Consider the following 56,043-nt stretch of genomic DNA (forward strand, 5'->3'; position numbering starts at 1 on the left):
CAGACGCCCTGAAGACCGCGCGTCAGTGATCATTGGCTAGCGGCCAGCATGCCCCTCGCAGGGGCGATAGTTAGATAGATAGACAGCAACGCCTCGAACCCTGTTCGGGGCGTTGCTGTTTGTAGGGCACGCGCTATCGGAACGACGCGGCGTGTCACGTCCATCGCCTCGTTCTTACTCCCACTCTTGCTTTCATTCTTGTGAAGCGCGCGCTGGCAGGATCTCGGCCAACCAGTGTGCTATCCGCCCACGTACCTGCTCACTGTCGTGCCATTGCAGCAGCAGGTGGGGGGGCCTCGGGCAGGTAATGTATCTCGAGCGTATCGCGTGAGGCGCTCGGCCAGTCGTTGACCAGCCGCTCGATGGCCACACGGGGCACGGTGTCATCACGATCACCGTGAAGCAGCAAGGTGGGTGGCAGCCGTGTGTCAGCAGAAAGCGCCGCGATGTCATCGCTGGCGTGATCCGTGAAACGTATCAGACCGTAATAGGCATCAAGGCGCACGGAATGCACGACGCGGGAATCCTCGGCCAATCGCCTGGCGGCCACGGGCTGAAGTTCTCCTTCGGGGTACCTGCGTGGCACCTCCACGCTGGCCGCGGGGATCAGGTGCGCCGCTGTCCAGAGCCCTGCGTTGTAAAGATAGCGCCAGCGGATGCCACCGCGGACGCCCGGGGCAGCGAGCAGGCTGCCATCGATCGACAGCGCCGGGTGGTGGGCGAGGGCATTGAGTATCACCGAGCCGCCCATGCTTTCGCCTGCCACGATCAAGGGGAGGTTCGGATGGCGCTGGCGAAGTACCGTGATGGCGTCCATCAGGTCCTCGACCAGCAACGGGGACTCCGGCCATCGCCCTTGCTGGCAGGACTCCCCGAAACCGCGTTGATCATAGGCGTAGGTCACGATGCCTTGCCCGGCCAGCCACGGACCCAGATCGGCATATGCCCGCCGGAAGTCGCCGTAGCTGTGCAGGCCAAGCAGCATGGCGCGTTGAGGGGTTGCCTGCGCAGGTTGCCAGGACTCCCATGCCAGCGATGTGGCGTCGCGGGTCACGAGATGGGATGAGGTGGAGGATTCCTCAAGGTAAGGAGCCTGGTGGATGTCATTGGCCGCAAGGTAGTGCGGGCCGCATCCCGATAGCAGTATGCAGAGTGTGACTGACACTAAGGGCAGCAGAGCGTTCAAGGAGTGGCTCTCCATGGCGAATGGCGTGATGTGTGTACTACGCCCGAGGCTTCCGTGTGGATCATGCTGTCAGGTATCTGAAGTCTGAGCTGTCAGTGTTGTGGGAGTGAACGCGCTCGATTCAAAGGCCTGAGTGGCGCTCGAGAGCCGGATGAAGATCGACGCCAGTGCCGATCGAATGACGCTGGACTCATATTCATCGCATCGCAGTGGGTTACTATCACTGAGACATAGGCCGCTTCATGAGGCTGTCTCAGTCAGTCAAGGAGCATGACACCGAAATCAGGCGTCGAGCATGCCATCAGGTTATTGATCCGGTGCCTCAAGCATGTAGCTGATGACAGGAGCGTGATGCAGGCGGCGCAGCAATTGCCGGGTTTATCTCGCCACTTCAATGGCTTATACTTCCGCTCGCTACGCCCCCTTAGCTCAGCTGGATAGAGCGGCCCCCTCCTAAGGGGCAGGTCGCAGGTTCGACTCCTGCAGGGGGCGCCAAGTCCCTCTTTTTACCTGCTTTACCCTCCTCTTATATTCTCGTAACTCCTTGTTTTACCTTTATTGGGTCCGTAATACTGTATATTTATACATGTATTCACCCTAGAAGCCTGTGTATGGTGTGGTGTATGGTGAGGTTCCACCATACATGGGCACCATACATGAAGCGTGATGCTATCAAGCGGCGACCGCTTGCAGACACCGTGTTGTCTACCCTCGAGCCAGAAGCGCGTGAGTATCGTGAGGCCTATGGCCTGGACCGTCTCTACTTCGTCGTGTCGCCATCTGGCCGCAAGCGCTGGGAGGTTCGCTACAAACACCCGATCACGCAAAAGTGGTCGTTCATGGGAGTAGGGGGTTACCCGGACACCAAGGCCAAGAAAGCGCGAGCTCAAGCTATCCAGATTGCCGAGCTGGTAGCCGACGGCATTGATCCCCGGGAGCACCTTAGAGGGGGCGGTGGTGTCCGTACCTTTGGGGTTGTCGCAGAGCAGTGGTACGAGCACAAGCAGATACAGGGGAGATCGGCCAAGACGCTGACCAAGATGAGGCATTGGCTCGATAATGATGCGTTGCCTGCACTGGGAGATAAGGCAGTTGCTGAGGTGTCCCGAGCTGACTGTGTGCGCGTTCAGAAAGGCATTGAGGCCCGCAAGGCTTTCAATATTGCTGAGAAGTCTCGGGCTTTTCTGCGCCGGATATTCGACTTCGCCATTGCTCACGGCTATTGCGAGAACAACCCGGCTTCGAACCTGCTGGACGTTGCGGCGCCGGCACCTGTCTCCAAGCCTCGTCCTCATCTACTGGAAGAAGATCTACCAGACTTTCTGCGTGCGCTGCGTATGACAACCAGCCGCCGGTCTACTCGCTTGGCTGCTTGGATGGTTGTGTGGACGGCATCGCGGCCAGGCATGGTGCGATGGATGGAATGGAGTGAGATCAAGGGCAAGTCGTGGCACATCCCCGCGGAGAAGATGAAGATGCGCCGCGATCATGTCGTGCCACTATGTCGTCAAGCACTACAAGCGCTTGAAGAGATGCGTCCTCTTTCCGGACGATCGAAGTATGTATTCACTGGGGAGGGGGCAAAGCTACCTGTCCTGTCGGATGCTGCGATCAATCGCTGCTTCTCGAATGCAGGGTATAAGGAGAGGATGACGGGGCATGGAGCCCGCCACACGGCCAAGACGCTGCTGAGTGAGCATGGGTGGCCGTTACAGTGGACGGAGATGCAGCTTGCGCACAAGCCGATCGGGTTGGAGGGGGTGTACAACCAGGCGTCGTACCTTGAGCAGAGGCGGAAGATGATGCAGTGGTATGCCGACTACCTTGAGGCATTGGAAGTCGGCATGACCAAAGCCAAGCGGGACAAGTTCAAGCGTCGTCAGCGGGACGTAACTGCATAGCCCATTGGCTCATCCATGCTTCAACCTCATGCTCGTACCAGTAGTTGGTTGATGCCCGGCCATTACCATCTTTGATGGGGCGAGGGAAGTTAGGGTCTTTTACCAGCAGCTTCTCGAGTGATGAGCGGCTGCGGCCTATCTTCTCGCAGACTTCTCGGGTGCGGAGGAAGCGCAGCGGCTGGTGAGTGGCTGTGTCTGTCATGGTCATCTCCTGTTTACTTGTCTTGATAACGCTTCGAACTTGAGGCTAGGGCTAGCTGCACTTGCGTAGTGTTATGCTGGGCCATAAGATTTAGGCTTGAGAAATTTGGCTTGAGAAATTTGGCTTGAAGGCGTCATCGACATCTTTGGTATAAAGAGGTCATGCAAAGGTATTGTTCGGGTTATCGATGCTAGCAATCTTTATCTGTTTGACAGATACTATAAGATAGCTAGTAACGCCTCTTTGCAAAAATGCTTAGTGCCAGTATGGCTTCGGTCTGGCCGATATAAAATTATGGATGTATTATTGCATGTCTATTGTTCATGCAGTGGATATTTTCGGACCGCTTTATTTTCATAAGTTCCGATAGAATAAGGGCGCAGGGTAATGTCAAAAACTATTTTAAGAAAAATTAATATAGAGAAATTTCGTGGCTTGAAAGACATAGAGGTAGAGTTTGGAGAGAGAATCACCGTAATCTGCGGTAAGAATGGTACTTCAAAATCAACCATTTTAGGTATAGCTGCGCAAATATTTAGCTATGACAAAGATTATTCAAAGAAAGATCTCGTAACTATCTCGGCGAAAACTTTGCATGGTGGTGATTTTAAATCTTTGCCTTCAGATCACTTTAGACTTTCAAAACGATTTGATGATGTTTCGGGCTCAAAGATTCATATTGATCTTCATGATGGTTATTTTAATAAAACACCGGAAAAGTTGCAGCTTAGTTTTACTAAATCATCCGATAGGCCATATCCAAGGCCAGTTGTTAGAAATAATATCGAATCATCGACTGGCAATACATCTAGGAATGTAACTCATCCTGTAATATATCTTAGCTTATCAAGGCTGTTGCCAATAAGCCAAAGAAAAAGCTATACAACCGTAGACATAGAATATTTGAATGCTAACGCTGAGCGTTTCTCTCAACTTAGTAATCGTATTCTTAGTAAAAATGGCAGTAATTCTGTAACTGCGACACGAGGAGATATCAATTCTGCTGTGGCGCACGGAGAAAGTTATGATCACGACTCAGTGTCCTCTGGCGAGGATAATGTTGGGCAAATTGTCTCAGCACTGATGTCATTTGAAAAGCTAAAAGCCGAGTCTCCAGAATATCATGGTGGTTTGTTAATAATAGATGAAGCTGATGCCGGGTTATTTCCTGCTGCGCAGTCAGATTTTATCAACCTGCTGGCTAGTATTTCGAATAAATTAAATTTACAAGTTGTGATATCTTCACACTCACCTATTATGATAAAAGGTGTATATTCATTAGGGCAGTCTTCTAAAGATAATAAGTATAAAGTGGTTTATCTGACAGATACATTTGGTGATATTGTTGTCAGACAGGATGTGAGTTGGCTGGATATTATAACTGATTTAAAGATTGAAACAGTAAATCATACTAAAGAGCTTGCCTATCCAAAAATCAATGTGTATTTTGAGGATGGGGAGGCATATGATTTCTTCTATAAGTTAGTCAGGTCACGAAAGCTGTTGAAGTTTTTTAATTTAATTAAAGATGTTACCTTGGGTTGCGACCAATATATGTCGCTTATCAAAGCAGGAGTTAAAGAATTTTCGGAAAATAGTATCTTAGTATTCGATGCTGATGTGACTATTGATAAAAAATATAAAAACTGCGTCAAACTACCTGGTTCTGTGCCTCCAGATCAGCTTGTATTCGAGTTCTTGGCCAAAAAGCCTGCAAGTGATACGAAATTTTGGGATAACAAATATAATTATACCAAAGCAGTGTTTATGCGTGATAATCGTTCTTTGCGTGAATCGCTGGGTATAGCTGATGCAGACATGAGTATAGATACCGACTTTGCGGAATTAGTTGATAGCCGAAATAAGGCGAAGGAATTTAAAGAAACGCCGAGAGTGATGTTTAAAAAATTTTACAAGAGTGAGCACATTCAGGGTTTGATTAAAGGCCCTCAGGAATATAATCCATTCCACCTTTGGGCCTTAGATAACTCTGAAGAGGTTGAAAATTTTAATAAAGCTTTTATTGAGGCTGCCAAATGTGTATATAGTAATTCGTACAATATAGAGCCAGATTTTTTATAGCAAACGAATATCACCTCTTTAGGTATATTTTGGGAATTTTCTTAAGATTCCCGGAGAAGCATACCTCTTTTCCTTTCGGTCTTGAGGTATGTGTTGAATAAGAAAAACTAAACTCTTGTGTCTTTTCTCCAGAGTAGAGGTTTACTATTTCAGGGCAGTTGTCGTACGTAGTGATCCAAGGGCAGTTGAGATGCTTAACCACATCTGCAACATGCCTATGATCGTCAGGGTTATAGTAATTTTTATAAAGTTGGCTCCCTTTGTTGTAATATGGTGGGTCTATATATATTAGTGTTTTTTTGTCGAATATTTTCCCGTTATTAGCCATTAGTTTGATGCCATCTTCACATCTAATAGTTATCCGGTCGGACAGGGATTGTATCCTGCGAACTCTTTTTATTAGGCTATTTTTGTTAAATCTTGCGTCGAGCTTATATTTCCCTTCTTGAGCTATGCCGCCAATCACGCCGCCCTTTATAATTCCTGATCGATTGGTTCTGTTCTGATAAAATGCTGCAAAACCAAGCTTTGTAATGTCGTCAGTGTTATTGTTTTGCACTATTGCGCGCTGCTTGTACCATTCGTCGATAGTGAGTTCAGCATTTTCTATCATGTCAATGAAGCGGTCGCCGTCATTCACTAACGCCCACCATATACTATGTACTATAGGGTCGCTATCATTAATTGTAATCTGTTCTACTTTTTCTTGTGTTAATAAGTATATTGCTGAGCCTGCGCCCCCAGCATATGGTTCTATAAAATGACAGTTACGTAGCTCATTGATTTCAATAAGTTTTGAAAACCATTCTCCTAGACGCCCTTTTCCTCCTGGGTATCTCAATGGTGTGGCAAAAGACAGCATTATTAACTCCACTTCTCAAGCAAACACTATAAGTTTTACTAGTTTATGCATGTAAACTGATGTTGGTCATTTGAACTAACTGAAATTTTATCCGCTTGACTACCCTATTATATAGCTTGTGGGGCAGTGAGTAACGCCGTTTTTTCTCACTAACATTTTCTGATCACTATGTCTATGGCTTGGCTTGGAAAGCTAGTCATGAATTGTCCGGAAGAAAAGGGAGCTTTCTGACGGCATTAGTCACCTTGATACCGGCCCGAGCTGTAGCCTAGGGCCTGCTCTTCTTGCGCGGCGGCATGATTGGCCACCGCGTCTTGCACACCGGGCATCTGCATCATCAATGCGTACTTGCGGCGCCAGTGATCTCGTCGATGGCTGATCATCACGATCAGGTCTTCCAGGGGCAGCGCCTCACCATCGTCAGCGGCGTACCCAGTGCCGTGGCAGTGAGCACAGGGCGAACGATGGAAGACGCCTTGGAATGTGCCGCTGCCACCACATTGCGGGCATGGCCCATGCGCTGGCGGCTCCCACGATGCTTGCGATACCTGACGCATAGGCCCCTCACGCTCAAGCGGCTTGCTGTAGCGCCTTGATGATGTGACTGACCGGGGTAGGGCATACCGCGTTGCCGAGCAGGTGCACGGCGAGGCGATGGTTGTCCGGCAGCTGGTAGGTATCGGGGAAGCTCATGGCCGACCGGCACTCCCAACGACTGAGCATGCGCATGCGGTCGCCATCGACGATGGCCCAGCGATCGCGCGTGGTGATGGTGCCGATGGGACGATCCAGCGATCTTCCCGTCTTGGTGTTGCCGTAGTAGCTGATCAGGAAGCGGTCACCGTGGGTGGCACGGCCCGCGCGCACTCGCTCCAGGGTGGCGGCGGCTCGCCCAAGCTTCTCGATGGGCTGCCAGCGGCCCGCCTCGAAGTCGATGAAGTTGGCGGCCGGCAGGTGATCGAGTGTCGGCAGGTTCAGCTTGAGCGGCTGGGCGGACTGGGTGAGTACCAGGAACATGCGGATGCGGTTCTGTGGGGCGCCGAGATCCGCGGCGTCCACTACATGCGGGCTGACGGCATAGCCCAGTGCATGCATGGCCAGCACCCAGGGGCGGTAGAGCTGCCAATCGAGGAACTCGGGTACGTTCTCCACGAGGATGGCTGGCGGCCGGTGATACTCGGCAGCTGATACCACTGCCCAGGCAGTCGCGCGGCTGGCATCGTGCTGAGGGTTACCGCTGGCCTTGCCTCTCGCCTTGCTGTGACCCTGACAGCAAGGTGACGCCAGCATCAGGTCATGCGCGGGCACTTGGCTCCAATCCGCCTGATGCAAGTCCTGGCAGATGTGTGCTGCGTTCGGATGGTTGCGGCTGTGCCACTCGACAGCATCCGGCCAGTGGTTGGCAGCCCATGCCACGTTGCAGCCGGCCATGCTGGCACCGGTGCTGAATCCACCTGCACCGGCGAAGAGGTCGATGATGTTCATGGCTTCACCTTCCGATGGCCTGCGTCGTAGAGCGCGCCCAACAGATACTCTTCCGACAGTGCCCCGTGCAGCTCGCGCTTATGAGCGTCAGCCGCGGCCTTGGTTATCTGTTTCATGTCCTCAATCGCCGTCTCGCGCTCGCTGCGGATGGGACGTAAGCAATCAGCCCCGTACGCATCCAGAGACATCACCCCGTTACCGCAATCAACGATGAATGCCGCCACCATGCCGGCAGACTGCTTGAAAAGCGCTATCACCTCACACTTGCGCCATTCCTCGCAGTAGTTGGCTTCGCACACACACCACTGGCGGCAGAAAAGAGGGACCATTCCAATCGCCTGGATCGACTTCATCTGCTGAGGCTGGCCGCTCGAGATGTTGGACGTGTGCCAGCAACGCCTCTTCCCATTGTTCCCGGGTAATGACGATGCGGCGCTCATGGGCGCCGATCCATGCGTAGTGCCATTCGTTGTTGGTCGGTCCCTTGATCCAGCCCTCGAGATCGCCGTGGCCGTTGTCGGTCGGCAGGCTGCATTCCGTTTCGGGTCGCGGCCACGGGTGGGGGAGGTGTATCAGGCTTGCCATCAGTTGATCTCGGGTCATATCAGTCATCCTTGGTGAGCAGTGTGTCGAGCCAGCCACCTGCGAGTAGGTAAAAGAAAGCCGCCAGGCAAGTGGCGGCAATGAGTAGGGGGTTAATCATGGCGATGCCTGTTTGAGTAAGGCGTAATCCCCCAGTCGTTTGGCAGTTGCCAACAGGCCGGCGGGCGTGCGTCTCAAGGTGCTGATGATCTCTTCTTGACCGGGTGAAGGCACTGGCTTGCGAGACCTGGTGGCTGGCTCAAGCAGTAGTATCGGGTCATGACGGCCCAAGCGCGTCATGCGGGACATGAGTGTCCCTTCCCCGATACCGAGCCGCTCGGCGTGTTCGGCCATCGTCGCGGTGATGCCATCGACGGTGGCCCGAGATCGAAGAAAGAGCGTCATGCTGTCCTCCTTGAGTGATTGAACGCACAGGTCAGCCCCCAGAAGAGACTGGCGTGTGAGCACAAAAAGGCCCACCGGTTGGGGTGGGCAAGGTGCGCCGAGAGACACGATGAAAAGGGTGGTGCCAAAAGGCCCCGTCATGGACGTGACGGGGTAGCACAGGCACTGCAGGGAAAGAGCATCGGGAAGCCGTCGCGCTGTGTGATGGCTTGCCAGTGCACTCTCTAGTGGGCTCTGCCATTGGCAAAGCCCCATACCATTCCCAGTATTTCGACAGCCCTGGGCAGCGTACTCCCAGCGGCCTCTCGCGTGTCTAGCGCTACGGGCGGGCTGGGCATGCCTGATTGTTAAAGAGCAGCCGCATTGCCCGGCGGTTCGGGACTCATCAGGCGATACCGGCAGTGCCGATGCCCTCTGATAAGCGCTGTCTCTCCAGCTGTCACACCACTTGCCCAGGTGTCGGGGGTAAGGCCGCTAGCGCAAGGGAGGAACCGGCGCCTTACCTGCGGGTGGTTATGCTCGCAATCCCACTGGCACCACCTGCTGGCCGTGGGGCGAGGCTTGATCAGCGACTGGCGAGCTGCTGACCATGCGTAATCTGAGGGGAGCAGAGACTGGCGGCATTGCCATGGAAGTCCGGCCAGCCGCGGCGCTGTGATTCGGCGAAACCGGCCTTGGCGTCTTCCTGCCACATGGCGGTCATCTCGCAGTATTCGGCTTCGCTGGCGGTCAGCTGGCGCGGGCCATCGGTCTGCTGGGTGAGGCTGGCGAGCGTGACCAGACCGCCGACGATGACGGCGAGGGTGATGGCTGAACGATGCTTGCGGGCTGTGTCGGTCATGGGCTATTCCAATCCACTCAGTGACGATGGCGGTGTGCCGTGTCGATGTGGAACAAATATGTACTAATGGTTCAGTATTGGTCAAGTACCAATAGTACATTTTTGGATTGCGGGTACAAAAAACCGCTCCGGGGAGCGGCCTGATGATCGAGAGGTGATTTAGCCAATAGGCAGAAACGAGAGCGGGGAAGGGAGGGTGACACCAGTGTCAGGGGGAGAGCGACACCAGCGTCGTACCTAGAACCTACCTATTAGAATCACTCTCTGGTTATGCGCGTGCGCGAGAGGATTTCGTTAGGCAAACACTTCCCACCAGAAGACACGACCGATGATTTTCGGGGCGTCGGGGTCCCCTAGGGTGTAGACCTCTTCCGGATACTCGATGTGGTTATCGCTGACCACACGCATACGGTTCAAGGGCAGGCGATAGAGTCGCTTCACGCGCAGCATCCCCCCGTGATCCAGTGCGTAGATCTTGCCGTCGATGATGTGACGGCAACTCTTGTCGATACCGATGGGGGAGCCGTCGAAAATGGCTGGCTCCATTGAATCGCCCGTGACAGTGGCGCAGGCGGCCTGCTTGGGATCTACACCTGCACGGGCCAGGCGTGGCAGGCTGAAGCGCATATACGCTCCGTGATTTTCGATCACCTGTGTACGGCCATCTCCCGCGGCCATCTCCACTTCCCGGAAGTAGGGAATTTCAACTTCATCCTCTCGGAGTGGAACGTCTCCATCCACAAACTCGGCCTCATGGAAAATCAGCTCATTCTTGCTGTTTTCTCTCATTGGCCCGGTTCCGAACCTCAGCCATTCCGCACGCACGTTTAGCCCCTTGGCGATCAGCACCAGCTTGGACTGTCCTGGCATTGACTCAGCATTGAGCCATTTGCTGGCGGCCTTAGGGGTGACGCCTGTGAGATTTTTTAGATGCACGCCTTGGCCGCGATCAGGGATGCCCTGCTCGGCAAGCGCTTTCTTTAGGCGGGAGGCAAACTCATCCCGTTCAGACAGTGTATGAACCATGGGTCCAATGATGATTGGACTTGCTTTGACTTTCAGTACATGTCTATTATGTACTTTTGGTACATATTCAAAGGCAAACAAATGAACTCCTTGCGCGAACTGGTCGAGCAGGCAGGAGGTGTGGGGGCGGTTTCCAAGGCTTGCGGCGTTTCAATCCGTGCCGTCTACAAGTGGATCGAGAGGGGGTGCCTGCCAAGAACGGAATATACCGGCGAAACCAGTCATGCAGAGGCCATCGCGGGACTTTCACCTTCTGTGGTTGAGGCTTCGGAAATCCGGAATCGCTTCATGCCCAACAAGCATACCGCCTGACAGCCACAGAATAGCCGGCCGCCCATATCGGCTTAAACGGAACGAACACGGAGAGATTCACCATGGACAGCCATACAGCCCCTGAACGTGACATGGATACCTATCTGGATGCAGTACATGACGTGGTTTTCGAGTGCTGCCCAAAGGTGCTGGCAAGCGATATCGGCATGTCGGTGAAGTCGCTTTACCGCCGGGTGGCAGAGGACGACCCCATGCCGATGCGTCTGGTCGATGTGGTGGGGATCTTCTGGAACGTGGACCGCGAGCACCAGATGCGTTTGATCACCCCATTCCTCGATCACCTGGGCATGGTGGCGGTGCCGCGTTATGCGCAGGGCGAGGTGAGCCGTGGTGACGTGTTCGCATCTGTACTGAAAGCACAGCAGGGCCAGGGGGCGATGGCGGCGCTGATTCAGGCGGCGATTGCGGATGGCGAGATAGATGACAAAGAGGCTGCACAACTGGAAGCACAGCATAAGGCCATCGAGCAGCAGATGAGCACTCTGATGGGCCAGCTGCAGGCGATGCGCAAGCCGCTGAAAGTGGTTGGCAAGTAACGAAGCGCTAGATGCAAAGAAGTCCCCGCCGGCGACCAAACCATGACGGGGCACCTCAACTACGCCAAGGAAGTATGGCATGACGATCAAGACGAGTGAAGCCAAGGGCTTGTTGTTGAGTTATCGCGGTTGGAGCTGCGAGGAACTCAAGCAGGAAACCTATCGACTGGCGGTGGCCATCGAGAAACGTGAGCGGGTGGGTGGCGTAATCGACTTGCGCATGAGCATGCAACACCACCTGGCTGTGGTGGCCCTGCTGGAGTGTGGCAAGGGGCAGGGCGAGACGGCCAAGGAAGATGCTCGCCGCACGTTGTCGATCGATCACCACATGAGCGAGGCAGGGCGTTCCGAGCGTCTTTCGCTGGGTATGGCCGCCAAGGGCGATGAGGTATCGGCATGAGTATCACGGCACGAATATCCCTACGGCTTCCGGCTGAGCTTCTCCTGAAGAATGTGAAGCATGTAACCGCAATGCCCGTCGCCCCAATGCGCGATCAGCTTGAGCTCGTCGGCGTTCTCATCGATGAAGTCATTAAAAAGCTTAACCGCTCGACGTTCGCGCTCAATTTCATCCTGCTGCGCCGCTTCGTGCTTCGCGTTATCCATGTCCCGCTCCATCGTTTCTCGCGTGTTGTGATCGCCTTAGCTTACACCCGATCACAAACGAGTCGTCAATGCACGATGTGGAGATATCGCTGATGCAGTACCTCGTTACTATCAACCAAGTCAAGGCCGTCGAGTGGGGACTCAATGCTCAGCAGGCGGTGCTGTTTGCGTTTCTGCATCAGGTGCCGACTTGGGCAGATGCGCGTCAGATCGATGGCCACACCTACTTCAACATCGGCAAGGGGAAGATCTGCGAAGAGCTTCCGCTGCTGACTGATAAGCACGACACCGCCTACCGACTCATGAAGCAGCTGGCCAAGCTCGACCTGATCGTGATGACCAGTTGCGACAACCGGACGTACATGCGCCTAACCGAGAAGGGTGTGACCTGGAACCGCTCGGCAGGGTCGGAAAAATCTTCGATCCGTCCCTCGGCGCCTGATTCTCAAGGGTCGGAAAAAAATCCGACCTCGGATAAATCTCCGAGCGGGGTCGGAAAAATATCCGTGCCAGGGTCGGAAAAATCTCCGACGAATCAGGGTACCAATGATTCTAACCCCTCTCTCTCTTGCGCGGGCGAGCCGAGCATCTTTGAGCGAGCGGCCCAGCAGGCTGACAACGGCCAGCCGCAAGTGACTGCCGGGGCCCGTCAGGTGCTGATGACATTGGACTGGCAGCCGAATGCCACTTACTGGCAGGCAGAGACACTACGCCGTGGCGACCCGAGCCTGACATGGGATCAGGGCGAGCTGGCGGACTTCACCGCGCACTTTGCGGATCAGCCGGGCCGGACGTACTCGCATCATGCTTGGTGCGCGAAGTTCGTGCGCTGGGTGAGTGATAACCGCAAGCGAGAGGCGGCCCGTCAGGCCCGCATGAGTCAGAACGCCAACACTTCATCGAACAACACTGCACGCAACGCTGGAGGCACCCATGGAAGCCGTCGCTCAACTGGTCCAATCCGTAACTCGAAACTCTCAGCCGCTGAAGGGCGTGCACTCATTGAGCAGCGCCGCCGTGAACAAGCCGAAGGCCAGCCGCCGTCCGGCGACATCATCGATGGCGAGTGGCTGTGATGACCTGCCACGGGTGAGCCAGAAGGCGGTGGATGCATTGTTCGATCGCTTGGCCCAGCTGCATGGCGCCCATTGGCACCGCCGCTGCCGTGAGATGGGCTGGGGCACTGAGGAGAACGGCCAGTGGGTGAGCTGTGACGTGGAAGGCGAGTGGCTGGCGGCCCTGAGCCACCTGAGCGGCCAGCACCTGCGCTGTGGTTTGCAGGCCGAGAAGGCCCGCACTGCCAAGTCACTCCAACAGCGTGGCAACGCCTTCCCGCCGGACAGCGCCATGCAGTTCGCCGAGCTATGCCAGATGACGCCCGAGGGGCTGGGCCTGCCGGACTTCGATACCGCCTGGCAGGCATTGCAGGACCACGCCTTCACCGGCAAGCCGTACCCGCATGAGGCCATCGCCGCCGCAGGCAAGCACATGGACCTGCACGGCATGGCCTCGGCCACCTATCAGCGCATGGACAAGCACGAGCGCGCTTTCCGTGTGTACTACCAGCAGGTGGTGGAGCGCTTTGCCCGCGGCGAAGACCTCAAGCCGCAAGCGGCGATTGGTCATGACGGCCAACTGTCACCGGCGGAACTTGCCGTCATGGCGGGGGAAGACAAAGCACGCCAAGCAGCGGGAGATCTGGCAGGCATCACACCGACTCAAGCACTGAAGATTATGCGGGGAGGGTTAGCAAATGGGTAATCATGAGCATCATGAATTCATAACCACGGGCGGTGCCAATGTTGGCAGAACTCCACGGCCACGACGTGCGACGCTGGACAATCCCGCAAGTCAGCTGGGCCGTACCTATCTGGCGCTCAGTGAATCGCGCTCATGGCTGATGCTGCATGAGCTGGCCGCCGAAATCCTTGCCCGCTTCGATCGGCTGGATAGTGAAGCCGCCATCAGCGCCCGCCTGCGAGATCTGCGTCGTCATCATGGGGTAAGAGTGGAGAGTCGCCGCCGTGGGGAGAGTGCGGCCCATGAGTATCGCTTGCTGCATCTTGCTCGGGGCAAGTCTCAGCCAGACATGCTGGAGGCTCTGCAGTGAGCTATCGCCCCGCTGGCAGCTACAGGCGGCCGAATCGTTCAGCCCTGCGCCGCTGCTTTGCTTGTCGTAGGCGAGTAGCAGTCAGTCAGATGGCGGCCTGCCTGGGCACGTGCAAGCGCTGCATTGCTTTGGGTAGGCCACACTACAACGCCAAGGGTGTTCGGATAAGGGGAGCAGGGTGATGGCAAGCATAGAGGGCAAGTATGCCCAGATGGCCGAGATGCTGTTGGCTGCTGAGGGGTTCTTGTTATTTCTCGATCACGCCAAACGGCATCGCTACAAGCTTGATGAGAACACCATTCCGGATGGGACTCATCAATATGAGGATGGCGTGGATTTCCTCTGCAAAGCGTGTGGTGTTTCGTCCCTGGCCGAGATGGACAAGAGCAAGCGATCTGGCCAGATGCTGCCACGAATCATCGCCAACTTCCGACGTTGGCAGTCGGCGCAAAGGAGACCTGAATGAGCTGGGCAGCACATCCTTCCGCCAAGGTGGCGGCCCGCAAGTCGGCGCCACGCATCGACCGTGAAGGGTTGGAGCAGAAGGTGCTGATTCGCTGGCTGTACGCTCAGCAGCAGAATGGTATGCAGGTGGGGCAGCTATTGCACGGTGTGACCTTCCACGTCCCCAATGGTGGCCAGCGCAACAAGAAGACGGCAGCAGACCTGAAGATGCAGGGCGTGCGGGCTGGGGTGAGCGATCTGGTGGTGGCCACGGCCCGCGGTGGGTATCACGGGCTCTACATCGAGTTCAAAGCAGCCCCGCCACATGATGCCGCCCTGGCGAAGTCTCAGCGTGAGTGGCTGGAGAAGATGGAGGGCAATGGCTATCTGGCAGTGCTGGCCAAGGGCGTGGATGAGGCCAAGGCGGTGCTGGTGGCCTATGCGAGCTGGCCCGAGACGGTGGTGGCCGGTGAGCCGGAGGTGATGCCGCATGGCAGTGAGTGGCGCAAGGCAACGGCATAGTGCTCACGTAGCAACCCGGAGCAGGAGGGCAGGACATGCAGCGGATCGAGGAGATGGGGCTGGCGGAGACCTTTCGCCTGATCGAGAAGCTGCCGGAGGGCGTGAGGCGTCAGCAGGCGTTGGCGCATGCTCTGGATGAGCTGCTCGAGGAGGAGATCGAGTATCGCACCGGGCTACGCCATCAGAATGCCGGATGGCATCAAGTGTCATCGGTGGGCGGCATGGGGGAAGGGCGAGGCGAGTGCACGGGCCTGGTGGATCACGTCGGCAAGGCGGCAGAGCGCTATCAGCAGGAAAGCCAGTGGCGGACGATGGCGGCGGCACTGCTGTCACGCTTGAGTGATCGACAGCGTATGGCGGTACTGCTGGCGGCCTATGCCATCCCGCCGGTACAGCATTGCCAGTCACCCCGCATGATGACCCAATCGCAGGCCGTGGCGGCGCAGGTGGCGATTCTGGCACGGCTGGGCTGGGTGCCCGGGGCAGTGAAGGTGGCGCCGTTCAAGTCGGCCAAGTCGATGCAGTGTGCGGCATCTCGAGGTCGTGGATCACTACTGCATATGGTGCTTTCTCAGGCTGAAATGGCTGCCTGACTACTACATGTTGCAAGAACGAGGGTTTGAGGGTACGATCCAGCTATTGTGTGATTCTTGTGTCTCTGGATCACCGCTCATTTCAAGGCCCTGCCATCTGGCGGGGCTTTTTCGTTGTATTTCCGCACGGTTTTATGCGAGTCAATAATTTCTGAATATCACTCCGTTGAAGTGTAAACGCTTCTGTAGCAGTACCTTGGTTACGAAACTTACTGTACGGATACAAAAAGAATGAAAAATATCACTCGTAACTTGGTGGTGAGCGGGGAGAAAGGTGATGTTTTACGTCTAGGTCGAGAGCTCAATCGAATCATAGAAGCTGAGGACCTGGCTGTTCATGAGGCTGTTGAGCGTTACCAGCATCTGGGGCTCACCCGAGAGCTGGCTTTGCAGGCGTGCAACAAAGCACGTCGGGATCAGAAGCAATTGGAGGCGCGTCAAGCATTGCGAAAGGTATTCTCCACAAGTGCCATCACTGAGCGGGCTTTCCCTGCATCAAGTCTTATGGAGTGACGAATGCTCGATGACATCATCAGTGTGACTCATGTGGAGCAAGCCAGAAAAGGTAATCTTGATCTTCTGGGCGAGTCTCTATGTATTGTGTGTGATGACATGGGGATAGCGCTTGATGACGTCATCGAAGAATGTGAGTTCACACGGCTTACACATGAGCTTGCCGAAGCGGCACTGACGCGCGGCCGTGCACATAGACGATTTTCATAGCATGAACCTGTAATTCTGTGGGCCCTGCCATCTGGCGGGGCTTTTTCGTATCTGCTCCCCGGTGATGCCCATGCCTGCACATGCCCCCGCGCACTGGCTCGATGAGGTCGAGCTGGTGGGCTTCGATGCGCCTGTTGATCCAGCGGCTGATGATGCCAGCAATCTGGCGGCCTTCCTGGACACCATTGCCTATGCCGAGGGCACGCCCCGCTTCAGCTCGATAGAGGGCTATGACGTGCTGGTGGGCGGCAAGACCTTCGACGGCTTCGATGATCATCCCCGCCAGTCGGTATGGCTGCCGAATCTGGGCATTCACTCGACGGCAGCTGGCCGCTATCAATTTCTGATCCGTACCTGGGATGACCTGGCCAAGCGCTTCCACCTGCGCGACTTCTCGCCAGCCTCGCAGGATGAGGCGGCCAAGCAGTTGATCCGCCAGTGCCGAGCATTGGGGCTGGTGTATGACGGGCGCATCGCTGATGCCATCCACGCCTGCCGGCGCATCTGGGCGAGCTTGCCGGGGGCAGGTTATGGCCAGCGTGAGCTTGATACCGATGAGCTGCTGGGCGTGTACGTGCGTGCTGGCGGCCACATCGCATAACGATAACGACGAACTACGCAGGGCCTACCGACTCAGGAGGCCATATGCATGATGACGACCACGAGTCCGCCGATATGCCACACCGCGATCCATCGACATGGCAGATGCTGCTGGAGTGGCTACAGCCGTATCAAGCCAACCTCTATGCAGCGGGTCTGTCATTCGTGATCGCACTGCTGCGCGGCCTGCATGCTGGTGGCCGCTTCTACAAGTCATTGCTCGAGGCGACCCTGGTGGGTGGCCTGACATTGGCGCTCAAGCCGCTGCTGGACTGGGGTGGCTTGGATCAGGACATGGCCGTGGCCATCGGGGCTGCGATCGCTTTCCTCGGTGTCGAGTGGCTGCGTGCCAAGTCTGACGCCATCTTCGATAAGGTGCTGGGACGATGGCTGCACTGATCACGACCGCGTGGGCATGGGGCCGCAAGCTGATATCAGGCGTGAAGATCGAGGTCGTCCTGATGGCAGTGGTGCTGGGCTGGGGTGCGATGAAGACCTATGAGGCGACCAAGGCCGAGCAGCATGCCAATGATCTCAAGGCTGAGCTATCCACCGAGAAGGCAGTCAACCGCGGGCTCGAGATGATGGCGCTGCATTACGGCAATCAGATGAAGCGATTGTCCGTCGCATTGGAGGCACGCGAGGCCAGTCGCGCTCTGGATTACCGTTCAATCATGGCTGCCCGGGCAGCTGCACGCCGGATGGAGAGAGACGATGCGCCGACTGGGGATTGGGCTGACCGGCCTGTGCCTGACGCTGCTGCTGAGTGGCTGCAGCGCCTTCGAGAGCAAGCCAGTGGTGATGCCCACTGAGTGGCAGTGCACGCCTGATGTGCCGAGCTACCTGCTCAATCCACTGCCCGCTCCTGATCGGCCAGTGACATCCAACCGCGATCTGCTCAGCCTGCTGGCCGATTATGAAGAGGTTAGAAGGCAGGCCAACTTGGATCGTTTAGCTCTACGAGAGATCTATCGAAGATTTTAGGTGCTAAGTCGCGCTTCTTTCGTGAAGATCCTATAGAAGGTCATCGAATTCATTTACGAATGGTTTCAGGGCACGTACGAAAATTTTTGAAAAAAATTTTACGCATCCCGATATCGCACTATAACGATGAGTACACAAGGAAGAGGATTGCTATATAAACGAGTGTTAATTTACGTAATATAGGGCCTCAGAAGATTATGGTTTGTGTGATGTAAGTGTGAGAATCGAGTATTTTCTCCAGTGTAGATTGTTATAAGTTCAGATTACATTAGCTGTATATGTAGTATCTATTGCTCACAGCACTAGGAATACCAGTTTTGTCAAATATGAATGAAGGGGATGAAGTGATGAAAAAAACAAACAATGTAGTCGGCGACTCACGTTTCTATAGTGAAATAAGGAAGTTGCATGTTATCAGTAACCACCTAAGTTCATTTATGTCTCTGATTGAGGAAGATCTTACGCGTAAAGCTTGTGAGAAGGATACGTCTTTTATGAACGATGAGATTATGGGTGATGTGATTGGTGGCCTAAGAATGCAAGCCGATTATATTTCAGCAATAGCTGTAGTTTTAGATGATCTCGTGTCTAATAGAATGGCACAAATATAGAACTTTCTTAACAGAAACAATGGGAGGTGATCTCCCATTGTTTTGTGCTCTCTATATAGTTTTTTTAGCTACTTTTGAATAAAAGTTCAATGGCTGAAAGTTTAGGTTCTTTCTATTGCTAGATAAGTTACCACGGGGGCGCAGACTCGCGGATCTCGGCATTTTTTCGGGTTTCTAGCGTCGGCAGCGGCACCGCGTGCAATCCCGCATAGCTATTGACTTTCGAGGTGCCGATGGTGCCGATGCTTCGGCAGTGACGTGATCAGCAGAGGTGGCCAGAGCATGGCAGACATCAGCGCGTTAAAAGAGGCGTACCACTGGAATATCACGCGCATTGCTGACGCCTTCGGATTACACCGCGACACCGTGCGCAAGCGGCTGCGCGCCGCCGGCGTAGTGCCGGCCGGCCAGCGTGGCAGTACCAGCGTTTATGCCCTGGCGGATGTCGGCCCCGCGCTCTACTCCGACATGATCGGGGCCACCGGCGGTGATCCCGATGATCTGCCGCCCCAGGATCGCAAGGCGTGGTATCAGTCCGAAACCGAGCGCGTGAAGCTCGAGCAGCAGCTGCGCCTGCTGGTGCCGGTTGAGGATGCGCACCGCGAGATGAGCCGGCTGGCCAAGGCGGTGGCCAGTGGTCTGGATTCGCTGGCCGACATGCTGGAGCGCGACGCCGGCCTGGCTCCCGAGAGCATCCAACTAGTGGAGCAGGTGACCGACGCGCTGCGCGAGCAGATGTACCAGGCAATAATCGCGGATGATGGAGAGAGCACCGATGACTAGCACCGCCAGTGCCGCCTCTATCCGGCGCGACGTGGCCGAGCTGATCCGGCCGCCTCGCCGCATCCAGCCCAGCGAGTCAGCGGCCGAGGTCATGAAGGTGGTCAGCGGTGACGGCACCGTGCGCGACTGGAGCGCAGACACCACCCCTTACATGCGCGAGCCGCTGGATTGCATGGGATCGCGGCTATATGACGCCGTGATCTTTGTCGGCCCCGCACGTACCGGCAAGACTAACGCGCTGGTGGATGGCTATGTCGCGTACAAGATCGAGTGTGATCCAGGCGATGGCCTGATCGTGCAGATCAGTGAGGAGAAGGCCCGCGAGTTCAGTAAGAAACGCATTGACCGCATGCTGGTCAACTCGCCTCGCCTGGTCGGCCGCATGAGTCCGCGCGGCCACGACAACAACGTGCATGACAAGACATTCCGCGCCGGCAACTACCTGGGCATCAAATGGCCGTCTAAGAACGTCCTTGCCTCGAGCGATTATCAGTTCGTGCTGATCACCGACTTCGACCGCCTGCCCGATGACGTGGATGGCGAGGGTAGCGCCTTCCTGCTCGCCAGCAAACGAACCCAGACCTTTGGCTCAACCGGCATGACGCTGGCCGAGTCCTCGCCAGGGCGCGAGATCACCGACCCCGACTGGCGGCGACCCGACGATGCCCCGCATATGGCACCGCCCACCACCGGCATTCTGGATCTGTTCAACGCCGGCGACCGGCGGCTCTGGTACTGGCAGTGCCCCGAGGCGCACTGCCGGCAGTGGTTCCCGCCGGTGATGGACAATTTCTCGCGGCAGGCGGGGTGCGTGTTCTGCCCGCATTGCGGCACCGAGATCGACCCCGCTGCTAAGCGTCAGCTCAACCTGGCCGGCTGCTGGGTGCCCGAGGGTGCCCAGCTCAATGAGGCCGGCGAGATGATCGGCACCCCGCGCAGATCGCGGATCGCCTCATTCTGGATGGAGGGGCCGGCCGCGGCCTTCCAGTCCTGGGCGTCGCTGAATGAAAAGCTCCGGCGTGCCGAGGAGACGTACCAGCAGACTGACAGCCAGGAAACGCTCAAGGCGGTGATCAACACCGATTGGGGCCGGCCATATCTTCGCCGGCGCGCAGCCACGCAACGCTCGAGCGAGCGGCTGGCTGATCGCTCCGAGGATTACCAGCGCCGCACCGTGCCCAAGGGCGTGCGCTTCCTGACCGCCGCCGTGGATGTACAGGGCGGCAAGGATCGCCGCTTTGTCGTGCAGATTCAGGGCTGGGGCGCGCACCGCGAGTGCTGGGTGATCGACCGTTTCAATCTCAAGGAGGACCGCGGGCCCGACAATGACCAGGAGCCGCGCCCCATCTCTCCGGCCACCCAGCCAGAGGATTGGGATCTACTGACCCGTGATGTGCTGTTGCGCAGCTACAAGCTCGAGGACGGAAGCGGCCGCCGCATGCCGGTGGCATCCATCGCGGTGGATACCGGCGGCGAGGGCGAGGGCGAGGAGAGCGTGACCAGCCAGGCGTATGACTGGCACCGCCGGCTGCGCCGCGATGGCCTGCAGTCGCGCGCCTTCCTGGTCAAAGGCTCGAGCACGCGCGGCAGCTCGCGGGTGCGCAAGACATGGCCGGACAACACCGGCCGCAAGTCGCGCCAATCCACTGCGCGCGGTGACGTGCCGCTCTACCTGCTGGGCACCGATCTGCTGAAAGACGCCGTTGCCGCGATGATGGACCGCGACAACGCCGGCGCGGGCTACCTGCACACACCCAGCTGGCTGGGGCGCTGGTGGTATGACGAATTGACGTATGAGATCCGCGACCCCGCGAGCGGCAAATGGCGCAAGCCAGGCAAGCGCCCCAATGAGGCGTTTGATCTGTGCGTGTACAACCTGGCGCTGTTCATCCTGATGAAAGGCGAGCGCATCGACTGGAACGCGCCGCCGCCCTGGGCAGCCGCCTGGGATGACAACGCACTGATCTCGCAGTCGCCAGACGCCACCCCTGCCGTCACTCAACCCAAGCCACCGGCCGCGCGCAAGCGCCGGCGGGTGGTCAAGTCGCGCCTATAGGGCGTGGCCGGCCAACCTTTGGAGCCTACCCCATGGCATATACCGCTGATGATCTCGCCCGCGTTCGCCAGGCGGTGCTCGATCTGGCCACCGGCCAGCGGGTGACATCGTTTCGCACGGCCAACGGCAAAACGCTGAGCTATGCAGATGCCGACATCGACAAGCTGCGCGAGCTGGAGCGCACCATCGCGGCACAAGTGGCCAGCGCCTCGCATATCGGCCGCCGGCAGAGATCCCGCACCCGCTACACCACGACATCTAAGGGGCTGTGATATGGGCGTGATCAGCACCCTCTCGCGGGGCATGCGCCGCCTCTCCTCGCGGCTGGGGATCAAGGCGAGCGCCTATGAAGGGGCCAGCCAGGGCCGACGCATGGCGGGGCGGGGCGTGACCACCACCGGCCCCAATGCCGCCATTGCTCACTCGCTGCCGCTGCTCAAGTCGCGCTCGCGCCATGCGGTGCGCAATAACGCCTACGCCAGCGGCGCGCGCGAGAGCTACGTGGCCAACCTGGTGGGCACCGGCATCAGACCCCAGTGGTCAGATCCTGAGATCCAGGCGTTATGGGATCGCTGGGCCGGCGAGGCTGACGCCGATGGCCTGGACAGCTTCTATGGCCTGCAGGCGCTGGCGATTGGCAGCCAATTCGAGGCCGGCGAGGTGCTGGGGCGTTTCCGCTATCGACGCCTCAGCGATGGTCTGAGCGTGCCGCTGCAGATCCAGGTGATCGAGGCCGACCACCTGGACGCCAGCCACTCCACCACCCTCAGCGGCCGCGTGATCAAAATGGGCATCGAGATGGACGGCATCGGCCAGCGCCGCGCCTACCATCTCTGGCGCTACCACCCTGCCGAGAAGCTGACCGCGCAGATCAATGCTCGCGTGCCGGTGCCGGCCGATCAGGTGCTGCACCTGTTCCGGCGCACCCGCCCTGGCCAGCTGCGCGGCGTGCCTGAGCTGACCAGCGTGATCGTCAGGCTCTATGAGATCGACGCCATGCAGGATGCCACCCTCGCGCGCCAGAAACTGGCGCAGCTGTTCGGGGCATTCGTCAAGCGCAAGGCCGATGCCGACCCCGAGGATGAAGGGCCATTCTTTGGCACCCACGGCACCCATGTCGAGGATGGCGAGGGCGGCGAGGGCATCGACGCATTCGAGCCTGGCGGCATCCACTACCTCGAGGATGGCGAGGAGGTGACATTCTCCGACCCGCCCGACATTGGCAGCAGCTACACCAACTGGCTGCGCACCGAGATGCATGCGGTGGCGCGCGGTGCCGGCCTGACGCATGAGCAGCTGACTGGCGATCTGCAGGGCGTCAATTATTCCTCGATCCGCGCGGGGCTGCTGGAGTTCCGCCGGCGGGCTGAGATGCTGCAGGCCGATCTGGTGATCCACAAGTGGTGCCGGCCCATCGCGGCCAAGTGGCTCGATACCGCCGTCAGCAGCGGGGCGCTGGTCATTCCCGACTACGCACGCCGCCGCGCGGATCTGCTGGCCATCGACTGGATCGCGCCAAAATGGCAGTGGGTGGACCCCGTGAAGGAGGTCACCGCCGATCTGATGGAAGTGCGCGCCGGCTTCAAGCCTCGCGGCGAGGCGGCAGCAGAGCGCGGCTGGTCGCTCGATCAGCTCGACAAGGAGATCGCGCGCGGCAACGTGAGCGCAGATGACCAGGGGCTGGTGCTCGATTCCGACCCGCGCCGCGTGGCCAAGAACGGCACCGCGCAGGCGAACGACCCAGACCCTGACGCCGACCCCGACCAATGAGGAATCATCATGAAATGGTTTGAAGTACAGGCGGCCGCCGATGGCCGTCACGCTGACGTGTGGATCAATGACCAGATCGGCATCGACTGGTGGAGCGGTGACGGCACCACGGCCAGCGCGTTCATCAACGCCATCGCGTCGCTGGGCGAGGTCGAGACACTGACCGTGCATATCAACTCGCCTGGCGGCGACGTGGCCGATGGCATCGCCATCGCCAACTATCTGCGCGGCCATAAGGCCCAGGTAACCACCCGTGTGGAGGGCATCGCCGCCTCTATCGCCGCGACCATCGCCATGGGCGGGGATCGCCGCGAGATGGCCACCGGCTCGCTGCTGATGATCCACGACCCGTGGACCGTCGCCATGGGCAACGCCACCGAGATGCGCAAGCTCGCGGATGATCTCGACACTATCCGCAATGGCATCCTCGAGCTATTCGTCGCGCGTGCCGGCGAGCCGCGCCGCGTCGAGATCCAGGGGGCGATGCGCGCAGAAACCTGGATGACCGGCGAGGACGCCATGGCACTGGGGCTGATCGACGCCGTGGACACTGACCTCAAGGCGGCCGCCTCGATTGGCGATTATTCCCGCGCCCTGGCCGCTGCCGGCCGCTCTGCCCAGCATCACCTCGAGCAGCAGCGCGCACCGGCGCAGCCGGCACCCAGCGCCATGAGCGCCGCCGATGCCCTGGCGCTGGCCTTCGACATCGAGCCGGCCCAGGCCGAGGCCCGCGCCGCTGAGCTGGGCGATCAGATCCTCGCCTGGCGTGACAAGCCGGTAACCGCGCCGGCGGCTGATACCGCTGCCCTGCAGCGCGAGGCTGTCGCGGCTGAGCGCGAGCGCGTGGTCGCCATCATCGACACCTGCACCACCACCGGCCAGCACCAGCTGATGGCCAAGCTGGTCAGCAGCGACATGCAGACCGACACCGCCCGCGAATACGTATTCGACGTGGCCGCTGCCTCGAGCGCCGGCGTGCATTCCAGCCACTCGCCCGAGGGTGGCCAGCGTGCCGGCATCGACACCCAGGGCATCTATGCCCGCCGCCGCGCGCGCAGCGCATCCTAACCGCACCACCTGGAGAGCATCATGACCCCGATTCAACACACCGAGCCGGCCCGTACCGGCGAGCACGTACTCTCAGAGGCTGCCGGCTATCGCTCGCGCGAGTCGATTGTGGTCGCATCTGGCGTACTGGCGGCCGGCACCGTGCTGGCCATGACCGCTGACGGCACCTATGTGGCGCATGACCCGACTGCCAGCGACGGCGCCGAGATCGCTGCTGGCATCCTCTATGGACCGGCAGACGCCACTGATGGGCCGGTGCAGGCTGTCGCGCATGTGCGCGATTGCGAGGTGAATGGCACCGCGATCACCTGGGCGGCCGACATGACCGATGACCAGCTGGGCGCGATGAATGCCACGCTCATGCAAGCTGGCATCATCCTGCGCGGTGTCGAGCTGCCGGCGGGACTGGTGCTCTCCGGCGGTGAAACCGTGCAGGAGACGCCATAAGCCTCGCCAGATCACCGCCATCTGATGCGCCGCCCACTGGGCGGCGTAGTCGTTTCTAGCGCACGACCCCGACCGTACCCGACATCTCAAGGAGGGCGACATGCCCGCTGATATTTTCTCCTCTGACATCTTCTCTATCGGCAGCCTGACGGCCTCGATCAACGAAGCCGACTATGTGCCGTCCCGCCTGGGCCAGCTGGGCATCTTTGAAGAAACCGGCATTGCCACTACCACCGCCACCGTCGAGAAGGATGGCGACACCCTGGCGCTGGTGCCGGCTGGCGAGCGTGGTGCTCCGGCTGACCCGCTCAAGCGCAACAAGCGCGGCGGCGTCACCTTCAATGCCGTACACCTGCCGGTGACTGACACCATCCTCGCGGATGAAGTACAGAACGTGCGCGCCTTCGGCAGCGAGGACCAGCTCGAGGGCGTGCAGCAGGTGGTTGATACGAAGCTGGGCCGGATGGCTCGCCGTATCGACGCGACCCTCGAGTGGCAGCGCATGGGCGCGCTGAAAGGCAAGATTTTGGACGCTGACGGCAGCACCGTGCTGACGGATCTCTATAGCGCCTTCGGCATCCAGCAAACCACCGTAAAGATGGCGCTCAACACTGACAGCACTAACGTGCAGTCCAAGGCGCTGGACGTGCTCGAGGGCATCGAGGATGCGCTCAAGATGCTGCCGTTTACCGGCGCGCATGCGTTCTGTGGGCGCAGCTACTGGCGCAAGCTGATCAGCCATCCGAGCGTGCGCGAGGCGTATCTCAATCAGCAGAGCGAGAAGCTGCGCGGCGATGGCCGCGATGCCTTCGAGTTCGGTGGCATCACCTGGGAGCGCGCCGTGGGCAATGTCGCCGGCCAGCCCTTTATCGCTACTGGCGAGGCTGTCGTGATCCCGATGGACGTGCCGGACATGTTCATCGCGCACTATGCGCCGGCCGATTACGTCGAGGCTGTCAACACGATTGGCCTGCCGTTCTACTCCAGCACCGATCGCCTCAAGCATGGAAAGGGCGTGGAGCTGGAGGCCCAGTCCAACCCGATCATTCTCAACACTCGCCCAGGCGCGTGCATCCGTTTGGTTGAGACGGCCTGAGCCAATGAGTATCGACGAGATCGAGGCAGCCGCTAACCGGCGGCTGTTTGGTGTCGGCGGCCTCAGCGTACCCGCCACCGTTACTCCGCGTGGCGGCGCGCCCATTCCCACACGCATCATCATCGACCGTGACGCCACCATCACAGACGATTACGGCATCGTGCTGGAATCGCGCTGCGAGATCGGGGTGCTCACTGAAGAGGTGGGGCGGGTGGATCGGGGCACGCTGATCGACACCGGCAAACCCGATGACCGCTGGACGCTGCTCGAGCCAATTGGCGATGACGGATTCGAGCAGCGCTGGACAGCCTCGAGGTACTGACAATGGCAGCGACAAGCCTGGATCTGCGCGACCTCGAGGGCGTCGCTGACGCCTACCGCCTGGCACCCAAGGCGGCGGCCAAGGCGGCGCAGCTTGCGCTAAATTCTGCCGCGCGGCGTGCCCGTACTCTGGGCAGCGCCGCGATACGCCAGCAGGTGGCACTGTCTGCCGGCTACGTGAATGACAATCTCAAGGTGCGCACCTTCGCCACCTCGACGGATCTCTCGACGCGGATTGCGGCCAATCCTCGCGCGGTCCTGCTGACGCGCTACGGGGCCAAGATGCGCACCGTGAAGGCCAGCAGCCGGCGCGGCCTCAAGGGTGACCCAGCGCGGGGCATTGCGGCAGGTCGCAAGGCGGCAGGCGTGAAGGGCGTCAGGGTGAAGACTGGCAGCGGCACCAAGCGGATCGAGGGCGCGTTCTGGGTGCGTCTGGCGGGGAGTGGCCAGTGGGCACCGGCAGAACGCACCGGCGATGGGCGCAGCGATTACCGTGTGATGCACGGCCCCAGCGTGTACCAGGTGTGGTCTGACGTGCGCGGCACTGTCGCGCCCCAGGCCATGCAGCATGCCGCTGATGAGTTCATCAGGCAGTTTGATCGCCTGAGCTGACCCATTCTCTGAGAGGTAACCATGCCCGAATTACTGGCAGCGCCTGGGCTGCCGATCACCACACAAGCCATGCACGCACTGCAGGCCAGGCTGGCCAGCATCACGCGCGCCAATGGCTATCACACCGATCTCGGCCTGAGCGTCTGGCGGGGATTCTGGATTCTGGCGCTTGGCGCTCGCCAGCATGTGCCGATTCTGGCGCTGCAGTCAGACACCGAGCGCCCCACCGACACGCGGCAAGATCGCGCCAAGCTCAGCACTGACGCGCGCTTGGTGCTGGTGGTCGATGCACTGCCGCGCAGTGAGGACGATCCGACCGCCGGCGAGACGGCACTCGAGGCAGGGCTGGCCGATCTGCGCCGGTGCCTGCTGATGGACCAGAGCGATGATCTGACGCGCGTGCTCAAGCACAACGGCATCACCTTGGGCGCGGCCGAGTACGCGCTGGCTGAGGATTCCCGCTACGCCCTGGCATCCATGCCAGTGACCATGGAGTGCGTCGAGCACTACGCCTGATCGCGCATCACTGCAAGACACCCACCATCCCGCATATCTGGAGAGCCACAACATGGCCACGAAAACCTATAGCTACCTTGGCAAAGGCATGGTGTATCTGCGCAACCGCTCAAGCGGTGGCGGCCTCAAGCAAGTGGGCAACTGTTCCGCCCTCGAGTTTTCTGTCGAGACGGACACTCTGACCCAGGCCGACTACACCCAAGCCGGTGGCGGCAACGCCAATGAGATCCAGCGCGTCAGCAGCGTGGGTGCGAGCATCACCATGCTGGAGCTGCGCCCCGAAAACGTGGCGATGGCGCTGCGCGGCACTCGCTCCGAGGTGCAGAGCGCCCCCGTCACTGGCGAGCGTCACACCGCCTACCCTGGTACCCTGCTGGCGCTCAGCAAGACGCCTGACCGCACCGAGAGCATCACCGTCACCATCGACCCCGATGGCGCGGGTGATGAGGCTATCGAGGATGTCGATTTCGAGATCACCGGCGCGGGCGTCTACGTGACCGAGGGCGGCGCTATCTCTGAGGGCGATGTGGTCGCCATCGACTACACCAGCGCCGAGGCGGACGTGATCGAGGCCATGACCGGCAGCGGCGACGAATACGAATTGGTGTTCGATGGCTTGAACGAAGCCGAGAGCGACCGCCCTGTGACCGTCACCGCGCACCGCGTCAAGTTCAGCCCGACCACTGGTTTGGCGCTGATCGGTGACGACTTTGGCGAGCTGTCACTCGATGGCAGCCTGCTGGTCGATTCCAGCAAGGTCGGTGCCGGCGTGTCGCGTTACTTCAAGGTCGCCATGGCGCGCTAAATAGAAAGCCAAGAGATATTCTCTTGGCTTTTGAGTTTTACTAATATATATTTTATGGATTAACCAATGGACTGGGAGTTAGTTGTGGAAAATAATAGAGCTTATACTTGTGTGTCATTGATAATTCTTGTTGCTTGTATGGTTTTTCTTTATTGGGTTTACGATAAAGCGGATGTGTCTAATAGCCAAGATATTAAAGAGATATTCTATGTCTTATGTGCCTTCGTGGCTTTGGTTACATTATCAACAGCTGTAAGTCTAATAAATAGAGATTGGATTTCAGGATGGCCTGCAAAGATGTTTTCAACATTTATAGGTCTTATAGTTACCCTGGTATTAATGCTGCTAGAAAGCGCAGGTTTAATTTCGCTAAAAATTGCACCAATATTCTATACTGGCATGATGACTATGGCGCTGGGGATGATTGCAACTATCTTTACGGTCTATAATAGAGTTCCGAGCAACAATGCCAACACTTCATCCGTGATGAATCATTGGAATCGTAAGTTGAAGGTAAGTATTTTTTTACCCTTGTTGCTTATGCTGTTTTCCGGTTATGGTTTACTTGGTATAAATGATGCTATTGATTTCTTCCCTGCTTTCTTGCCATCTTTAGCTATTGGGGTAGCTTTTGCAGCATGGTTATATGTTACAGATTTTACAATGGCAGTTATCGATCTTAATACATGCAGTGATTAACTAATAATTTAGAAAAAACCCGCCGATGGCGGGTTTTTTTATGCCTGGAGGAAATGATGGCTCTATCGGATCTCGCCGCTGAGCTGGTGATCAAGGCCAAAAATCTGATTTCTCCGAGCACCGATGCGGCGGCCGATAGTGTTGGCAATCTATCGGCAGAGGCTGCCGCGCTGCGAGATACGCTGGATCAGCTCGAGGATCAGCGCGCCCTTGTGCGTGCCTTCCAGCAGGCCACCACGGCCACCGGCAAGGCGCAAAAGGAGTGGGACAAAGCCACCGACAAGGTGCGCGCGCTTGAGCAGGAGATCGAGGCCAGCGGCCAGGCGAGCATCGCCCAGCAAAACCGCCTCAACGAAGCGCGCGCCGTTGCCGCTCGCGCCGGCGCAGCGTATGAGCAGCAGGCAGCGCAAGCGACCCAGCTGGGGCAGAGCCTGACCGATGCCGGCATTGATACTGGCAATCTCTCCGAGGAGCAGCTGCGCCTGGCGCGTGAGGCCCGCGAGGCCCAGAACGCGCTCAATGGCATGGGCAGCTCAGCCGCCCAGGCAGGCGATCAGGCCGAGGAGGGCGCCACGGGCCTGCAGCGTGCCCGTCAGGCGCTCAACGATTGGAGCAAGGCGGCCGCCGGCGCCGCTGTCGCGGGTGGTGCGCTGGCCGCTGGCTTTGCGGTGCGCATGACATCCGATCAGGCGGATCTGGCACGCGAGCTGGATAACGTCAGCGAAAGCACCGGCATCGGCATCGAGGCGCTGCAGCGTTACCGCTACGCCTTCGAGCGTGTGGAGATGGACGCCGACGAAGCCGGCGAAACCTTTAGAGATGTGGCCGACAAGATTGGCGACGCCTTCGAGAATGGTGGCGGTGATGCCATTGATGCGCTCGAGGCGGTGAATATCTCTGCCGGCGATCTGATCGGCCTTGCCCCTGACGAGATGTTCCTGCGCCTCGCTGACGCGATGAAGGATCTGCCCCAGGCGAGCCAGATCAATTTGCTTGAGGGGCTGGCGAGCAATGCCTCGCGCCTGCAACCGCTGTTGAAAGACAACGCAGCACTGTTGCGCGAGCTGGGCGATCAGGCCAGCGATCTGGGGCTGATCATGTCCGAGAAGCAGATCGCCAATCTGCTCAAGACCGAGGATGCCATAAATGGCGTTCAGACCCGTCTCAGGGGCATTACAACCCAGCTGTTTTCCAAGCTCGCGCCAGCGGTGGAGGGCGCCGCCGATGCCTTCGATGACGCGCTGAAAGACAACCCCAAGCTGGTGGATGAGCTGGCGACTGCAATCAGCGGCCTGATCAATATCGGCACCGACTGGGCGCGTAGCTTCATTGATAACCGCGAGCAGATCGCAGACTCGATGCAATCGCTGGTCGATGCCGGCCAGATGATGGGCCATGGCCTGGTGGCATCGTTTCGCTTGATCCAGTCGGCCGCCGCCGGCGTGACCGCGGGCGTCGCGTCGCTGGGCACTGGCATCCTGCAGCTCAATGCCAAGTCGCTCGAGCTGCTGAACAAGGTAGGCATTGCATCTGATAAGGAGGTCGCCAACGCCCAGGCCAAGGCCAAGGCGGCAGAGCAGACGCTCTATGATCTCAACAAGGATGCCGAGCGCTACTTTGATCAGGCCATGGAGGCCGGTAAGGCTGCGGCCAACGCCTTCGACAATTCGACCGAGGCGGTGGAGGAGCAGGCCAAGGCGACCGGCATTACCGCAGACCAGCTCGACAAGCTGGCCGATGGTGCCGATGTGGTCGATGGCAAGATGCTGTCACTGGCCGAGACTCAACGCCGGCAGGCTGACGCAACCCGCGCCCAGGGCAAGGCAGCGGCCCAGGCGGCCGAGGATCTGGGCACCTCGCTGGAGGAGCTGAGCAGTGGCATCTCGGATGGCGAGGCTGAGGCAATCGACGCATTCGACCGGCTCGCCAATAACGGCCAGGTCAGTGCCGAGCAGGTCGCGGCCGCCTTCGAGAAGGCCCAGGGCTTAATCAGCTCAGATGAAGGGCTCGCCGCGTTTCGTGCGCTGCTCGAGGAGCTGGTCGAGTCCGGTGTCGCTGGGGCGGATCTGATCGAGAAGCATCTCAAGGCCAGCGGCAAGGCAGCCGCTGACACCCTGGGGCTGTCGCTACAGGATCTGACCACCGGCATCAGCCAGGCCGAGGCGGACGTGATCGAGGCATTCGACACGCTGGCGCGCCGGGGCGATCTGACCGGTGAGCAGCTACGCACCGCGTTCGGTGAGGCGCTATCGCAGCTCGAGGGTGACGAAGCGCTCGACGCGATCCGCGAGTCGCTGGCCGGCCTGGTGTCGGATGGCGTGACGGGGGCCGGTACTCTGCGCGGCGTCTGGGCCGAGTACAAGGCCAGTATTAACGACACCACCAGCGCGCTCGAGGAGCAACGCGCCCAGGAGGCGGCCACCCAGGCCGAGGCGATCAAGAATCTGCGCATCATCCAGAACGCGCGCAGAGAGGCCCAGGCCGAGGAGGAGGCAGCCACCCAGTCGGCCATCAGCAATGTGGAGGCGCGAGCCAGTGCTATCGGGGGCGGTCTGGCGGCCGTCTATAACAAGGCGGCCAATGCAACCCAGGCGCTGAGCGCTCGCGCCGGCAGCGCATTTAAAGCGGCCATGACCGGCAGCGGGGGCGTCACCGGCACCGTGGATCTGCTGCGCGACAAGATCGCTCAGCTCGAGGACTCCGTGGGTAATGCCTTTGTGGCGTGGAAAACGCGCGCCGATCCGATGGGTGTCAACAAGTATCTGGCCAAGGTGGCAGCCAATTCTGGCGCTGTGGAGCTGCAGTTCCGCAAGCAGCAGCTTGCGGCCACTGAGCTGGTCGAGGCGCTGGGCAAGGTATCCAGCAGCGACCCAGGCGCGATGATCCGCAGTCTGGCGGCCAGCTCAGACCAGGCAGTGACTGCCACCCAGCTGCTGAGCATGTCGAGCGAGGATCTGCGCCGGCAGTTCGATCTGCTCGATGACGCCTCGCTATCGAGCCTCGAGGGTGCCATCCAGTCAGTGCGCAGCCAGGTGGACTCGCTCTCTGACAGCGTGAGCGACACGCTGGCGAGCCTGCGCTCTGAGCTGGCCAGCCTGCAGGGTGACAGTGCCCAGGTGGAAGCGCTGCGCTACCAGGAGCAGCAGCTCGAGCTGCAGCAGACGCTGGACAAGGCCCGCGCCCTGGGCGATGCCCAGACCATCAGCCAGGCCCAGGAGGCACTAAGACTGGCCGAGCAGGCCCACGACCTACGCCTCGCTGACATCCAGGCCCAGAGCGAGCAGGAACGCCGGGAGGCGCTGCAGGCTGAGGCGGATCTGCAACGTCAGGTGCAGGCCGGTGAGGTTACCCAGCGCGAGAACAATGCGGCCGCCCAAGGTCGCACCACCCAGCTGACCACCTCGCTGCAGGCCCAGCGCCGCGTCGCGGTGGATCTCAATATCGGCAATCAGCAGGTGACGCTCAACGGGGTGGACGAGAGCGAGGCTGACGCCCTGCTCGACACCCTCTCGCGCGCCTCGCGCACCGCTGCCCGCTGATACCGCATCACCCCATAACCGAGAGAGACACCCATGCCGGTGACACTAGAGGGCATCGCCCTGCCTGATGATATTCAGTGGACTGATGAGATGGTCAGCCATGGGGTGGGGCAAGTGCAGACCCCGACACTGACCGGCGCGCTGGTGGTCGAGGAGAGCGCCCAGGCGGCCGGCAGATCCATCACGCTGGCCAGCGGTGGCGGTGCCTGGGTGACGCGCGCCACCGTGCTGGCGCTATCCGAGCTGGCGGCCACGCCGCGCCCTGCTGACACCCCGATGGTGCTGGTGTGGGGTGATGGCCGGACCTTCGATTGCGTGTTCGATCACGCCGCCGGCGAGGCAGTGTCAGCGTCTGAGGTGCTGCGCCTTGCGGCCGGCCGGCAGGATGCCGATCACCCCTACACCATCACCCTGCGCCTGATCACCGTCTGACACCCCATCACCTTGCTGGAGCCAGCCCAATGGCCGACGAAACAATCCATAGCGGCGACATCCGCATCCTGCAGTCCGAGCGCATGACCGACAACGCCGATGGCGGTGGCCGGCTGACTGGCCGCCCCGTGACCGATGGCGCGAGCAATGACATCTTTGACGACATCTCTGATCTTGATCGCGCGGCGGGGCGCACCTCGCTGCGCAAGGTCGGGGCCGGTGTGCTGACCGATAACACCGCCCAATATTTCGGCGCGCACGCGATCATTGACCAGGTGCCGGCTGATCCCAATGTCAGCGTCGTGATGTTCGATACCGGCTCGCCATCTGACGAGCGTGCCGAATCCCGCGATTACGTCGAGAGCTATGTGACCGCCGGCGCGACCTCTCGCATGACGCTGCTGGGCGATCAGCTGGCCGGCCAGCGCAGCATCATCACGTTTCAGATGCCAGAGGCCACGCTGCCCGATCTGGGCGATGTGCTGGCGCTGATGACCGAGCAGGGCGATGCCGCCGGCGAGGTCCAATATGTGCGCATCTCAGAGATCGACCACGAGATCCGCACGTTTGAATATGAGAACGGCAGCAACGTGCAGACGTTCGAGCGCCGCGTGCTGACGCTGGGCCTATCCACTGCGCTGCGCCAGCGCGTCTATGGCGTGCAGCCCAAGCCTGGCACCCTCAACCCCGCTACCGTGATCCGCGAGGGGCAGAGCACCGATGCCGCCCGTTACTATGGCGTGAGCACCCTGACCCAGCCGGCCACCTTCGGGGCCAATAGCGTCACCGTGGCCAGCACCTATGCGCCGCTTGTGCCGGCCACCACTACCGAGCAGGCGGTGACCGATGTGCAGGTGGGCGGCACGGCCACCATCAGCGTCAGCAGCGGGGGCTCGACCTTCGAGGTGGCGCAGATCGCCAGCACCACCCAGATCGCTATCGAGCTGAATAACCGCGGCTTCACCTATGTCAGCCGCCTGGACCCGCTGCCGGCACCTGGCAGCGTGGTGATCGCTTATCGCTCGCTGGGCAAGTGGTATGAGCTGCGCGACGATGACGCCAATGGCGATCTGAGCGGCAGCGGTGCGGGGCGCGTGGACTACGCCACCGGATCTGTCAGCGTGACGCTGGGCGGCCTGCCGGATGTCGGCAGTTCGGTGCTGTTCAGCTGGGGCACGCCGGCCCACTATGAGGACCGCGCCGGGCAGGCCACCATCGACAAGCCGTGGATGACGTTCGTGCTCGATCACGCCGGCGTGATGCCTGGCAGCGTTACCGTGCGCTGGATCTCTGGCGGCAGCGAGAAGACGGCCACCGATGATGGCCTGGGGAGCCTCAGCGGCGCAGCCACCGGCCGCGTGGTCTATGGCTATGCCGACGGCAGTGGCGCGCCCCAGCCAGGCGAGGCGTATGTCGAGTTCAATGGCGATGCCTTCCCCGATGCCAGCACCCAGGTTGAGATCGAATATGACTACGGGGCCCCAAAAACCGAGCAATTTCTGCCGTCTGCCAACGGGGCCGGCCTGGTCAGCCTCAGCATCAGTGATGCGCCGGTGCGTCCTGGTAGCGTGGCCATCACCTGGTCGGTGGTGCGCACCTGGTCGAGCAGCGAGAGCGAGTCGCGGACCAGCGCCCGCACCGGCACCGTCGAATGGGTGGAGCAGAACGGGGGCGAGGCCGATGTCACCTACACCATCACCGACGATGGCCGTGGCGGCTTCAATGGTGGATGGGAGGGAAGCATCGACTACGCCACCGGCGCGGTGACCTTCGAGGTCGAGAAGGTCCGCGAGGTCAAAGAATGGGATGATGACCGCCCCCAGGGGCGTGACTGGGGCAGCAAAGAAAAGCGCGACGTTTTCGAGAATGGTTCGAGCGTCTGGCTGACCAGCCAGCTGGACAGCGCCGCCCCGACCACCCACACCATCACCCAGGATCTCGCCCCGCTCGATGTCGAGCTGATGCCCCTGCTGCAAGATAGCGTCGTGCCTGGCACGCTGTCTTTCATCTTCCGAGGCGATACGTTCATCGACCGTCAGGGCAGTCTCTATCGCAGCGTGACCAGCAACGGGGCCGGCGTTCTCGCGGGCACCATCGACTATGGCACCGGCGATGCCCGCATCACCGACTGGCCTAGCGGCACCAGCGCCACCATCACCGTCAAAACGCTGGTTTCCACCTTCGGCACTTGGACGCTCGATGAGGCGTTTTTCCGCACGCCAGGCTCGCCGCTGCAGGTGGGCGGCCTGCTGATCCAGGCCACGACGCTCGACGGCCGCTCGATCACCGGCCAGGCGGCACTCTCTGGCGAGATCGAGGGTGACGAGATGTCAGGCAGCGTGAGCTTCGAGACGGGGGTGGTGCGCGTGACCTTCGGCCAGCTGGTCAGCAATGACAGCCTGAGCGCTGCCGAGCGCGCCGAATCCTGGTATGACGCCACCGCGGTGGATGACGCCGGCATGATCTGGCGGCCCACCGAGGTGATCCCGAGCACCGCGCGCTTCAATGCCGTCATTCTGACCACGCTGCCGCTCGAGGCTGAGCTGATCGGCATCGACCCCGTGCGCCTGCCCAGCGATGGCCGCGTGCCCATCTATCGCGCCGGCGGCGTGGTGGTGGTGCATCACACCGGCCGCGCCCCGTTCCCGCTGGGGATCGGTGGCGGCACCACGCTGGATGTCGGCCGCTCGCGGCTGGCCAGTCTGGTGGTGGAGGACGCCACCGGCGAGGAGGTGCCAGCCACCCAGTACAGTGCAGACCTCGACGCCGGCACCGTGCAGCTCGCGGCGCCTGACACGGCCACCCACCCCGAACCCTGGTACGCCCTGCACCGTGTCGAGGATATGCTGCTGGTGGGTGACGTGGATCTATCGGGGGCGCTGACGCTCAAGGGCAATTTGAGCCACGACTACCCCGCCGGCCATACGCTGGTCAGCGCCGCGATGGTGGCCGGCGATCTGCAAGCGCGCGTGTCTGACTTCTTCGATCTTTCGAGCTGGGATCGAGACTGGAGCAAAGACGACAACGATGGCGCAGATGGCACCCTGGCCGAGTACAACGTGACCACCTACCCGCCCATCATCACCAATCGCGGAGCCATCACTGAGGATTGGGCGCTGATCTTCACCAGCTCGAGCACGTTCCGCATCATCGGCTGCACCGTGGGCGAGATCGGCGTGGGTAGCACCAATGAGGATACGTCGCCTACCAACCCGAATCAGGGCGTACCCTATTGGACGCTCAAGGCGGGCGGTTTCGGGGCCGGCTGGGTGAATGGCAACGTGATCCGCTTCTCGACCATCGGCGCGAGCTTCCCGATGTGGCTGGCGCGCGTGATCCTGCAGGGGCCGGCCAGCGGCCAGCAAGACAGCTTTAGGCTGCAGATCCGTGGCAACGCCAACGCCTGACCGCAGACGGCAGGCGCAACCCTCTATCCCTATCCCTCAACCGCCCAGCCACTCGCTGGGCGGCCTTGTTTCTGGAGACGTTCAAGATGGCCGATTTTCCCGTGAAGTGGTTCAGCAGTGACATGGGCGGCAGCCCGAGCGGCAGTGATGAAGTCGGGGCGTTGATTGATCTGCTCAAGGCGTGCTTGATCACCGGATTCAATACCTCGCCGCTGACCTCGCTCGCCTTCGATAGCAGCACCGGCCTGGTGACCGCTGAGATCGGCCAGGGGCATGGCTTCCTGAAACATCAGGTGATCAGCATCAGCGGTGCCGATCAGAATCAGTTCAATGGCGAGTTTCGCATCACTGAGGTGGGCAGCACCTGGGCGATTTTTGCTCCCGATGCCGCGCCCATCTCGGCCACCGCCACTGGCGAGTTGATCGAGATCAAAGCCGCCCCGATTGGCGGGTGGGAGGTGGTGCTCGAGGATAGCGAGCGCTACCGCATCATGTTGCGCTCGACCAATCCGCGCAGTAATGGGCTGATGCTCCATATCCAGAACGATGACTGGAATGATGGCAGTTATGACAACTGGCAGTACGCTTCAAACACTGCCTATCCGCAGCGCGGGGCCAAAGTGAAAATTGTCACCGAGCATACAGACATCGACACTTATCTCGCACTAGCTGAGGCTCGCTGGCCGATTGGCTGGGATTATGCGTCAGAGGGGCGAGAGTGGTTGCTGGTAGGGGATGATCGCCTGTTCTATTACACCAGCCGATATGCCCAGCAGAGCCAGCGCTCAACCGTCACTTTCGGGGAGTTCGATAGCGTTCTGCAGGGCGATGCCTTCGGCACCGTGCTGCAGGGGATACCCTATGGATCAGAGGCTGACTGGGCGGACAGCAACGACAACAACTATGCAGAGTTCGCCAAGTATGGCGTAACAGGCGAGCACTACCTGGCACGCCCTTATCATCAGATGCCCTCTGACGAGGAGACGCTCTGGTGCATGCGAGGTCTGGGGTTTGGGTCTGGTGTCATGTACCAATACCCGAATCCGGCTGACTACGGATTCTATGTGCATAGCGGCCCGACCATGGTGGAGGAGGTGACCGAGGGCGATGGCAACATTCTGCGTGGGTATCTGCCTGGCTTGGTCCAGCCGCTGCAGACGGCAGAGGCTTATCACAAAGCGATCCTCGATGATCTGCCAGGCTTGGTGGAAGTGCCGGTGATGCTCTGGCTGACCGCTTATGATGATGAAGGGGGATATACCAATTACAAGGAGATAAACGGCTCAGGCTTGGTGGGGTGGCGCCTGGACAAGTGGAGGGCTAACCAATGAGCGATACGCTGGATGGTAACCCGATATTTGCCGTTCCATCGCCTGGCCGGCCAGTGGTCTATCGGGAGGGCGGCACGCTGGTGCCGTCCATCGACGCCATCGAGAACAAGATCACCGGCACTACCCAGCGGCGTCAAGCGACGCATGCGGCCACGTTCAGCCTCTTTGCCTTCGATCAGATGTATGGCTCCGGCTATAACGGCACAACAATAGGTACCCTGCGCGACAAGGCCCGTAAAGGCGTCATTGCCGGCACCGTGCTGGACATCCAGGCCCAGCCCGTCAGCCGCCGCGTTCGGGTGCATGACCGGATCACCGGCCGCATCGTTCGCGAGACGTGGAGCGGGCCCGATGGCAAATACCGTTTCACTGACCTCGACCCGCACCGCGCGTTCTACGTGATGGCCTTCGATCACACCCTGCAGCAAAACGCTGTCGTTTCGGACAATGTGCATTCTGAGGTGGAGGACGCCCCGTGATCAGCTTCTCGACAAGCGTGAAAGATGCGCGCCTGGCGGCCATCGCCGGCGCGATTGATGCCGGCGATTCGCCGGCGTCGTTCGTCGTGTACTCCGGCACCCGACCATCGCCTGGGGCTGCCGTCACCGATCAGGTGGTGCTGGCCACGCTGGAGGTGCCCCAGCCATTCGCCGCGGATCTCTCTGGTGGCGTCCTGACGGGGGCAGCCTTTGAGGAGGTGATGGCCGATGCCGATGGTGAAGCCACCTGGGCGCGCCTGGTCGATGGCGCGGGTGCGTGGGTGATGGATCTGGATGTCGGCATCGAGGGATCAGGCGCTGACGTGACCATCAGCTCGACAACGATTTATCGCGGGATACTGACGCGGATCAGCCGCATGGTATTCGCTGAGGGCTAGGGGGCACCGTGAGAGAGATCAGGCTGCAGTTTGTCCAAGGGCTAGCGCCCTGGAGCGCGCGCGCCCTCGAGCTGCGCCTGGGTGGTGATCCTGGTTTGCTGCTGCTGTTCGCCGGTGACTATACGCCGCCGGCGGGCGGGCATGTGGTGCTGGGCTTCGGCGGTGCCACTGAGGCGGTGGAGCTGCCACGCGAGCTGGTGCTCGATGCCCAGCTGACGCCGCCATCCCTCGATGCTCGACTCGCCCAGGGTGGAGCCATCGAGATCGCGGCCAGTCTGGTGATGCCGGCCGCCACTGTGCGGGCGCAGCTCGAGCTGATCCAGTCGCTCAGCATGGAGGTGGCCTCGCCGCCGGTGACGGCAGAGATCCGCGTCGAGCAGGGTGTCAGCCTTTCGCTGGTGGCCACGCTGGGCGCGCCGGCCGTGGTCGATGTCGCGCTGACCCGAGACATAAACGTGTTTCGTGGTCCTGCCGACAATGCCGCCTCGCGCTTCGAGAACGCGGACCCGCTCGAGGCCCAGGGCGGCACCCGCTGGGAGCCGCCGGCTAGCCCCTATGGTGCCACCGCGTCAGCCTTCGAGCAGGGCGCATCGCTTGCGGCCAGCCAGGGCGGCCAGTGGTCGGCACGGCCCCGCACCGATGGCATCAATGGCTCGCGCTGGGAGCAGGCCGAGCGCATCCTGGGCACCCTCAGTGGCAGCCAATGGCTGCAGCTGCCGCACGTCCGCCGCGCCTCGCGGCCGGTATGGGAGCAGGGGCAGGGCATTGCGGCTGCTCGCTCGAGCGGCTACCAGCACCCACCCCGCAATGATGCCCGCCGGCGATCGCGCTATGAGGAGGCCCGCACCCTCGAGCCGGTGACGATGGATGTGCCCTATCAGCAAGGGCGCACCACTGGCGACGATTGGCGCGTGCCCTGGGAGCAGGCCCGCCGGCCACCGCCTGGCATCGACCTGCCGCCAGATCCGCCTGAGCCGCCGGTGCTCGAGCCGGTGGAGGGCAGCACCACCCTACAATTCTGCCACGCCACGCCGAGCGCCCCGTGGGTGCTGCAGTTCGGTCTGACGTGTGAGATACCCACCCCGACCATTCCCGTCAAAAGGCTCTATATCGTGCAAAACTCCGCGCGCCTGGTGCGCCTCTCCGATGGCCTGGAGCTGCCGGCCACCCAGATGACGCTCAGCATCGACGCTGACAGCTGGGCATGGTCATTCTCTGCCGGCCTGGCAGGGCGTGACGCTCAAGCGCTGGTGACCGGCACCGATGGCCAGCCGGTAGAGGTGATGGCCGAGATCAATGGCGAGCAGTGGCGGTGCCTGGTGGATGGCTGGCGACGCTCTGAGAGCTGGCAAAGCCATAGCGTGACCATCAGCGGCCGCTCGCTTGCGGCGTACCTGGGCGCGCCCTACGCCACCGCGCGCAGCTACACCGAGGACAGCCAGGCCACTGCCTCGCAGCTCGCCCGTGCTGAGATGCCAGAGGGCTGGTCACTGGATTGGCGCATGACTGACTGGGTGGTGCCCGCCGGCGCGTGGAGCTATGACAGCCTCGCGCCCATCGACGCCATCTCGCGGATCGCCCAGGCGGCCGGCGGCTATGTGCAGGCCCACCAGCGGGATCAGACCATCATCGTCGCGCCACACTTCGAGGCAGCGCCCTGGCGCTGGGCTGAGAGCGAGGTCGATCTGGCGGTGCCCCGTGACATCATCACCCAGCTGGGCAGCGATCAGCAGCCAGGTGATGCCCGCAATGCCGTCTGGCTGCATGGCGACACCGGCGGCATCCAGGCCCAGATCATCCGGCAGGGCACCGCAGGCGATCAGCTGGCACCCACCGTGGTGGATGCCCTGATCACCGATCAGGCACCGGCCCAGTCGCGCGGGATCGCTGAGCTGGCCGCTACCCTACGCCAGAGCACCGAGAGCCTGCAGATGCCCCTGGCGGCCTCTCTGGGCGGCCTGCTGTTGCCTGGCATGATGATCGAGTGCGATGGCTGGCGTGGTGTCTCGCGGGGCGTGAGCGTCAGCGCCAGCCTGCAGGGGCGTGCCCTGAGCGTGCGCCAGTCTATCGAGCTGCAGAGATTCCATCTGTGATGGCGTCGTGTGGTATCAGTTCAAGCAAAGGAGGGGGATAGCATGGCCAATCCATATCGCCGCCTGCTGGCGTTGCTGCCGACCACGCCGCGCCAGGTAGGCGAGGTGATCAGCGTCAGCGGCTCGCGCGTTCGCGTGGATCTGGTAGGGGGTGGGGTGCGCACCTGCCAGGGCGATGCCCAGGTGGGTGGCATGGTCTACGTGGAGGGTGGCCAGATCACTGGCGTGGCTCCGAGCCTGCCGGTGGTGATGATTGAAGTTTAAGTAATATTGTTGTATTAGTATCTGCCGAAATAATAAATGTCATCTTCATAAAGGATTTGGAGAGAGAATATGCAAGGGACTGTTAAGTGGTTTAGCGACGATAAGGGGTTCGGGTTCATTACTTCTGCCGATGATCAAGATTATTATTTTAATGTTCAAGGTGTAAAGGGTAGTGAATTACCATCGACGGGAGATGTTGTTGAATTTGATTCCTTTAAGGGACACAAGGGTCCTAGAGCTAAGAATGTTGTTATTAAAGAAAAGCCGCGATTAAACAAGGAAGGTAGAGACGATAGAGTCACTTGCGGTAATTGTAGAAGGAAGGTGGTTCCTCGTTTAATTGTTTACAATGGAGAACCATCAAAATCAGTATGTCCGTTTTGTGCAGCCTTAATCTCTGATTTTAGTACAGGAGGGGGGAAGGTGATTGTATGCGTTATTGGATTTTTAATCGTTATGTTTATAATTGCTGGTAATATGTAGTATTATTAATTGGTTATTGATTAAATGGCTGCTTACGTCAGAATAATATTACTGACATAAGCAGCCATTGAGAGTATCGAAAAACCACTCAATTTTTCTGAGCGGTATGGTACTGACTAGCATAATGATCGAGTGCGATGGCTGGCGTGGTGTCTCGCGTGGCGTGAGCGTCAGCGCCAGCCTGCAGGGGTGCCTTTCGCGTGCGCCATTATATCGAGCTGTAAAGGTTCTATCTATAGATCTCCCTACGATTTATTGTTTTACGGACAAAGATTACAAGTAATTGTGATTTTATCTTGAGGACCTAGTGCTGCCGTCAATTTTATATATTTCTTTTTTATGAATAAACGATTCCCAAGCTGACTTAATACTTGTGTCAATGTTGTTTGATGTAATTCTCTGATGAGCATGTTTGTGTAACTCTTCAATGTCAGTGTAAGCTTCTAGTTTGGCCTGACTTGTGTCTTTATAAGTATAGAACTCACCTTTGTAGCTATCTTGACTGCCCCCAAAAAAGGTCATGGCAAAATTGTCAAGATTATGGTCCCAAATCTTTATGTTTTTAAACATCGTTTTACACGCTTGGCTATCTATATCAGGAAGACCGTTCAGTATCATTTCGATTGCTGAGATATTAAAGAAATTATCGTTCTTTGCTGCTTCTACAGTATTGTTTACCCAAATTTTTATATGCTTGTTGAGTGTGCTCGGATCTTTGATTAATACCCGCCCATGCCTTATGCTTTCGTAAACACTATTGCTAATGATGACCCAAGAAACACTAATGCTCTCTGGGTCTCGTATTATTCTGCAAATAATATCGTCGATTTTATCGCTACTGCACTTGCGCAGTGCCTCTGCTACGAATGTTTCGATGTTTTCATGAATCATCAACCTAAAACCGCCTTTGTTTCTAAGGTTTGAGAAAGGCTGTATGTCAGCTAGTCTGGTTGTTGATATGATTATGTCTTCTATGTCTTCATGTATAGCATTGTCGGATAAAGATATAATTCTCTTGGTGATTTGATCTATGAAGTCCTCGGAGTCAATCTCAGTCACTTTAGTCGTGATGGTTTCTCTAGTTTCTTGAGAGTTCAAATATTTCCTTGCAATCTTAGTGTTGGAGTTTTCGTCAGAGATAAATTGTAAGAAAGTGTGAGTTTTAGCACTTTGCCCTATATGGCCTTCGCCTGGAATGAGAGGTGTTATTGATATTCTACCATCCCCTTTTTTCGTAAACGGAAATAAATAATTGACTAGTTTTTTTATTGCGTCTGAATTTTTAGTTTGGTTGTATGTGCTTTCCCAGAGCAGGTCGTCTCTTACCTTAAAATCTTCTGATTCATCGTATGCATACTCATGAGAGGTATAGCCCACAAACAATCGCGTGTGTGTTCTTAATAGATCATATACTGGAGGTGCTTTTGTTATTATAGTTGCCATAGCGAGGATGTCAGGATATGTTATTTCTCCTCTAAAGATAGGCTCTATATGCCCAAAATAATTTATAACTTTCTTTACATCTCTTACGTTTTCTAAGCAGTCAATAAGACCATATAAGAAAAGTTGATGTAGCCTTTTTTCTTGATTAGAGAAGTGCTCTTCGCAGGCTTGCACTGGCAATCTATTTAACTCCTCTAGTATTAAATCTTTTTTACATCTGAATGATAGGTATGGTACTGGCATTCTAATTTGAGTTATTTTATCTATATATGAGGTGCTAGATGGAATTCCGATGTTGTTTAAAGACTCGTTGATATACTTTGCGTCCCAAGCAACTATATATGAAATGTTTGGGAGTTGGCCTATTGTTTTGATGATTCTTATTATTTCATATACTTCGTCAGGAAATAATCTATCGACATCATCAATGAAAACTACGATAGGGCGAGATAGCTTATTTAATGCTTCTTCAAGGCTTCTTTTTGTCTGTTCAAGGTTTTTTTCTTTATGCTCGGCTACTGCAGTTAACGAATCACTAGTGGTTGTTATTAGATCTTTTAATATAGATGCCCATGGCTCAGCGCCTGGTATGAACTTCATAACATCAAAAATACCTGCATAACTTCTCAGCTCTTTAGAAACTCTTTGTACATCTTTTGACGTATCTGTTATATCGATTGTATTTGCAATTTGTTCAAAGAAGCTCATTAGTAGTGCTTCCTTGTTACCAATTGACCAAGGGTTAAATTTAACTATATGACATTGTTCATCCCTATGAAGTATTTCCTCGATCATAGCTAGTAACGATGACTTCCCGCTACCCCACTCACCTTCAATAGATATTACTAAACCGGGCTGCTGGTTTTTCTGCAATAATTTGGTTATATTTTCAACATAGGACTTCCTGTTTAACTTGTCATATTCTAAAGAGTTTTGTGAGTCCAAGGGCTTATCTATTTCAAATTTGAAGTTCATGTTGTTAGTTATATCCCTTTTTGATGTTAGGTTTTTGATAGCTATTTGATAATTGGGTTTATTTTGTTATATTATGTGTAAGTGGTATTGTTCATTCTGAGTTGCTGTTTAATATTATCATTAATATAGGTTTTTTGAAGGGGGTTGTAAGGTGTCTAATCATTGCTTTCGTTTTTTTAAGATTATTGTCTAACACAATACGTCCAATTGGAAAGGTTATCAATGTCAATCAGAATAGCGCACGGGTGAAAGTGACTGGTGGTGGAGAGTGTATGTTTAATGGGAGTACTAAAGTCGGCAGTCTGGTCTATGACGAAGGGGACCAGATCATCGGTGAGTCGCTGAGCTTGCCGGTGGTGACGATCGAGGTGTGTCTACTTAGCCTCCCTAGCCGCTTTAGGTCCCCCTGTCCTGCTCATAGTCAAGCAAAGTATAAGTCTTGCTCAGTATAAGCCGCCATGTATGGTGGTGTGTATGGTGAGGAAAGGAATGTTAAGCAAAGCCCCATAAACAAAGGGCTATACGACTCCTGCAGGGGGCGCCAGCAATCCCACCTTATGGACGATGTTGTCAGTTCTGCCTTCTGCGTCATCGCCTTGTCGTCTTTTCTGTACCGCTCGTTGCGTGCTCGGCCCTGGCCGTGAGCGGCTTCAGGCTCGCCTCAAGAGCTGTCGCACTTGGTCTTCCTGTCCGATTACTCGATTCACAATGTTCTGGCTCTTTATCTGGACATCGCATCGTCGTGTCTGTCGATCGCTTTGTCACTCAATCGTCGCAGGAAGGCGCAAGAACAAGCCCTGCAGGAAAGTCTCTCGATAAATGCAGGGCGTTGGTGTCAGCGGGAGTCTGATGTCACGGCATCAGTGGGCAGGGACAGAAACTCCTGCATGATGCGGGTATCGCGGAAGCGTTCGATCAGCTCCGGGTCCGAGTCGAGTGCTGGCGGGTTGGCGAGGCCTTCGCGAATCTTGGCTGCCAGCGCCTCGATGGAGTCTTCGGAGATCAGACGTGCCTGATCATGGATCAAGACATTGCGAATGCCGCCGGGGACATCCGGTGCCACGCATGGCGTGCCACAGCACATGCTCTCCACCAGCACGATGCCGAAGGCCTCACTGCGTGAACTGAGCACGAACAGGCGGGCGTGCTTCATCCATGGGTAGGGGTTCAGGCGGCTACCGATCAGGTGGACCCTGTCGCCGACACCCAGCTCGCGGATCAGTGCTTCGGTGGCTTCCCGCTTGGGGCCATCACCCACGATGACGAGGTCTTCCTCGATACCTGAGGCGAGGTATGCCTTGATCAGCACATCCTGGCGCTTGACATCCGAGAGGCGACACACCTGCACCACGTAGGGGCGGGAGGGCAGTTCCACCTCTTCCTCTGCCATGGCGGCGATGGCATCCAGGTCACAGACATTGCCGATGGTAGCCAGTCTCGCCGCCTGGATGCCGTGATGGTCCAGCAGGTTTTCCAGTTGCTGACGCACATTGTCGGTATTGCACACGACCTGTTTGCCGCTATACAGGCGGCTCAACAGGAAGCGTTGTCGCCAGCCCTCTTTCAGATCGCCGGGCCATGACACCGCCACCTGCCACAGGCGAGGGTCGCGCCACGACCAGAAGGTCTCGAAGGCGCCCTGGCCGCGCGTGATGACCCGATCGAGCGGGCCGTATTCCTTTTCCAGGCGCGCGACGAAACGGCGTAGGTAGTGACCGCCGTAATAACCTCGCCAGACGTATCCTGAGCCCTTGATCCAGGGGGTCAGCAGCAGGCGGGTGAACAGGTCGTAGAACAGGCCGATGCCCGTCTTGCGAAATGCCTTGTCAAAGTCGACCTGATGAAGATGCACGCCGGCATCCGGGACGAGCTCAAGTTCACCCTTCAGTACCAGTACATGAACCTCATGGCCTTCGCGGTGCAAGACATTGGCGAGATTGACGGTATTGCGTTGGATGCCGCCGATGTTGAGCTTGCGGACGATTAGCAGGACGCGTTGTGTCATGGCTGAGGTCTATGTCGGAAGTGGAGTCGATGTGCACAAGTCAGTCACGTTGAAGCCTTGGCTGCTCAAGTCGATCAAGTGTCGGTCTTTCTCTGCCCCATGACCGCTTTCCTCGCCATGTGCCGTTCCTTGGCCCTTCGATGCAGGCGCCATTCTACGCCGATCCCTTTGGCGGAGGAAATGCGTGGCGACGGGCCGTCAGCGGCATCAGATCGCGGTTCATCCGCGCCGAGAAGTGCCTTTGGCGAGTGAGTGAGGCATTATCTGCACCATCGCAACGTCAGTTCTTTCTCCTTCGCCAAGATATTCTTCATGCCTGAGCCGAAAACCTCGTCCCGTGCTGGCGCTTCCCGCGTTCGCCGTGCCACCGCTGATCGTCATTTCGACGGTCTGGCTGACAAGTTCGAACGTGGTTTCTACACCACGGAGCGCGGTCGTGTTCGTCTTGCGCTGACCCAGCGCCTGATGGAAGAGCGTTTCTCGCATTTGCCGCCTTCCCCGGTATTGGAAATCGGTGCGGGGCTCGGGCAGACAGCCCACTGGTGGCTCACGCGTGGGCACCATCTCACGCTGGTCGAACCCTCAGGCGAGATGCGTGAGCGCGCGAAACGCTTCCTGAGCACTGCCGCGCCGCAAGGCCAGGGGCTGTCCGCTGGTACGACGGCTGATCCCTCCCGGGTGGCCCAGGCGGCGTCAGATCCGCAAATGCCAGGTCAAGCCGACGCGCTGACGAGTGATGAGCCGTTTGCGGGGCGATTGGTCTGGGAGGGACGTGATCTGCAGGGCTTCGCCGCCGTGACTGACCAGCAGTGGCCGGTGGTAGTGTGTCACGCCGTGCTGGAGTGGCTGGTCGATCCGCGAGAAGGGTTTGCATTGCTCGCGAAGTTGCTGGCGCCCGGCGGTGTCATGTCACTGAGTGTCTTCAATCGCGATGCGCTGGCGTTTTCCAATGTCAGCAAGGGCAATTTCGACAAGGTGCTGGAAGGGCGCCTGGCGGGCTGGGGTACCGGCAAGCGCTTGACGCCCATCTCACCGCTTCGCGATGGCGAGATACGTCAGTGGGCCGCAGAGGCGGGGCTTGAGGTGCGCGAGCTGACCGGGTTGCGCGTCTTCCACGACTATCTGCGTTCACGCGACCCGCTGAGCGAGGCTGACATGCAGAAATTGCTGGCGCTCGAATGCCAGCATTGGCGCACGCCACCCTTCGTCTATCTGGGCCGCTATCTGCACTATGAGCTGGTGCGTCCAGCCTGAGGCGGCGCCTGCACAACCGTATTGTTTCGATATCCGGCGCTCTCGCCGTTGTCCGTATCTTCTTGCCCTGTTGGAGTCTTCATGTCTGCTCAAACCCCCGCCTGTCAGCTGCTCGAGCGTCAGGACAGTGATTTCCGTGATTGGCTGTGGGTCGCTGCGCCGCGTGATGACTGGTGGCTGTCATCGGATCGTCAGCGGCGTGTCTGGGGGCATGATACCGGCATCGTGAATGCCGCGCGGGAGGCTGGGCACCGGGTCAGCCACGCGGTGTCCTTCGCCGAGGCGCGAGCTGACGACACCATCACGCAAGCCGCAGGTGCCATCGTGTTCTGGCCCAAGGCGCACGCGCTGGGCGAGTGGTGGCTGGTGGCGCTGTGCCAGGTGTTGCCGGCCGGTACGCCAATCAAGGTGGTGGGCGAGGTCAACGGCGGCATCAAGCGCGCTGAGCGCATCCTCAAGGCGCTGGGAATGACGGCGCGCAAGGACGATACCGCGCGCCGTTGCCAGCTATGGTCATCCGCCACGCGTGAGTTGACGCCCGAACAGGCCGCCAGCAGTGAATCTCCACTGGCAGTGGCTGGACAATGGACAGAAGGTTGGGGCGAATTCGAGGCGCTGGAGATGCGACTGACCAGCCATCCGGGGCTTTATGGCAATGCCAAGCTGGACCCGGGAACCGCGCTGCTGCTGGAGAACCTGCCGACCCGTGGCTACAAGCGCGCGCTGGATATCGGGGCGGGTGATGGCATCATCAGCTGCTGGCTGGCGCGTCACGGTGCGCGCGTGATGGCGGGCGATGTCAGTGCCTTCGCGGTGGAGGCGACCCGTCGCAGCCTGGCGCTCAACGGGCTTGAGGCGGACGTACGCCTCAGCGATGTCTTCGCGGCGTTCGAGGGGGAGCGGTTCGAGGCCATCGTGGCCAATCCGCCGTTCCATCATGAGCGCGATATCGATTACGGACCGGCGGCGCGCCTGATCAGCCAGGCACCGGATCACCTGATGCCCGGCGGCACCCTGACGTTGGTCGCCAATGCCTTCCTGCCGTATCCCGATCTGCTGCAGGCGGCCTTCGGCGAGTTTGAAGTGCTCGCGGAAACGCGCCAGTTCAAGGTCTATCGTGCGCGCAAGGCGCGCTGATTCCCTGCGACCTGAGCCTCTGCGGCCTGATTCCCCGCGGCCTGATGCCCAGCTCGCCGCTTACGTTTCCGGCGACTGATAGCGGATGGCCGTGATGATGTAGGTCGTCTCACCACCCGGTGCGGCCACGCTCACCTCGTCATCCAGCCCCTTGCCCAGCAATGTTTGGGCAAGGGGCGCATCGACGCTGATCCAGCGGCGCGGATTGTCGGTCTCGTCAGGGCCGACGATGCGGATCTCCATCTCCTCTCCCTGCTCGTCCTCCAGCGTCACGAAGGCCGCGAAATAGACGCGCTCCAGATCCGCGGGCAGGCGATCGACGACCGTCAGCTCATCCAGGCGTTTCTCCAGATAGGCAATCTTGGCGATGGTCTGATTGAGCGCCTTCTTGTTGTAGGTGTAAAAGAACCCCTTCCTTCGAATACTATTTCCAAGGTGTTTTTTATTGACGACTGAAGGTTTTTGGTCTAGACATGAAAACAACCCCTAAAAAAGTACTATCTGATGCCCTTCGCACATAAGGTCCAAGTCCGCTACGTGGATGTGGCTAGCGGTAATGTTTACTTGTTGCCGGCTGTTTATACTGAAAGTGGAGTGATTGCATCCCACCTCAGATACTTGGCCTGGTTCAGTTACAAAAGTGAATCTTGGAAAGAAAGGTCAGTTTTTTCACTTCGGCTTTTGATTTCTTATATAAATTCGTTGAGTGGCGAGATTAGAGCCATTGACTTATTGAAATCATTCACCCGTTCTTTAGTAACAGGGACTATTGATTATGAAAGCTGTAACGACCCTATGGGGTTGTTCTGGCCCCCGCGTTCAACATTCGATGTGAACAATATTTTGTTTCATATAACACACTATACGGATTATTTGGCCAGGCAGCCTGAATATGAGGCCGCTCGTATAAATCCATTTTTAAAAGCAACGGGTTATGAAGAAAGGTTAAATTGGTGCGCATACTATAATAGAAATGCCAATGTTTTTCTCAATCACTTAAAGAAAAGAGCGGACGCCTATTTGGAAGTTGGGCGAACGCCCTATCTGCCAGCGTAGTTGTCACCTAAACGGATTGAGAGGTGATCAACGTGCGTTATTCCACAGAGCGTAAGGAAGCCATCCTCAAGAAGATGGCGCCGCCTATGAGCATGACCATCCCGGAATTGGCCGAACAGGAAGGCATCACTGCAACAACCCTCTACAATTGGCGGAAACAGGCCAGAGAGCGAGGACAAGTTTTGCCATCACGTTCCACCCAGCCCGACCAGTGGACCAGCCAGGAGAAGTTCCAGATCGTCCTGGAGACGGCCCCGATGAACGAGGCCGAACTCAGCGCCTATTGCCGCGAGCGTGGGCTCTACCCCGAGCAGGTGGAAGCCTGGCGGGATGCCTGCATGAACGCCAACGACGACGTGGCAGCGCAGGCCAAGCAACAACGCCAGGCTCGCAAGGCGGAGCAAAAGCGGCTCCGTAAGTTGGAGCGCGAGCTGCACCGCAAGGACAAGGCCCTCGCCGAGACGGCGGCCCTGTTGACCCTGTCAAAAAAAGCCGAGGCGATCTGGGGCACGACCCACGACGAGGACGACTGACCAGCCTCCCGGATCGCCAGCGCATCGTGACCCTGGTGCAAGACGCCCAGCGTGACGGGGCTCGGCTGGCCAAGGCCTGTCAGGTGATGGGCATCAGCGTGCGGACCTACTACCGCTGGGTCGCAGAAGGCGAAGTGACGGCGGACCGCCGTCCCGACGCCGATCGCCCGGAACCGGCCAACAAGCTATCTCCCGAGGAGCGAAAATCGATCGTGGCGTTGTGCAACGCTCCAGAGTACCGAAGCCGCCCTCCGGCCTTCATCGTGGCCGATCAGGCTGACAAGGGCCGCTATCTGGCCTCTGAGTCGACGATATACCGAGTGCTTCATGAATATGATCAGCAACATCACCGGGGTCGACAGCAGGCCCCTCAGCGTAAGCGCCCACCGACCACTCACCAGGCGACGGCGCCGAACCAGCTTTGGTGCTGGGACATTTCGTGGCTGCCCGGTCCCGCGCGCGGCACTTGGTGGTATCTGTACCTGATAATGGACGTCTTCAGCCGCAAGATCGTCGGGCACGAGATCTATGAAACAGAGACTGGCGAGCTGGCCGCTGAGTTGATCCAGAAAGCCTGCTGGCGAGAGCGCCTGACAGATCGTCATAAACCCTTGATTCTGCATTCAGATAACGGCAGCCCGATGAAGGCAGCGACCTTCCTGGAAAAGCTCTATGACCTGGGCATCACTCCCTCATACAGCCGACCGCGAGTCAGCAACGACAATGCCTTCGCCGAGTCGGCCTTCAAGACGCTGAAGTACCGGCCGGGCTTCCCCATCGACGGGTTCGCCACCCTGGCCGAGGCTCAGGACTGGGTTCAGCAATTTACCGAGTGGTACAACCATGAGCACCGGCACAGCGCCCTTCGCTACGTCACGCCGAGCCAGCGTCATGACGGCGAGGCCAAAGGCATTCTGACGCAGCGCCGAGAGGTCTTCGAGGCCGCGAAGCAGCGTCACCCGGAGCGATGGTCAGGCGACATCCGAAAACTCGACCTGCCGGAGATAGTGCATTTGAATCCGGAGCGGGATCCGATACCGCAGGCAGCAGGATTTTAAAAAGCCAGCACCACTTCATGTGCCAACTATGTTGACAGATTCCGGGGATCCGATACCGCAGGCAGCAGGATTTTAAAAAGCCAGCACCACTTCATGTGCCAACTATGTTGACAGATTCCGAACGAGAGCCGTGGCAGGGTATCGCGATCCTAAAATAGATAACGATAAGGTGGTTAAATTTCCTGATGACATGGTGGATGTTCTTTTGCAGGAAGGGTTTAGCAACTCTGGGGGAGTGAACTACAAATATCAACTAATGACCATGTTAATGAACTATGGGGGGTTGAGGAAGAGTGAGTTATTTCACCTTTACGTTTCAGATATCACTGTGCACCCTGAGCGAAGGGACGAGGCACTGGTTAGGGTGTATCACCCAGAGTATGGGAAGTCACCACTGCCGGATTATAAAAATAGAAGAGAATATCTTCTTGCAGAGACGCAATATAAGCCAAGAAATTCTTACCCGCTAAGCGAGCGGCTTCATGCAGGGTGGAAAGGTGCTCTTCTTACAAGCAGTGCTGGTTTTTTTGAGGTGATTTTTAATCCACCTAGCATGGCGAAAACCTTTTTAGCAGTTTGGGTGAAGTATCTAAAATACCAAAGAATGGAGCCTGCTGCCAGCTTCCACCCATTTGCATTTACTAAAAAAGATGGCGGGCCTGAAACCTTAAAAAATTTCCAGCGCGCTCACAAGAGAGCCGTAGAAAAGATTGGCTTGGTATGTAAAAAAGAGTTCGGCACGACCGAGCATGGACACAGGCATGCATATGGTTATAGAGCTAGAAAATTTGGTTTGAGTCGGGTTGAAATACAAAAATCCATGCATCATAGAAGCCCTGATTCTTGCCTGGTTTATATTAAGCCAACCAATGAAGATATAAGAGAAATAATGCGAGGTGTTGCTGATGAAGATGCGTAAGCTTAAGATGCTTAATGTGGATGAGGATGTTCTTAAGCTACCTAAAGCGAATTTTTCTCTGCACGAAATGAAGCTTCTTTGCAAGAAGCATGGGATTAGCAACTCTTCTGAGTACAAGAAGCGATATAAGGAAGTCCCGGGATTGGTTGCTCATCCGGAGAGGATGTTTCCGGATGAGTGGGTTAGCTATAATGATTTTTTTGACATCCCAGAATTCTATACCTACGAAGAAGTTGTTTATAAGATTAAAGGGAAGGGGATAAGGTCTCAGTCAGAATATAAGAAGTATGTCAAAGACCTCGGCGACCCCAGATTTCCATTTGACCCACAAGGCGCGTATGCAGAAAGCTGGAAAAACTGGTACAAGTTCTTGGGGAAAGAAGAGCCATTCAATGTAGAGTTTATCCTGCCGGAATTTAAGCAGTGGCGCGTAAAGATAAATGAGTTTATGAGGCAGGCGCTGGGGGGAAGCTCGAAAAAATCCTATCTATGTAGGTTTGTGAGAGTTTATATTGAGAGGCATGATGGAAGTAAAAGTCCTCAGGAGTTTCTAACAAAGCAAAAAGTAAATATAAAACCATTTAGAGATGAGCTGGAAAAGTTCTCAACAGACAATATGAGAAGAAATGTCATACTGTCAGTAAATGAATTTTTTGATTATATCATCGGGTCTGATTTGACTGTGGAGGATGAAGAGACTGGAGAAGTGTTCAGGCTGATGGATGCCCGAAATCCATTTGAGTTTATGTTGACCGACTCTTATGTGTCTTCGCCTGGAAGAAGCGAGTCAACCAAACCTTGTCTTCAGTATCACTTTGTCAGGAAGGCCCAGTCATGGATTATTCCAGAGTCAGCTAGAAGTTTTCGTGACCTTGCACATCTTCATGAGTTCGATTCGGACTGGGTGAAAGTAGAAAGACATATTATTGACAAAGATGACCCAGACTGCGTTTACAAGAAAGCAGGGCCTTTCTGGTATCTATGGGTTCCGACAGACTGGGTGCACACCTTTGCTTTGACAAAGGTTCCTCTTCGAGGAAGGCAGATCGCTTATAATGATTCGGGTGAGGCTGACGAATATATACCTGTAATTAAGGATGCTGGAGGAGTGGCGTGGGTAAAGAATCATGCCGAAATGGCAGGGATGACTAAGTCGCAGTCTTTTGTTAAGCGCTATCCCGATGACCAGATTGGGATGTTTGTTACAACTAATAAGACATCGTCCAATAATGGCGGTTACTCCATACCATGGATGCCGGAAGATCTTGCATACTGGTTGATTAAGTTGAGAGAGTGGCAGGCTAAATATAATCCTGTCGCTTTTCCTACCAGCTGGTCGCGGTGCAAGAGAACCAACTTAAATGAAATTCAGTTGAAGTCAAAAGGTGTCAATTGTTTTTTATTTAGGGCTTTTGAAGATGTTGAGCCAAAAAATGTCGGCACGGCTTTGACGGGCAGGTTGGCAGCTGCCATTTATCATATACAACCATCGCATCTTAGGCTTTCAGAGCTGAGTGGGCTGCCTAATAATATATCTTGTTATAAGTCTCCATACACCCCTCATTCCATGCGGGTGAGCTTGATTACAGCTTATGTTATGGAAATGGGGATGCCGGTTGAAGTTGTCATGAAGGTCGTGGGGCACTCTTCGATCGTCATGTCGATATATTATCGCAAAATATCCCATGGGGAAATAAGGCGGCGATTGGAGGAAGGCGAGAAGATTGCGCTTCAAGCCGAGGTGGAAGCAATACAAAAAACAATTGAGTCCAATAAAATTGAGTCGGTAAAGAATCAGTTGGTTTCTAATAATGAAGACCTTCTGATGTCGCTAACCAATAGTGTGCCTGCAGGAAATTTTGTATTCAGAGACTATGGTATTTGTCCATTTGCTGCCTCACGCTGCGATGATGGAGGAGATCAGGTCGGCGCTACAAGAGTACGGGCTCCGGTGCCCATGGGGTATTTGGGAATGCAGAACTGTCTTAGGTGCAGGCATTTCATCACAGGACCGGTTTTTCTGGGTGGCTTAATGTCGGTTGGGAACGAGATTTTGTTCGTTTCGAATAAGCAGTCTGAAAAATGTATGCGGCTCCAAGAAGAAATCTCCACAATCACAGAAAGGTTGGAGAAGATAGATCGAGATGAGTATATTGCAAATGCAAAGGGCATGAGTTTTGATCAGGCTGAGAGAGTTTCGCTTGAGGCAGAACAAAGAAAGCTGGAGTCAGAGTATGAGAGTGCAGCAAAGAAAATGGACATGTTCCTGTGCGATTTGCAGTCCTGCTATAAGTTAATCAGGATGTGCGTGTCAGCTGTCAATGGTGTCTCTTCTGATGCAGAGGATGGTATTTCTCTGATTAAGATGCCCGATTCCGAAATGGAGATAGAAATGGAGGAGGTCTCTTACTTTCAGCAACTGCATGAGATTTGCGAGAATGCAACAATCTACCATTCGGCTGATGCAGCCGTTGCAATAGCGCCGAGGTCTCAATTGTTGGACCGAATGTCGGTTTTTAATGAGTTGCAGCCGAGCCTTTTTATGTTGACGGATGAGCAGCAGCTTAAAGTTGGTAACCAGGTAGTCGGTTTTTTGAGGTCACGGCTGAAAACCTGGGAAAGAGTTGGCCAGGTCGTTGACTGTTCAGTGAGGCTAGACGAGCTGATGGAGGAGGAGAGAATTGATAGGTCGGAGCTTTCTCTGATTCTAAAGCCTCAGCTATTAAACGAGACGGGCTGCTAATATGAAAAATGAAGATCTTTTGTTGAAGCTAAAAGAAGACGCTACGCCTAGAACCAAGAAGACGCTTGATGCAATATATGAAGTGTGTAGTGAGCAAATGGAGAGAGGTGTTAGTGATTTCTCTATAGTAACTATATCTAGGCTGGGTGCCAAGCGAGGAGTTCCGAAGCCACAAAGCATTAGGAACAAGTCTGGAGAAAAATATCGCGCCCTCATAGAATCCTTTTCTGATATGGCCGGCGGCAATGTTAAGCGTCCCTCGCCAAGCGCTGATGACTGGGTAGAGGAGATTGCGAGTGCTAAACATAAGCTTCTTGTTAGATCGCTTCTTTCCGATCTAAAAAATGCTAAAAACAAGCTCAATGAAATTATTCCTCCGGGTAGTAGAATAGACGTATACGATCATAGGTCACAGCAAGCGGGCGAGGAAGAGAAGCTCTCCCAGCAGGAGAGAAGAGCGCTGGAATATCTGATATCCAATGAGTTTGTTGGTAAGTGGAATTTTCGCGCTACTGAGTTTGGTGAGGTTGTGGATGAGGGTGGTCAGGTGGTATTCAAAGCTGCTACAATCGATGCTATTAAAAAGGCTCTAAATAACTTGTAGGTCAGCTATGAAGAATCCACTTGTAACAAGAGAGGGCTATGAAAGCCTGAAAGAAGAGCTTGACTATCTTTGGAGGGTGGAGAGGAGAGAGGTTACAGCTAAGGTGACATGGGCGGCCGGTCTAGGCGATAGGTCGGAGAATGCAGATTATCAGTATAACAAGAAGCGACTTAGAGAAATTGACAGGAGGGTCAGGTATCTACGGAAAAGACTGGATGAGCTTAAGGTGGTTGATTATCATCCGGATCAAGCGGGTAAGATTTATTTTGGCGCCCACGTGGTGCTTGTTGATGACGATGGCAGGGAGATGAAGTTTCGGATTGTAGGTGTTGACGAGATCTATGGAAAACAGGGGTATGTTTCAATTAATTCGCCTGCGGCTAGAGCCTGTTTAGGTAAAGAAATCGATGATGAAGTGGAGATCGTAACTCCGGATGGGCGGAAGCTATGGTATGTTGAAAGCTTTTCTTATAACAGATGATCATTTTAAGGCTTTTATCTGCGAGTCCTTGTGAACCTGAATTCAAGCAATAAGCGCAGCACCTGCAGTATCCAGCCCACCTGAGTATTCCCCTAGAAACACCTGCGCCGGTGTCCGGTAGCCGAGTCGCTTTCGAGGACGGTCATTCAGCTTTTCGACCACCTTGCGTAGCTCTGCATTGCTGACCTGACGAAAATCCGTTCCTTTGGGGAAGTACTGCCGTATCAGGCCATTCGTATTCTCGTTGGTCCCACGCTGTCCAGAGCAGTAGGGATCGCAGAAGTACATCGCCGCCGTCACGGCCTTGGCCACCGCTTCGTGGCCAGCGAATTCCGATCCATTGTCCAGTGTGATCGTCTGGACCGCTCCCCGACGCGGCTTCAACAAGCGGATCATGGCTGCTTGTGTCAACTCGGCCGAGATCTTGGGCAATCGTGCCGCCAGTAAATAGCCACTGCGACGCTCGACCAGCGTGACAAGGCCTGATTGCTTGTGCCCCTGTATCACGGTATCGCCCTCCCAGTGGCCGATGAAGCGCCGGTCATCAATCTCATCTGGGCGGTGCTCGATACCGACTCGATTGGGGATCTTGCCCAACCCGG

The 56,043-nt window shown here is 57.3% G+C and carries 60 protein-coding genes, 1 tRNA gene and 1 pseudogene (2 of these 62 running past the window's edge); 48 read left to right on the forward strand and 14 right to left on the reverse strand.

Going from position 1 to position 56,043, the window contains the following annotated elements; genetic code table 11:
- Positions 1-29: the 3' end of a tryptophan synthase subunit alpha gene (locus FLM52_05190; GenBank protein NVN55193.1), read on the forward strand. 811 nt of this gene lie to the left of the window's left edge; the window shows 29 of its 840 coding nt (coding positions 812-840); its start codon lies beyond the left edge, outside the window; its stop codon occupies positions 27-29.
- Positions 30-259: 230 nt separating this feature from the next.
- On the opposite strand, the gene FLM52_05195 is transcribed toward FLM52_05190, so the two are convergent.
- Positions 260-1,201, reverse strand: coding sequence for a lysophospholipase (locus FLM52_05195; protein ID NVN55194.1), 942 nt, complete (start codon positions 1,199-1,201; stop codon positions 260-262).
- Between the two features lie 403 nt (positions 1,202-1,604).
- On the opposite strand from FLM52_05195, the gene FLM52_05200 reads away from it, so the two are divergent.
- Both FLM52_05200 and FLM52_05205 read left to right on the forward strand, forming a co-directional pair.
- Positions 1,605-1,681: transfer RNA gene (locus tag FLM52_05200), tRNA-Arg, on the forward strand.
- Between the two features lie 161 nt (positions 1,682-1,842).
- Positions 1,843-3,087 carry a tyrosine-type recombinase/integrase gene (locus FLM52_05205; protein ID NVN55195.1) on the forward strand — a complete coding sequence of 415 codons (1,245 nt, stop codon included), beginning with the start codon at positions 1,843-1,845 and terminating at the stop codon, positions 3,085-3,087.
- On the opposite strand, the gene FLM52_05210 is transcribed toward FLM52_05205, so the two are convergent.
- Complete coding sequence (locus tag FLM52_05210) at positions 3,056-3,289, reverse strand: AlpA family phage regulatory protein (GenBank protein ID NVN55196.1); 234 nt, start codon at positions 3,287-3,289, stop codon at positions 3,056-3,058. The two genes, FLM52_05205 and FLM52_05210, sit on opposite strands and share 32 nt — an antisense overlap.
- Positions 3,290-3,676: 387 nt before the next feature.
- On the opposite strand from FLM52_05210, the gene FLM52_05215 reads away from it, so the two are divergent.
- Positions 3,677-5,371: an ATP-binding protein gene (locus tag FLM52_05215; protein ID NVN55197.1), complete on the forward strand. Its 1,695-nt coding sequence runs from the start codon at positions 3,677-3,679 to the stop codon at positions 5,369-5,371.
- 10 nt (positions 5,372-5,381) lie between these two features.
- Here FLM52_05215 and FLM52_05220 read toward each other — a convergent pair whose 3' ends face one another.
- From FLM52_05220 to FLM52_05250, 7 genes are all read right to left on the reverse strand, one after another.
- Positions 5,382-6,233, reverse strand: coding sequence for a DNA adenine methylase (locus tag FLM52_05220; protein NVN55198.1), 852 nt, complete (start codon positions 6,231-6,233; stop codon positions 5,382-5,384).
- 236 nt (positions 6,234-6,469) lie between these two features.
- Positions 6,470-6,790 (reverse strand): hypothetical protein, encoded by a 321-nt coding sequence (locus FLM52_05225; GenBank protein ID NVN55199.1) that lies wholly within the window; start codon positions 6,788-6,790, stop codon positions 6,470-6,472.
- 13 nt (positions 6,791-6,803) lie between these two features.
- On the reverse strand, positions 6,804-7,718 hold the full coding sequence (locus FLM52_05230) for a DNA cytosine methyltransferase (GenBank protein ID NVN55200.1): 915 nt from the start codon (positions 7,716-7,718) through the stop codon (positions 6,804-6,806).
- Complete coding sequence (locus FLM52_05235; protein ID NVN55201.1) at positions 7,715-8,158, reverse strand: hypothetical protein; 444 nt, start codon at positions 8,156-8,158, stop codon at positions 7,715-7,717. The genes FLM52_05230 and FLM52_05235 overlap by 4 nt, the downstream gene beginning before the upstream one ends.
- A 259-nt stretch (positions 8,159-8,417) precedes the next feature.
- Positions 8,418-8,705 carry a hypothetical protein gene (locus FLM52_05240; protein NVN55202.1) on the reverse strand — a complete coding sequence of 96 codons (288 nt, stop codon included), beginning with the start codon at positions 8,703-8,705 and terminating at the stop codon, positions 8,418-8,420.
- Positions 8,706-9,270: 565 nt separating this feature from the next.
- Complete coding sequence (locus FLM52_05245) at positions 9,271-9,546, reverse strand: hypothetical protein (protein ID NVN55203.1); 276 nt, start codon at positions 9,544-9,546, stop codon at positions 9,271-9,273.
- 294 nt (positions 9,547-9,840) lie between these two features.
- Complete coding sequence (locus FLM52_05250) at positions 9,841-10,653, reverse strand: helix-turn-helix transcriptional regulator (protein ID NVN55204.1); 813 nt, start codon at positions 10,651-10,653, stop codon at positions 9,841-9,843.
- On the opposite strand from FLM52_05250, the gene FLM52_05255 reads away from it, so the two are divergent.
- The 3 genes from FLM52_05255 (at position 10,654) to FLM52_05265 (ending at position 11,841) form a co-directional block, all read left to right on the forward strand.
- The gene (locus FLM52_05255) at positions 10,654-10,884 is read left to right on the forward strand and encodes a helix-turn-helix domain-containing protein (protein ID NVN55205.1); all 231 of its coding nucleotides are present in this window, start codon (positions 10,654-10,656) and stop codon (positions 10,882-10,884) included.
- A 92-nt stretch (positions 10,885-10,976) separates the two neighbouring features.
- Positions 10,977-11,441: a tellurite resistance TerB family protein gene (locus tag FLM52_05260; protein NVN55206.1), complete on the forward strand. Its 465-nt coding sequence runs from the start codon at positions 10,977-10,979 to the stop codon at positions 11,439-11,441.
- A gap of 79 nt (positions 11,442-11,520) precedes the next feature.
- Entirely contained in the window at positions 11,521-11,841 is a 321-nt protein-coding gene (locus tag FLM52_05265) for a hypothetical protein (protein ID NVN55207.1), read from the forward strand.
- Positions 11,842-11,861: 20 nt separating this feature from the next.
- Here FLM52_05265 and FLM52_05270 read toward each other — a convergent pair whose 3' ends face one another.
- The gene (locus FLM52_05270; protein ID NVN55208.1) at positions 11,862-12,047 is read right to left on the reverse strand and encodes a hypothetical protein; all 186 of its coding nucleotides are present in this window, start codon (positions 12,045-12,047) and stop codon (positions 11,862-11,864) included.
- 68 nt (positions 12,048-12,115) lie between these two features.
- Between FLM52_05270 and FLM52_05275 the strand changes: the two genes are divergently transcribed.
- The 33 genes from FLM52_05275 to FLM52_05435 all read left to right on the forward strand — a co-directional run bounded on the left by FLM52_05275 (position 12,116) and on the right by FLM52_05435 (position 41,233).
- Positions 12,116-13,123 (forward strand): hypothetical protein, encoded by a 1,008-nt coding sequence (locus FLM52_05275; GenBank protein ID NVN55209.1) that lies wholly within the window; start codon positions 12,116-12,118, stop codon positions 13,121-13,123.
- Positions 13,065-13,808: a hypothetical protein gene (locus tag FLM52_05280; protein NVN55210.1), complete on the forward strand. Its 744-nt coding sequence runs from the start codon at positions 13,065-13,067 to the stop codon at positions 13,806-13,808. Before FLM52_05275 ends, FLM52_05280 begins: the two co-directional genes overlap by 59 nt.
- Positions 13,801-14,157, forward strand: coding sequence for a hypothetical protein (locus FLM52_05285; protein NVN55211.1), 357 nt, complete (start codon positions 13,801-13,803; stop codon positions 14,155-14,157). Before FLM52_05280 ends, FLM52_05285 begins: the two co-directional genes overlap by 8 nt.
- 181 nt (positions 14,158-14,338) lie before the next feature.
- On the forward strand, positions 14,339-14,623 hold the full coding sequence (locus FLM52_05290; protein ID NVN55212.1) for a hypothetical protein: 285 nt from the start codon (positions 14,339-14,341) through the stop codon (positions 14,621-14,623).
- On the forward strand, positions 14,620-15,123 hold the full coding sequence (locus FLM52_05295; GenBank protein ID NVN55213.1) for a VRR-NUC domain-containing protein: 504 nt from the start codon (positions 14,620-14,622) through the stop codon (positions 15,121-15,123). The genes FLM52_05290 and FLM52_05295 overlap by 4 nt, the downstream gene beginning before the upstream one ends.
- A 35-nt stretch (positions 15,124-15,158) precedes the next feature.
- Positions 15,159-15,716: a hypothetical protein gene (locus FLM52_05300; GenBank protein ID NVN55214.1), complete on the forward strand. Its 558-nt coding sequence runs from the start codon at positions 15,159-15,161 to the stop codon at positions 15,714-15,716.
- Positions 15,717-15,947: 231 nt separating this feature from the next.
- Positions 15,948-16,229: a hypothetical protein gene (locus tag FLM52_05305; protein NVN55215.1), complete on the forward strand. Its 282-nt coding sequence runs from the start codon at positions 15,948-15,950 to the stop codon at positions 16,227-16,229.
- A 3-nt stretch (positions 16,230-16,232) separates the two neighbouring features.
- Positions 16,233-16,439, forward strand: coding sequence for a hypothetical protein (locus FLM52_05310; GenBank protein NVN55216.1), 207 nt, complete (start codon positions 16,233-16,235; stop codon positions 16,437-16,439).
- A 70-nt stretch (positions 16,440-16,509) separates the two neighbouring features.
- Positions 16,510-17,040 carry a glycoside hydrolase gene (locus FLM52_05315; GenBank protein ID NVN55217.1) on the forward strand — a complete coding sequence of 177 codons (531 nt, stop codon included), beginning with the start codon at positions 16,510-16,512 and terminating at the stop codon, positions 17,038-17,040.
- A gap of 44 nt (positions 17,041-17,084) precedes the next feature.
- Positions 17,085-17,438: a phage holin, lambda family gene (locus FLM52_05320; protein ID NVN55218.1), complete on the forward strand. Its 354-nt coding sequence runs from the start codon at positions 17,085-17,087 to the stop codon at positions 17,436-17,438.
- Positions 17,426-17,851 (forward strand): hypothetical protein, encoded by a 426-nt coding sequence (locus tag FLM52_05325; protein ID NVN55219.1) that lies wholly within the window; start codon positions 17,426-17,428, stop codon positions 17,849-17,851. Before FLM52_05320 ends, FLM52_05325 begins: the two co-directional genes overlap by 13 nt.
- 489 nt (positions 17,852-18,340) lie before the next feature.
- Positions 18,341-18,634, forward strand: coding sequence for a hypothetical protein (locus tag FLM52_05330; protein ID NVN55220.1), 294 nt, complete (start codon positions 18,341-18,343; stop codon positions 18,632-18,634).
- Between the two features lie 282 nt (positions 18,635-18,916).
- Positions 18,917-19,417: a DUF1441 family protein gene (locus FLM52_05335; protein NVN55221.1), complete on the forward strand. Its 501-nt coding sequence runs from the start codon at positions 18,917-18,919 to the stop codon at positions 19,415-19,417.
- Positions 19,410-21,473, forward strand: a complete 2,064-nt coding sequence (locus FLM52_05340; GenBank protein ID NVN55222.1) for a phage terminase large subunit family protein — start codon at positions 19,410-19,412, stop codon at positions 21,471-21,473. The genes FLM52_05335 and FLM52_05340 overlap by 8 nt, the downstream gene beginning before the upstream one ends.
- 32 nt (positions 21,474-21,505) lie before the next feature.
- A complete protein-coding gene (locus tag FLM52_05345; GenBank protein ID NVN55223.1) occupies positions 21,506-21,745 on the forward strand; it encodes a phage tail protein in 240 nt (79 codons plus the stop codon).
- Between the two features lies 1 nt (position 21,746).
- Positions 21,747-23,243: a phage portal protein gene (locus FLM52_05350; protein ID NVN55224.1), complete on the forward strand. Its 1,497-nt coding sequence runs from the start codon at positions 21,747-21,749 to the stop codon at positions 23,241-23,243.
- Positions 23,244-23,252: 9 nt separating this feature from the next.
- Positions 23,253-24,311 (forward strand): Clp protease ClpP, encoded by a 1,059-nt coding sequence (locus tag FLM52_05355; GenBank protein NVN55225.1) that lies wholly within the window; start codon positions 23,253-23,255, stop codon positions 24,309-24,311.
- A 21-nt stretch (positions 24,312-24,332) separates the two neighbouring features.
- On the forward strand, positions 24,333-24,758 hold the full coding sequence (locus tag FLM52_05360; GenBank protein NVN55226.1) for a head decoration protein: 426 nt from the start codon (positions 24,333-24,335) through the stop codon (positions 24,756-24,758).
- A gap of 100 nt (positions 24,759-24,858) precedes the next feature.
- Positions 24,859-25,854, forward strand: coding sequence for a major capsid protein (locus tag FLM52_05365; GenBank protein ID NVN55227.1), 996 nt, complete (start codon positions 24,859-24,861; stop codon positions 25,852-25,854).
- Between the two features lie 4 nt (positions 25,855-25,858).
- On the forward strand, positions 25,859-26,176 hold the full coding sequence (locus FLM52_05370) for a hypothetical protein (protein ID NVN55228.1): 318 nt from the start codon (positions 25,859-25,861) through the stop codon (positions 26,174-26,176).
- A 2-nt stretch (positions 26,177-26,178) separates the two neighbouring features.
- Entirely contained in the window at positions 26,179-26,787 is a 609-nt protein-coding gene (locus FLM52_05375; GenBank protein ID NVN55229.1) for a hypothetical protein, read from the forward strand.
- 21 nt (positions 26,788-26,808) lie between these two features.
- Positions 26,809-27,303, forward strand: coding sequence for a hypothetical protein (locus FLM52_05380; GenBank protein ID NVN55230.1), 495 nt, complete (start codon positions 26,809-26,811; stop codon positions 27,301-27,303).
- A 52-nt stretch (positions 27,304-27,355) separates the two neighbouring features.
- The gene (locus FLM52_05385) at positions 27,356-28,108 is read left to right on the forward strand and encodes a hypothetical protein (protein ID NVN55231.1); all 753 of its coding nucleotides are present in this window, start codon (positions 27,356-27,358) and stop codon (positions 28,106-28,108) included.
- Between the two features lie 66 nt (positions 28,109-28,174).
- Complete coding sequence (locus FLM52_05390; protein ID NVN55232.1) at positions 28,175-28,807, forward strand: hypothetical protein; 633 nt, start codon at positions 28,175-28,177, stop codon at positions 28,805-28,807.
- Positions 28,808-28,863: 56 nt separating this feature from the next.
- On the forward strand, positions 28,864-32,346 hold the full coding sequence (locus FLM52_05395; GenBank protein NVN55233.1) for a hypothetical protein: 3,483 nt from the start codon (positions 28,864-28,866) through the stop codon (positions 32,344-32,346).
- A 33-nt stretch (positions 32,347-32,379) separates the two neighbouring features.
- A complete protein-coding gene (locus FLM52_05400) occupies positions 32,380-32,778 on the forward strand; it encodes a hypothetical protein (protein ID NVN55234.1) in 399 nt (132 codons plus the stop codon).
- 29 nt (positions 32,779-32,807) lie between these two features.
- Positions 32,808-36,185, forward strand: coding sequence for a hypothetical protein (locus FLM52_05405; protein NVN55235.1), 3,378 nt, complete (start codon positions 32,808-32,810; stop codon positions 36,183-36,185).
- Between the two features lie 86 nt (positions 36,186-36,271).
- Positions 36,272-37,516, forward strand: a complete 1,245-nt coding sequence (locus tag FLM52_05410; protein NVN55236.1) for a hypothetical protein — start codon at positions 36,272-36,274, stop codon at positions 37,514-37,516.
- On the forward strand, positions 37,513-37,995 hold the full coding sequence (locus tag FLM52_05415) for a hypothetical protein (GenBank protein ID NVN55237.1): 483 nt from the start codon (positions 37,513-37,515) through the stop codon (positions 37,993-37,995). Before FLM52_05410 ends, FLM52_05415 begins: the two co-directional genes overlap by 4 nt.
- Positions 37,992-38,393 (forward strand): hypothetical protein, encoded by a 402-nt coding sequence (locus tag FLM52_05420; protein ID NVN55238.1) that lies wholly within the window; start codon positions 37,992-37,994, stop codon positions 38,391-38,393. Before FLM52_05415 ends, FLM52_05420 begins: the two co-directional genes overlap by 4 nt.
- 8 nt (positions 38,394-38,401) lie before the next feature.
- The gene (locus tag FLM52_05425) at positions 38,402-40,486 is read left to right on the forward strand and encodes a hypothetical protein (protein NVN55239.1); all 2,085 of its coding nucleotides are present in this window, start codon (positions 38,402-38,404) and stop codon (positions 40,484-40,486) included.
- A 42-nt stretch (positions 40,487-40,528) separates the two neighbouring features.
- Complete coding sequence (locus FLM52_05430) at positions 40,529-40,750, forward strand: hypothetical protein (protein ID NVN55240.1); 222 nt, start codon at positions 40,529-40,531, stop codon at positions 40,748-40,750.
- Positions 40,751-40,819: 69 nt separating this feature from the next.
- Positions 40,820-41,233 carry a cold shock domain-containing protein gene (locus tag FLM52_05435; protein ID NVN55241.1) on the forward strand — a complete coding sequence of 138 codons (414 nt, stop codon included), beginning with the start codon at positions 40,820-40,822 and terminating at the stop codon, positions 41,231-41,233.
- Between the two features lie 291 nt (positions 41,234-41,524).
- Here FLM52_05435 and FLM52_05440 read toward each other — a convergent pair whose 3' ends face one another.
- Both FLM52_05440 and FLM52_05445 read right to left on the reverse strand, forming a co-directional pair.
- Positions 41,525-43,651, reverse strand: coding sequence for an AAA family ATPase (locus FLM52_05440; protein ID NVN55242.1), 2,127 nt, complete (start codon positions 43,649-43,651; stop codon positions 41,525-41,527).
- A gap of 835 nt (positions 43,652-44,486) precedes the next feature.
- Positions 44,487-45,656: a glycosyltransferase gene (locus FLM52_05445; protein NVN55243.1), complete on the reverse strand. Its 1,170-nt coding sequence runs from the start codon at positions 45,654-45,656 to the stop codon at positions 44,487-44,489.
- A gap of 312 nt (positions 45,657-45,968) precedes the next feature.
- Here FLM52_05445 and FLM52_05450 point away from each other — a divergent pair, with 312 nt between their 5' ends.
- Together FLM52_05450 and FLM52_05455 are read left to right on the forward strand one after the other, a co-directional pair.
- Positions 45,969-46,910 (forward strand): methyltransferase domain-containing protein, encoded by a 942-nt coding sequence (locus FLM52_05450; protein NVN55244.1) that lies wholly within the window; start codon positions 45,969-45,971, stop codon positions 46,908-46,910.
- Between the two features lie 81 nt (positions 46,911-46,991).
- The gene (locus FLM52_05455) at positions 46,992-48,047 is read left to right on the forward strand and encodes a methyltransferase (protein ID NVN55245.1); all 1,056 of its coding nucleotides are present in this window, start codon (positions 46,992-46,994) and stop codon (positions 48,045-48,047) included.
- Positions 48,048-48,107: 60 nt separating this feature from the next.
- Here FLM52_05455 and FLM52_05460 read toward each other — a convergent pair whose 3' ends face one another.
- Positions 48,108-48,530, reverse strand: coding sequence for a hypothetical protein (locus FLM52_05460; GenBank protein ID NVN55246.1), 423 nt, complete (start codon positions 48,528-48,530; stop codon positions 48,108-48,110).
- A 21-nt stretch (positions 48,531-48,551) separates the two neighbouring features.
- Here FLM52_05460 and FLM52_05465 point away from each other — a divergent pair.
- The 6 genes and pseudogenes from FLM52_05465 (at position 48,552) to greB (ending at position 55,441) form a co-directional block, all read left to right on the forward strand.
- A pseudogene (locus FLM52_05465) lies at positions 48,552-49,010 on the forward strand (site-specific integrase).
- A gap of 167 nt (positions 49,011-49,177) precedes the next feature.
- Positions 49,178-50,694, forward strand: a protein-coding gene (locus tag FLM52_05470) for an IS3 family transposase (protein ID NVN55247.1) whose coding sequence is annotated in 2 segments (ribosomal slippage) — positions 49,178-49,604 and positions 49,604-50,694 — 1,518 coding nt in all. Because the reading frame shifts where the segments join, the coding sequence is not laid out codon by codon here.
- Between the two features lie 130 nt (positions 50,695-50,824).
- Positions 50,825-51,613 (forward strand): site-specific integrase, encoded by a 789-nt coding sequence (locus FLM52_05475; GenBank protein NVN55248.1) that lies wholly within the window; start codon positions 50,825-50,827, stop codon positions 51,611-51,613.
- A gap of 7 nt (positions 51,614-51,620) precedes the next feature.
- Positions 51,621-54,356: a tyrosine-type recombinase/integrase gene (locus FLM52_05480; protein ID NVN55249.1), complete on the forward strand. Its 2,736-nt coding sequence runs from the start codon at positions 51,621-51,623 to the stop codon at positions 54,354-54,356.
- Position 54,357: 1 nt separating this feature from the next.
- The gene (locus tag FLM52_05485) at positions 54,358-54,960 is read left to right on the forward strand and encodes a hypothetical protein (GenBank protein NVN55250.1); all 603 of its coding nucleotides are present in this window, start codon (positions 54,358-54,360) and stop codon (positions 54,958-54,960) included.
- A gap of 7 nt (positions 54,961-54,967) precedes the next feature.
- Positions 54,968-55,441, forward strand: a complete 474-nt coding sequence (greB, locus tag FLM52_05490) for a transcription elongation factor GreB (GenBank protein ID NVN55251.1) — start codon at positions 54,968-54,970, stop codon at positions 55,439-55,441.
- Between the two features lie 42 nt (positions 55,442-55,483).
- On the opposite strand, the gene FLM52_05495 is transcribed toward greB, so the two are convergent.
- A protein-coding gene (locus FLM52_05495; GenBank protein NVN55252.1) for an IS30 family transposase crosses the window boundary here: on the reverse strand, positions 55,484-56,043 show its 3' portion. 433 nt of this gene lie beyond the right edge of the window; the window shows 560 of its 993 coding nt (coding positions 434-993); the start codon falls outside the window, past its right edge — the gene reads right to left on this strand; it ends in the stop codon at positions 55,484-55,486.

It is taken from the genome of bacterium Scap17 (genome assembly GCA_013376735.1).
GTDB lineage: Bacteria > Pseudomonadota > Gammaproteobacteria > Pseudomonadales > Halomonadaceae > Cobetia.

What these genes read in the sequence shown, in the direction of transcription:
- FLM52_05195 (NVN55194.1), bottom strand. Translation starts at nt 1,201, where the DNA reads ATGGAGAGCCACTCCTTGAACGCTCTGCTGCCCTTAGTGTCAGTCACA.
- FLM52_05205 (NVN55195.1), top strand. Translation starts at nt 1,843, where the DNA reads ATGAAGCGTGATGCTATCAAGCGGCGACCGCTTGCAGACACCGTGTTG.
- FLM52_05210 (NVN55196.1), bottom strand. Translation starts at nt 3,289, where the DNA reads ATGACAGACACAGCCACTCACCAGCCGCTGCGCTTCCTCCGCACCCGA.
- FLM52_05215 (NVN55197.1), top strand. Translation starts at nt 3,677, where the DNA reads ATGTCAAAAACTATTTTAAGAAAAATTAATATAGAGAAATTTCGTGGC.
- FLM52_05220 (NVN55198.1), bottom strand. Translation starts at nt 6,233, where the DNA reads ATGCTGTCTTTTGCCACACCATTGAGATACCCAGGAGGAAAAGGGCGT.
- FLM52_05225 (NVN55199.1), bottom strand. Translation starts at nt 6,790, where the DNA reads ATGCGTCAGGTATCGCAAGCATCGTGGGAGCCGCCAGCGCATGGGCCA.
- FLM52_05230 (NVN55200.1), bottom strand. Translation starts at nt 7,718, where the DNA reads ATGAACATCATCGACCTCTTCGCCGGTGCAGGTGGATTCAGCACCGGT.
- FLM52_05235 (NVN55201.1), bottom strand. Translation starts at nt 8,158, where the DNA reads ATGAGCGCCGCATCGTCATTACCCGGGAACAATGGGAAGAGGCGTTGC.
- FLM52_05240 (NVN55202.1), bottom strand. Translation starts at nt 8,705, where the DNA reads ATGACGCTCTTTCTTCGATCTCGGGCCACCGTCGATGGCATCACCGCG.
- FLM52_05245 (NVN55203.1), bottom strand. Translation starts at nt 9,546, where the DNA reads ATGACCGACACAGCCCGCAAGCATCGTTCAGCCATCACCCTCGCCGTC.
- FLM52_05255 (NVN55205.1), top strand. Translation starts at nt 10,654, where the DNA reads ATGAACTCCTTGCGCGAACTGGTCGAGCAGGCAGGAGGTGTGGGGGCG.
- FLM52_05260 (NVN55206.1), top strand. Translation starts at nt 10,977, where the DNA reads ATGGATACCTATCTGGATGCAGTACATGACGTGGTTTTCGAGTGCTGC.
- FLM52_05265 (NVN55207.1), top strand. Translation starts at nt 11,521, where the DNA reads ATGACGATCAAGACGAGTGAAGCCAAGGGCTTGTTGTTGAGTTATCGC.
- FLM52_05270 (NVN55208.1), bottom strand. Translation starts at nt 12,047, where the DNA reads ATGGATAACGCGAAGCACGAAGCGGCGCAGCAGGATGAAATTGAGCGC.
- FLM52_05275 (NVN55209.1), top strand. Translation starts at nt 12,116, where the DNA reads ATGCACGATGTGGAGATATCGCTGATGCAGTACCTCGTTACTATCAAC.
- FLM52_05285 (NVN55211.1), top strand. Translation starts at nt 13,801, where the DNA reads ATGGGTAATCATGAGCATCATGAATTCATAACCACGGGCGGTGCCAAT.
- FLM52_05290 (NVN55212.1), top strand. Translation starts at nt 14,339, where the DNA reads ATGGCAAGCATAGAGGGCAAGTATGCCCAGATGGCCGAGATGCTGTTG.
- FLM52_05295 (NVN55213.1), top strand. Translation starts at nt 14,620, where the DNA reads ATGAGCTGGGCAGCACATCCTTCCGCCAAGGTGGCGGCCCGCAAGTCG.
- FLM52_05300 (NVN55214.1), top strand. Translation starts at nt 15,159, where the DNA reads ATGCAGCGGATCGAGGAGATGGGGCTGGCGGAGACCTTTCGCCTGATC.
- FLM52_05305 (NVN55215.1), top strand. Translation starts at nt 15,948, where the DNA reads ATGAAAAATATCACTCGTAACTTGGTGGTGAGCGGGGAGAAAGGTGAT.
- FLM52_05310 (NVN55216.1), top strand. Translation starts at nt 16,233, where the DNA reads ATGCTCGATGACATCATCAGTGTGACTCATGTGGAGCAAGCCAGAAAA.
- FLM52_05315 (NVN55217.1), top strand. Translation starts at nt 16,510, where the DNA reads ATGCCTGCACATGCCCCCGCGCACTGGCTCGATGAGGTCGAGCTGGTG.
- FLM52_05320 (NVN55218.1), top strand. Translation starts at nt 17,085, where the DNA reads ATGCATGATGACGACCACGAGTCCGCCGATATGCCACACCGCGATCCA.
- FLM52_05325 (NVN55219.1), top strand. Translation starts at nt 17,426, where the DNA reads ATGGCTGCACTGATCACGACCGCGTGGGCATGGGGCCGCAAGCTGATA.
- FLM52_05335 (NVN55221.1), top strand. Translation starts at nt 18,917, where the DNA reads ATGGCAGACATCAGCGCGTTAAAAGAGGCGTACCACTGGAATATCACG.
- FLM52_05340 (NVN55222.1), top strand. Translation starts at nt 19,410, where the DNA reads ATGACTAGCACCGCCAGTGCCGCCTCTATCCGGCGCGACGTGGCCGAG.
- FLM52_05345 (NVN55223.1), top strand. Translation starts at nt 21,506, where the DNA reads ATGGCATATACCGCTGATGATCTCGCCCGCGTTCGCCAGGCGGTGCTC.
- FLM52_05350 (NVN55224.1), top strand. Translation starts at nt 21,747, where the DNA reads ATGGGCGTGATCAGCACCCTCTCGCGGGGCATGCGCCGCCTCTCCTCG.
- FLM52_05355 (NVN55225.1), top strand. Translation starts at nt 23,253, where the DNA reads ATGAAATGGTTTGAAGTACAGGCGGCCGCCGATGGCCGTCACGCTGAC.
- FLM52_05360 (NVN55226.1), top strand. Translation starts at nt 24,333, where the DNA reads ATGACCCCGATTCAACACACCGAGCCGGCCCGTACCGGCGAGCACGTA.
- FLM52_05365 (NVN55227.1), top strand. Translation starts at nt 24,859, where the DNA reads ATGCCCGCTGATATTTTCTCCTCTGACATCTTCTCTATCGGCAGCCTG.
- FLM52_05370 (NVN55228.1), top strand. Translation starts at nt 25,859, where the DNA reads ATGAGTATCGACGAGATCGAGGCAGCCGCTAACCGGCGGCTGTTTGGT.
- FLM52_05375 (NVN55229.1), top strand. Translation starts at nt 26,179, where the DNA reads ATGGCAGCGACAAGCCTGGATCTGCGCGACCTCGAGGGCGTCGCTGAC.
- FLM52_05380 (NVN55230.1), top strand. Translation starts at nt 26,809, where the DNA reads ATGCCCGAATTACTGGCAGCGCCTGGGCTGCCGATCACCACACAAGCC.
- FLM52_05385 (NVN55231.1), top strand. Translation starts at nt 27,356, where the DNA reads ATGGCCACGAAAACCTATAGCTACCTTGGCAAAGGCATGGTGTATCTG.
- FLM52_05390 (NVN55232.1), top strand. Translation starts at nt 28,175, where the DNA reads ATGGACTGGGAGTTAGTTGTGGAAAATAATAGAGCTTATACTTGTGTG.
- FLM52_05395 (NVN55233.1), top strand. Translation starts at nt 28,864, where the DNA reads ATGGCTCTATCGGATCTCGCCGCTGAGCTGGTGATCAAGGCCAAAAAT.
- FLM52_05400 (NVN55234.1), top strand. Translation starts at nt 32,380, where the DNA reads ATGCCGGTGACACTAGAGGGCATCGCCCTGCCTGATGATATTCAGTGG.
- FLM52_05405 (NVN55235.1), top strand. Translation starts at nt 32,808, where the DNA reads ATGGCCGACGAAACAATCCATAGCGGCGACATCCGCATCCTGCAGTCC.
- FLM52_05410 (NVN55236.1), top strand. Translation starts at nt 36,272, where the DNA reads ATGGCCGATTTTCCCGTGAAGTGGTTCAGCAGTGACATGGGCGGCAGC.
- FLM52_05415 (NVN55237.1), top strand. Translation starts at nt 37,513, where the DNA reads ATGAGCGATACGCTGGATGGTAACCCGATATTTGCCGTTCCATCGCCT.
- FLM52_05430 (NVN55240.1), top strand. Translation starts at nt 40,529, where the DNA reads ATGGCCAATCCATATCGCCGCCTGCTGGCGTTGCTGCCGACCACGCCG.
- FLM52_05435 (NVN55241.1), top strand. Translation starts at nt 40,820, where the DNA reads ATGCAAGGGACTGTTAAGTGGTTTAGCGACGATAAGGGGTTCGGGTTC.
- FLM52_05440 (NVN55242.1), bottom strand. Translation starts at nt 43,651, where the DNA reads ATGAACTTCAAATTTGAAATAGATAAGCCCTTGGACTCACAAAACTCT.
- FLM52_05445 (NVN55243.1), bottom strand. Translation starts at nt 45,656, where the DNA reads ATGACACAACGCGTCCTGCTAATCGTCCGCAAGCTCAACATCGGCGGC.
- FLM52_05450 (NVN55244.1), top strand. Translation starts at nt 45,969, where the DNA reads ATGCCTGAGCCGAAAACCTCGTCCCGTGCTGGCGCTTCCCGCGTTCGC.
- FLM52_05455 (NVN55245.1), top strand. Translation starts at nt 46,992, where the DNA reads ATGTCTGCTCAAACCCCCGCCTGTCAGCTGCTCGAGCGTCAGGACAGT.
- FLM52_05480 (NVN55249.1), top strand. Translation starts at nt 51,621, where the DNA reads ATGCTTAATGTGGATGAGGATGTTCTTAAGCTACCTAAAGCGAATTTT.
- FLM52_05485 (NVN55250.1), top strand. Translation starts at nt 54,358, where the DNA reads ATGAAAAATGAAGATCTTTTGTTGAAGCTAAAAGAAGACGCTACGCCT.
- greB (NVN55251.1), top strand. Translation starts at nt 54,968, where the DNA reads ATGAAGAATCCACTTGTAACAAGAGAGGGCTATGAAAGCCTGAAAGAA.